Genomic DNA, 43,834 nt, shown 5'->3' with positions numbered 1-43,834 from the left:
GCATCGCTGGGGACCGTCCGCCTGACCACTGGCTTGCCTTGCCTCTACCGTCAAGATGGGATGGCTGGCCGCTTACGACCGAAGAGCTCGTAAAACTCCTCAGGAGCAGCCATGAGACTGCTGCCAAAGATGCAATCACAGGGGGCGATCTTCCCCTGACGGCCTTGCTAGCTGCTAGCCATTGCTCATTCTGAGCAGTGCAACTGGCTCATGCGCTGATTCCCTAAGTGGCTTGCAAGCTACTCAAAGATTGGATGTCGAGTGCAGCAAAGCTCACACGACCGCAGTCGCGGCGGATTGACCGAGTACCCATGGTCCACCCAGTTATGCGCGTCGCTTCTGCACCCAGAACTGATACATCCCAACAAAGGTTTGGGGATTTTCTGTTTCGAATTGGTGCCACATTCCCAAGTCGTGAACAGCGTCATCATCAGGAAACCGTGCTTGGAATTTTCGAAGCACCTCTGGCTCAACATGCAAGCCGACGAGGTCGAGCGACAGCTCATCCAGCAGCGCATCTATAGCGAGTAAGTTTGTGCGGTGCTCTTGCGCATGGAATAGCAAGTCGCGACATGCACTCAAGCCGTAGAAGTCGCCAAACGCGGTGAGGTGACTCAGTGCCTCCGGACAATCTGCGCTCATGATTGCCGCTCGACATTCTCGAATGCCTTGTGCGGTAGCGGGATAGCCATGATGAGCAATGAATTGCCGCGCGGCGACTACTGGAGCGCGCGCTGTTTCGCTGTACAGGCCGAGCAACATGAGTCCGCCTGGACGCAGCATTTGTAGTAGTGCTCGCCATCCCGCCACTGGGTCGGCCAAATGATGTAGCACACCTACGGACTCGATGAGGTCGAAGCGTCGGTTGAGCGACGAGAGGTGCAGAATGTCGGCTTGGGCGTACTCGACATTGCATTGACCGAGCTCATGAGACTTGCGCATCGCATAGGCAAGGCTACTTGCACTTAAATCAATCGCGAGCACTCGCGAGTCGCTATATGCGCTTGCGCTCTCAGTTGAGTGACGACCGCTTCCGCATCCCGCAATAAGAACGTCGACAGTACCGATTCTGCTCATTGGTTGAAAACGCGCGTGCGGAATCTGCATGCGCAGCCGGTCTTCCAACGCGAGTGGGGCGGGAAACAAAGAGGAGTGGACCCAGCGCGGGTAAGGGTTCTCTTCGTACTGTTGCTGAACCTTGCTCGACGAGTCTTGGTCTATCGCTGTTATTTTTGGAAGGGCCGAGCGCCAATTGAGCTCCTGCCTCACTTCATCAATTTGCTGACGTATCACCGAGCGCAGCGAATCAGACCACGCATGTTCCCTCAGAGCGTCTACAAATGGCAGATTGCACAGAGGTAGATAGCTAGCAAGCGCGAGCATGACTTGTGGCAACGGCATTCGACCCGATTCGATAGCGAGACTCGCATGCTTCAGTAGCTCTTCGACCTTCTCGCTTTCTTCTGGGTGCACGAGCCAAGAGTATTCGTTCACAAAGCACTGCTGTGCTAGGGCGGAACGCAAGCTCAGCAGCTCATCCTCTTCCACATCGGACCTCAGAGCGTCATCCAGAAGCGTCTCGCGGACCGCTGTCAACAAGCGCTCGAGCTCGACATCGCAAATCGTCGCGCTCTCAAGCAACGCAAGAAAAAGTCTGTTTTCGCACCAGTCGGCAAGCAATCTCTCTAGCCCAACTCCTTTCGACAATGCTTCTTCGAATCCTGCTTCGCACTTTAGGAAGGCGATGGCGGCGGGCGCGAGCTCCTCAGGCCGGCGCCAGGCTTCAGCGATTGCGCGTGTGAGCAGGGGGCGCAAGTGGCTCACGCCTGGCGAGACGCGGAGGCGCTGCAAGCACTCGGCGAGGCCAATCTTCACCTCTGTCGCCTCACGAATGGCCAGAGCCTCCTGGTAGCTGGACAAGGCCTGAAGCGGCTCACCCAAGCGGTTAAGCACAACGCCCAGGTTGCAATGTGCCTCGACAAATCCAGGCGCAGACGCTATTGCTTGTCGGTAGTGCGAGGCAGCCTGCTCATGCTGGGCTTGCCTCATAAGAATAAGCCCGAGGTAGTAGTGCGCTTCAGGAAACAGCGGGCGCGCCAGTGCAGCTTTCCGGAAGAGTTCCAGAGCATCTCGAACATTTCCGTTTTCACAAGCTAAGACGCCCAGCAAGTACAGCGCATCAGGCTGCGCCGCATCTGAACGAAGAATTGCTCGACACAGATTCGCTGCCTCGGTTGCTTGGCCCGACTCGAAGAAGTTCCATGCCACGTTGAGCGCATCCACTGGGCTGGTCGCTTCACCCGCCGCCAACGGGGTCGAACTACGCGTCATGCAGCAATGCTTGTACTTCTTCCCGCTGTAGCATGGACATGGCTCATTACGCCCAACTGCGCTCACAGCTTCCCTCTACATAAGAAGACTGGCGTCATGAATTCAGTCGTCCGAAGCCATTAGCGGAAAGACAACCTCACCCTTGAACCAACGTTCCTCGCAGGTTGGGTCAGTAAGCGCCATCAGTAGCGCCTCGCTCAGCTCGTGGATGGAGAGGGGACTCTTGGCCTTTGAATAGGCCTCTCGAACGCCACTGACGAGCGCCAATGACTTCAGCGCCAACTCGCCGTCCTCTAGCGCGCTGATTCCTGGTCGCTTGCACTCCTCAACATCTAAGGACAGGTACTTCCTGCAAGTCGACGGTCTGTCTTCGTAGACGGAGCAACGGTCGTCATTCAGCAATGGGCAGTTCATCCAGTGCTGCGCTCTAGGGACTCCTTGTGACCTTTGAACATGAAGACGAAGCCGTTCAGTCACCAGGTTTAGTTGGTCGCCTGGCAGCGCCCGCAGCCTTCGAGCCAGAACAAACACCTCGGGCGGGAAGACCTCAATGCGGAAGTTGCAGCAATGCGAGCACCCCGGTTTGCAGTCGAAGCGCACATCAGGTCTTGCTTGGACCCTTGTCACCAGTTCGTCTATCTGCCGATGCAGGTTGTGAATCGCATGGATGGCGAACGTCTTGTTTTTGTTTGCCGAAAGCATCTGGCGGTAAGTCTTCTGCTGCCTTTCGGCGATGGCTCTGACTTCGGCTTGACGCTCCTGGGAAAGAAACTCCACGGATAGTTGTCCTGGGATTGAGGGCGCGGCCTCTAACCGCACCAGAGAACAAAGCCATCGACCTGACATCACAGTGGACATGGGCCGAGTGAACGTTTGCAGACTTGGCGGTCCGTCGGATCGCTACCCGGTTGCCAGCGGCAGCCGTCATCTGCTGGACTTAATTTAGAGAGCGCACCGACACAAACCGACATCCGAGCGATGACAAATGCGTCACTTTCTGCTTATGTGTCGGAAGAGCTGAGTCGCGTTCAGCCTGGCTCTGACGGAGAAATCGGTTCGTGCCAGCAGTGAGCGCCCGGGTTGAACTGAGAAGCAGCCGAACATGCAATGGGGAGTTGCACGAGGGCAGTTGCTTTCAAGTTGCTGAATTGCGCCTGAATGTCCAAATTCACTAGCGTTTCAATGAATGCCCTGCAGTTTTCTTTTGGTGAAACGCTATGCCATAGCAAGCTGTCTACGTCGAGTCCCGTGCCCTCGTTGCTTGCAATTGAGGGTGGGGGTCAAAAGCTCCGACTCGGCTTTTATCTGTTCATCACCACTTGAAAGCTCACTCATGAAAACAATCATCTCCCCCAAGGCTCTGGCCGTCCTCACATTGGCAGCGCTTCCCATGCTGGCCAGCGCCCAACTGAGCGCGAACGTCAGTCTCGTCACCAACTACAAGACTCGCGGCCAAGACCAGGATGTGCGAGAAGGGCAGCTGCGACCTGCGCTGCAAGGCGGTTTCGACTACTCCCACGCAAGTGGTTTCTATGCTGGAAACTGGAACTCGACCGTCAACTTCCAGACGAGTGCCACGGGCCCGACCGCAAATCTGGAAAGCGATCTCTACGCTGGCTACATCTTTGCAACCGGCGAACTCAGCTGGGACGCCGGTGTTCTGCGCTATCACTACACGGGCGCCAGCGCTGTAAACACAACTGAGCTGTACCTCGGTGTGGGTTGGGGTCCTCTGAGCGCCAAGTACTACCACACCGTATCTGACGACTACTTCAACGCTGCGGGCTCCGCGCTCGGGTCGGGTTTGAAGGGCAAAGGCACTGGGTATCTGAACGTGGCCTACGCTCAAGAGATCCATCCCAAGTGGACCTTGAAGGCATCGCTGGGCTACACCTCGTACAGCAGCGACATTACCCTGCCCAACTATGTCGACTACAGCGTTGGCGCTGTCTATGACCTTGGCGATGGCTTCTCAGTGTCAGGCGCCATGGTCGGTGCAACCAAGAAGAACTCATTCCTCGGCAAGGCAGATGGAAAATCTGTGAACGCAAACACGCTGGTCATGATGTTCACGAAGAAGATGTAACTTTCATGAGTTGATTGCGCGTTAGTAGGCCGCAACCAAACCTTCGCGGAATCCCCAACGAAAAAAGGCCCAAGAGCCGCAAAGCTCTTGGGCCAATTCCACGGGGAGCACTTTATACGCCGCTGCACAGACCCACATCCGTGCTGCGGCTCTTTTTGTCAGAACGAGTGACGCACGCCGATGGAGTATCCGGTTGCGCTGTCGCCGGCGGCGATGAGCGGAGACGCCAGGGAAGACGAGGAGACTGCGAAGCCGCGATTCGCGTTGCTGTCGTTGCTCACTCGTGCGAGCAGGCCGTAGACCACAGTGCGCTTGGACAGCTTGTGGATGTAGCCGAGACCCAACTTCGAGGAATCGGCCTCGACCTGGTTGCGGGTGCTGAAGCGTGTATAGCCGACACGGAACTCACCCGCCTGTCCGACGGGGGCCGACGCGCCCAAGGTATACGCATTGACACCGCGCCCGGCGCCACGTTCGGTCGCAATCAGCACCATCGGCTTCACGAATCCGAGGTCGTAAGAAGCGCCCAAGTTGACCGCTTTGTAGGTCACTTCCTGGATAGCAGTGCCACCCTTCAACTGTGCATAGCCCAACGCGATGTCGAGCGGGTTCGATTGATATCCCACGCGTGCGGAGACGAAATTGCCTCGGCTGTTGTTCGGCTCGCTGCTGGCTCGCTCGCCGAAGCCGTATTGCACCTGGCCATGGAAGCCACCCATCTTGGGCGTCAGATACGAGACGATATTGCTTGCGCGCTTGGAGTGGCTACCCTCTTGCGTGCCAGCGGCGACCGTTGCGTTGCCGAGCATGTTGTTAGCGCCGTTGCCAGCCACTCCAATGTCGCCGAACGGGTCAAAGGTCTCGACGTTCAGATAGGACGCGAGCTTGTCCCGGCCAAGTCGAACCTCGCCAAACCCGCCAATCAAGCCAACAGTGGAGCGACGGTCAAAGCGAAATGTTGTACCGCCGTTGTCAACGGCAACGCTGCCTTCAAGCCAGAAGCTGGCCTTGAGACCTCCGCCGAGGTCTTCCAGTCCACGAAAACCAAGACGGCTGCTAGATTGTTCACCACTGGAGAGTCCCGTGACGCTTGCGCTGTCGCTGGACAGTCGCGTCACAGATGCGTCGACAACACCGAAGAGAGTAGTGCTGCTTTGCGCAAACGCCCCTGCAGTGGTCGCGAGAATCGAAAGGGCGATGAGAGAGTGTTTCATGTCGTCTATTGCTGTGCAGTTGAGTTGGACCGTGTTCCGATGCGACCTACATCGCAAGGACTCGGTGGAACGACAACCCAAGTCGGGCTGACACAACTGATTAGACCGACGCAATGTGACAAAACGAGGACGAAAACACCTCTGGCGAGCTTTGCACCATGGATAAAAATTATCTAACGTGAATGTGACGCGAACATGACTTTTGCGATATGTTTTCGGTGCACGTGTCAGCCGTTCAAGAATCAAGCGTTCACGAGCTTCCTCGCACACCTTCTGCGAGAAAAGTTCAGCTCTTTTCTCTTCAACTCAGTCGTATAGAGCGACCATCACGTCATGTCTGAAAAGCTTCGCGTCGACCTCCCTGTTCTTCTGCCGAGCATTCCTGGCGAAGCAGATGCCTGCGTTGAGCGGCTGCAACAGCTGCTGCGCAATCGGCCAGGCGTTGACGAAGTGCACGTGCGGCCTGGCGCCGCAGAAAAGCCGCCGCAGCTATGCATTCACTATGACCCGGACCAGTTTTCGTTAACGCGCATTCGTGAACTTGCGAAAGCAGCAGGCGCAGAAATCTCTAGCCGCTTCGGCCACCTGCAGTGGCAACTTGACGGGGTTAACCATCAAAGGAAGGCCGGGTCCGTGGCCGACCGTCTGCAGAAGATGGAGGGGGTTCTTGAAGCTAACACCAATGCTTCAGGGCTCCTGCACATCGAGTTCGACCGCGAGAAGACCTCGGAAGAAGTAATACGGGCCGAACTCTCAAGCCTTGGAACGAATCCGCGCGAGGCGGAGGAAGACCATAGCGCGCATAGCCACGACCACGGTGACCACAAACATGCTTCCGGCGGACACGAAGGGCACCAGCATGGTGGCGTGTTCGGCGCGAACAGCGAAATGATCTTCGCGCTGATTTGCGGAGCGCTGCTCGGTGCGGGAGCCGTCACGGAGAAGTTACTCACGGGCGCGCCATCCTGGTTTCCACTTGCTTGTTACGTCGCTGCGTACTTCTTTGGCGGCTTCTATACATTGCGAGAAGCCATCGATAACCTTCGACGCAAGCGCTTCGAGATTGACACCCTGATGTTGGTCGCGGCTGCCGGCGCAGCTGCTCTCGGGTCATGGGCAGAGGGCGCGCTTCTTCTGTTTCTGTTCAGCCTGGGCCACGCACTTGAAAGCTATGCCATGGGTCGGGCAAAGCGCGCCATTGAGGCACTGGCAGAACTAGCGCCAGACACGGCCACCGTTCGCCGCGATGGGCAGACATCTGAGATTGCGGTGGAAGACCTCGTGGTGGGTGACGTCGTTTTGGTGAGGCCAAATGAGCGCCTTCCCGCCGATGGATTTATTCTGGTTGGCACAACAAGCATCAACCAGGCGCCTGTCACTGGCGAGAGCATGCCTGTCGATAAGCGGCCGGTCGATGATGCGGCCCTCGCTCGCTCGAGACCCGATGCCATCGAAGCAGCCTCCCGCGTTTTCTCAGGCACCATCAACGGCGCACATGCCATCGAAATTGAGGTGACGCGACGCTCCACTGATTCGACCCTGGCCCGAGTGGTCAAGATGGTCAGCGAAGCAGAGACGCGCAAGTCTCCGACGCAGCGATTCACGGACCAGTTCGAACGCATTTTTGTGCCCGCTGTTCTGTTGCTGGCGTTCCTGCTCTTGTTTGCATGGGTAGTCGTGGACGAGCCGTTCCGCGATAGCTTTTATCGCGCCATGGCAGTTCTTGTGGCTGCCAGCCCATGTGCCTTGGCCATTGCGACGCCCAGCGCGGTTCTTTCAGGTATTGCTCGCGCAGCACGAGGCGGCGTTCTGATAAAGGGTGGCGCTCCTCTTGAAGAGCTCGGCTCCCTCAACGCAATGGCATTTGACAAGACCGGCACACTGACGGAAGGTCGACCGCGAATCACCGATGTGGTGACAGCGGAAGGTGTCACCGAAACGGAACTGCTCGCTGTAGCGGTCGCAGTCGAGTCCTTGAGCGACCATCCGCTTGCTGCTGCGATAGCGAAGGATGGTCGTGAGCGCTTGGGGCAGCAACCCATCCCAAACGCAAGCAATCTCGAGAACTTGATTGGACGCGGGGTGACTGCCACTGTGGGCGGGGAGACAGTCTGGATTGGCAAGGCAGAACTCTTTGGAAGCGATGGCATCGCCCCCCTGGGTGCTTCGGCCGCGTCAGCCATTGAAAATCTGCGTGAAGCAGGCCGAACATCCATGGTTGTGCGCAAGGGTGAGCGGGATCTCGGCGCCATCGGACTTCTTGATACCCCACGCGAAGGCGCACGTGACGCACTGAAGCAGCTTCGAGAGCTCGGCATCACCCGCATGATTATGATTTCCGGGGACCACAAGAAGGTGGCAGAAGCAGTTGCCAGTGAGGTAGGGCTCGATGAGGCCTGGGGTGACTTAATGCCCGAGGACAAGGTCGAGGCGATTCGCAAGCTTCGTGAGGAAACGAAGGTGGCAATGGTGGGCGATGGTGTCAATGACGCGCCCGCTATGGCCAACGCAACCGTAGGCATCGCCATGGGTGCTGCAGGCTCAGATGTGGCACTGGAGACCGCCGACGTGGCGCTAATGGCCGACGACTTGAGAAACCTTCCTTTCGCCGTAGGCTTAAGCCGTCACACGCGTTCGGTGATTCGTCAGAACGTCTTCGTGAGTCTTGGCATCGTGGCGGTTTTGGTCCCCGCGACCATCATGGGTCTTGGCATTGGAGCAGCCGTTGCCGTTCATGAGGGTTCGACGCTCTTGGTCGTCTTCAACGCACTGCGCCTTCTGACATACAAGGGCGGCGACAAAAAGTAAAACGGGCCACACACCATGCGTGTGTAGCCCGTGTACTCCAAGCGCCTGTCGTGGCAATCCCCATCCCGGCAGCGCGGAGTCGCCCACTACGAGCGATGAAGGCTCAGCTGCGATACAGCGGATTACGACTCACGAAGACTCGGAACTGCTTGTCGGAGAAGCCGGCCGGGGCAATCTTGGCAAGGTCCCAGGAACGGCCACCAACACCGTTGAACGTCCATGTGAACTGGTTGCCCCCATTGCCGCGAAAGACGACTGTCTCACCGTAGGAGACGTTCGCGTAGCTGGACGCACTCAGGTCGATGACACGTGCCGATGCCGTAGCAGGAGCGGGTTGGCCAATCAGCGCCTGCTCTTTGCTGGAAATGCCTGCAGCCGAAGCGCTGGCCAGGGTGGCGGCAATGGAGACTGCGAAGGCAGCTTGTCGGAAAGTATGGATTTTGGACATGTAGGACCTCATAAGTGATTTAGAAAGCCTCTCGTGTGAGGCGACAGTTGCCGTTTCGGCACTGAGAAGCACTGTATGAGTTGGTCCTCAACAACATGAAGTCATCAAAATGACAAATCAGTCATATTTGAAAGCGAGGCTGAAACGCGAGTACGCTGTACAGGTTGCCGGGCAAAGGCGCTCGTGAGATTGCCCACACCGATGTGGAAAATCGGTTGTCGACCTACTTAGCGAATCGCTTCAGACGGATGCCCACGCTGGTGATTCCGTGGCTCGATGCAGCCATGGTCGTGCCGCCATGCATACGCGCGATGGCCGCAACAATTGAGAGACCGAGACCGTGATTCTTGCTAGCTCCGCTGCGTGATGCATCGGCTCGAAAGAACCGGTCAAACATCCTAGAGAGGGTCTGGGTGTCAACCGGGGCTCCGCGATTTTCGACAAGAACCGTCACCTGCTCGAAAGCATCGGGTTCAATCCTCACTACTATGCTCGAGCCCTTTGTGGCGTAGCGAGTGGCATTGCTAACCAGGTTGGAGAACGCGCGCTGCAACAGCTGCAGGTCGAACTCGCCATCGACGTCCCCCTTCACCTCAAGGGTTAGTTCAGCATCATCGAGGGTAGCTTCGTGATACTCGGCAACACGCCGTACGACTGCCGCGAGGCTGGTAGTTGATGTGCGACGCGCAGCCGCCCCCCTATCTGCTTGCGAGAGAAACAGCATGTCGTGCACTATTCCAGCGATTCGCTGCAGATCCTCCAGATTCGAACCGAGCAACTCACGTATCTCGTCCAGGCTCTTGGATGAGTTCATCGCCAGTTCAGCACCGCTCATCAATGTCGTCAGCGGCGTCAACAACTCGTGGGCGACGTCAGCGTTGAAGCCCTCCATTTGTTCGTAAGACTGGTCGAGACGGGCCAACAAATCGTTGAACTGCGCAATCAACGGAGCGAGCTCGTCAGGCTGTCTTGAACCATCCAGTCGGAGGTGCAGCGTCCCTGCTGTGAGCACTTTCACCTGTGCCGAGAGTTCGCGCAAAGGCCGCAATCCAAGCCACACCAGGAGAAATCCGCCAAAGGAAATCAGCAGTACTCCTCCCACTGCCGACCCAAAGAGAATCCACGCGATGCGCCGCAACACCAGCGCATCGCCACTTACATCCAGCGACAACTCCGTGCGAAGCATTTGCTGACCTAGCTTCGGGGAGTCGAGGTTGAACTGAATCCTTCGTCGCTCATGCCTCGACGGTGGCAGCAGCTTCTGGTGAAAAATTGCTCCATCTGTCTGTGCGACAGAAAGCCCAAGTTGGGGATGGCCAACCATGAAGTCGTCAAGCTCATGCTTGAGCTTGACTTCATTGCCGTTGCGCGCGGCCTCGGAGGCAAGATATGTCAGCAGCGCCCGTTTCTGGTCCAATTCCTCAAGCTGCCGCGCCTTGAACGCATAGTGTGTGGCTCCGTACACCGTTGCACACACGATTAGCAGCCCACCCAAGCTTTGCCACGCAAGCCAGGCGGACAGCCGTCGTCCTAGCGAATTTGCGCTGTTCCGATTCATTCTTGTCGGGGTTCCAGGATGTAGCCAACGCCGCGAACCGTGTGGATCAAGGGGCTGTCAAACGGCACATCCACTTTGGTGCGCAAGCGTCGGACTGCAGCGTCCACCACATTTGTGTTGCTGTCGAAGTTCATGTCCCACACTTGCGAGGCAATTTCAGTTCTCGAAAGTACCTGGCCCTGTCGTCGTAGGAGCAAGGAAAGAAGGCTGAACTCTTGAGATGTCAGGAGAATCTTTTGCCCTCGGCGAGACACCTTACGACCGACCAGATCAACCTCTAGGTCAGCCACACTAAGCACCGTGGGCTGCTCAGCTCCCGCTCCTGTCTGTTCTCGTCTCAGCAATGCCTGAATCCTGGCAGCGAGTTCAGAAAATGCAAACGGCTTGACCATGTAGTCATCTGCACCTGTGTTCAGGCCGCGCACTCGGTCTTCGACCTTTATTCTCGCAGTCAGCATCAAGACCCTCGTGCGCTTGGTCTGACGCAACGCGGCCAACAAGCCAAGCCCGTCGATGCCGGGAAGCATGCCGTCTAGCACGATAAGGTCGTAGTCGGACTCCATTGCGAGATGCAAGCCATCGATGCCATTGTGCGCAAGGTCCACCACGAAACCAGCTTCCTGGAGGCCTTTCCGAAGGTACTCCGCCAGTTTCACTTCATCCTCAATCACCAACAACTTCATGTGCCTCGAGTCCAAAAAATGGTGGTCGTGGGTGGCGTGCTCCGCGATTGCTTGGTGGGCGCCTGCTGGTGCGACTCTTGAGCACCGCTCTTCAAGAGGTACCTCCACCTGAAGTAGCCAGGAGCTAGCGCTGTCGGAGGGAAGGTCGATTTGCGCATCGATGTCACTCTTCGCGCCAGACGCGAGAGGCAAAACCACCTAGCTCTTGCGGGCCGACGCCTTCAGATGGGACATGAGGAAGTGTACCGAAGCGGGGCGTCACGTGACACCTGTGTGGCAAACGCCCAATGGACTTCACGCCACCGGTAAAGAAGGCGTTGCTATTCATTTATGGAATCCCACATGCGGCTTGTGGCCGTGGGGCCAAAAGACAAAGGGCCTCGCATCCTTGAAGGAACGCGAGGCCTCATTCTTCAAAAGCTAACTCTCGGGCAGCGAGGCTGCCGAGAGCGCGAGCAGCTTAGAAGTTGTGGCGAATACCCACTGCAACGGAGCTGAAATCGGCACCAGCGGTGCCGGTCATATAGGTCGCGTTGGTGCTGTTGTTCACGCGGGTGTAGTAACCGTAGACCTTCGTGCGCTTGCTCAGGTTGTAGTTGTAGCCCAACGTGTATTGCGTAGCGTCGCTGTCGGCGATGTTCTCGTATTCGCCTGCACGGCCCACGTTCACGTGAAACTCCGAAGCGCCAACGCTGTAGGCCGCAGCCAAGCGCAGATTGTTGCGCGTTCCGGCTCCCGTAGCCAGCAGCTGGTTTGCGTCCTTGTTGCGCTGATAGTAGCCACCAAGGGTGAATTGGCCGAAGGAATACAAGGCGCGCAAGGAGAACTGCTTGTTGCTGTCAATGGCACTGTAGCCTGCGCCAAGGTCCAGTGCGCCCATGGCGTAGTTGGCAGCAAAGTCATAGCCGTTCTTGCCGCCGGTACCGGGTGCTTGCTCATGCAGCACAACAGAACCTTCCGCAGTGAAGCCACCGAAGTTGGGGGTGCGGTAGGCAATCTTGTTGCCAGTGCCGGGACCGCCGAACCACACCGGGTCGTAGTACAGGGCGTCAGACGAGGACCCCGTGTCGTGGTTGTGCATGCTGACATAGTCAGCAGACGCGTAGTACGAGGCGGGGAAGAAGTTGCCCAGGCGAACGGTACCGAATCCGCCCGACAGGTTCACTTCGCTGTGGCGACCGAAAAGCGCACCACTGCCAACGCCGGTGTCCGACTGGAAACCGCTTTCCAGCTGGAAGCCAGCAGTCAGACCGCCACCGAGATCCTCAACGCCCTTGAAGCCAAAGCGCGAGTTGTTGTTGGCCACAACCGTGGTCTTCACGCCACCCACGTCTTGGCGTTCCACCGTGGTATTAACACGGCCGTACAGCGTCACGCTGCTTTGGGCAAAGGCGGCAGTGGTCCCGAGGAGGGCGAGCACGGCCAGTGCCGAACGATTCGTCTTGTTCATGAGATTTCCTTTACGCTGATAGCTCTATTTAGAGACTAGTTGGGGGACGAATCGCACCTCGCATGTTAGTCAACATGTCACCGAAGGCGTACAGCCAAAATTGATGGATGTCTGACCAAGCACATAACGACGGTGCGTACCCGTGACTATGAGCACTTCTACGCATGAACGCCCCCCTCATGTCAAGTTTTTGAAAATTCGCTAGTGATTTGCCTGAAAACACGTGAAACCCGTTGCTCTGGTCGCACGCACCAACCCAGACCATCCTTCCGGCGTTGTGTTTTTCCGTCAGTACGTACGGGAAGTCTCTTTCATCAAAATAACAATTTGGTGACGACATCGTCATCAGGGCGAAAGCTCGTGGAAACCAGCATCTCGATAGATTCCCCCACAGGTTTCTATCGAGGTTCTGGAGAACATGCGACGTCAAGACGTTCAACTGCTGGCCCTTGCGAGACAAGGCGATTTGGATGCGCTATGCGAGGTTGGGCAACGCTACTTGCAGGGTGTACAAGGGTTTCCACGGTACACCGACTTAGGCCTTAAGTACCTGTCCCATCCAGCGCTTTCCACCTCGGAGCGCTCCGCCAGAATCATTGCGGAAGGCCTTTCGTTGAGCGACCTCGTCCGGCGCGACCTAGTCTCAATACTGTTTGCCGCTGCAAGTGCTGGTTCATCACCCGCTGGCCTCAAGCTGGGGGTATGGCGTGGTTTGACGCAAGAGGATGACGAGCTTGCTCTTGAGCTATGGGAGCGAGCCGAAACCTTGGGGAGTGCGACAGCCTCAAAGGCTCTAAACGCTTACAAGAACTGTGATGAAAACCGTCTCTTATCGGCATTAAAAGCGCTAGTCGAGGAGCCCGACATCGCGACAGAGGGCACCGTTGCGCACGCGCTCTTCGAGGCCAAACGTTCAGTTGATTCTGCACTCGTCATTCGACTGCTCAAGTTCGCTATCGCGCTACCCTTGGAACGAGGCTCTGAGCTGTGCGATGCCGTTTGCGGCTCCCTTGTCTTCCTGCAAAGCAATCAGGTGTCTCTTCCCGAACTTGACAGTGCGACGCTACATGCCATTCTGGAGGACTGTGTCGCCCGGAGGAACGCCGAAGCAGCGTTGCTTTTGGGTCGCGCATTTTGCGGCATAGACACCGCATTTGCGTCCTACGAGAGTCTTGTGCCCAGGCGAAATCTTCGAGGGGGTACCGCGCTACTACTTCGTGCGGCGGACGCGGGTCTAAGTGAGGCCTGGCTGCTTCTATACCGAGTTCACTCCGACGGCCATGGCTCCGTCGCAAATCCTCAGGCAGCGCTTTTCTTTCTTGAGAAAGCTGCAGCCAGTGGCAACGCCAATGCGCAACGCCAGCTTGGTGCCATGATTCTCAAATCAGCTGCTGGAATCGCAGAGCAGGAACTTGGGCTTCACTGGATGTCGCAAGCTGCAGCCCAAGATGACGCCATTGCGAAAAGCCTGCTGCAGTCGTTCGTTCTTCCCGTGCAAGGAACCGACGGCGACGCTATACATGTCATTGAGGAACTGCAGAAAATCGACCCGTGGGTCGCACATCGTTTGCGCGTCTCAAGGCATTTTGGATTGACCAAAGCTGAAGCAACGTGCGTAGACGTTGTGTCCGGCGTAAGGTCTTGGGGTCTGGTTGTTTCAAGCGGAGCTGCAGACCGCAACCAGAGAAATAGGTTCGGCCGAGCCATACCGGCGCTAAAGGGTCAATTTGTCGACTGCTTACGAGAGTCTGCCGAGTTCTTCCGACTCGCAGGTGAGGGCCCAGTGCTGTCCAACGCCGAGCAGCGACAGCGGTCGCAGAAGCTTCGATACCGACTTGACCGCAGCGGGGTGGATGAGTCCATGTTTTTCGCACAAGTTCCTACATCGACCCTCACTTCACTGCGACAGGGATCAAGCTGGGCGCAAGGGGTACGACACACCTTGCGAACCGCGATTGCAAACTGAACGCCCTGTTCTGACAAAAAAGTAATGCTCAGGCAGCGCTTTCGTCACGGCCATCTGAGTAGCTTCGAGGGGTACGCAGGTACTCCGAAGCAATCGTGCTGTTCGGGCATTCAATGAAGGAACACATATGAAAACGAAACTTGCCGTCATGGCTCTTGCTCTTGCCTCCACCTCCGTCTTCGCCGGACACGCTGCAGTCGAAGCCGCCAAGGAAATCATTCCACTCAAGGACGGAGGCAGTCTCTACATCTTCCCTGACGGAAAGATGGGCAAGGAGAGCCGGGTAGGTACCGCCGTGTATTTGAAGAAGGGCGAAGTTCTGGAGGCCGAAAATGGTCGCTCAATCTCCGTCACGAGCAACGAAGTGGCCCGCATGGACTATCTTCTAAGCAAAGACCATAGCAACAACTGAGGCAAGTTCACCTAGTGCGATGGGGACATCACCTTGTCAAATTCGAGCACAAAGGTGTTGGCCCCAGCCAGGGACCTCAGTTTCACATGCCCGTGGTGGGCTCTCATGATGGCTTTGGTGATAGCAAGGCCAAGGCCCAGCCCCCCAGCATCTTTCACGCTCGGCGAAGAGAGTCGTACAAAGCGGTCAAAGAGCGACGCTTGAAAGGCAACGGGAATCTCTTCTCCCTTGTTGGTAATCGCCAGACTTGCCTTACCTTCAGCTGTGTTGATGCTGATATCGATGGTGGACGCGGGGTGCGCATACTTCACTGCATTTGACAACAGATTGCTGATAGCTCGACGAATCATCAGACGGTCACCTTGCACTCGGGCGTAGCCCCTTACTGCAAAGTTCAGCGCCTTTTCGCTTGCCGTAACGTCATAGAAATCAACCAACGATTGAGACTCTACGTCGAGTTCGACCATTTGGACAGATGGCAGAGCGTGCATATTCTCCGTTCGCGCCAGGAAGAGCATGTCCGAGATAGTTCGCGCTTGGTCTTGCAGTTCTTCCGATATCGTCTCAATCGTGCTTCGGTACTCGTCACTGGTTCGTGCTTGAGCTAGCGTGACTTGCGCGACGGTCAGAAGGCTGCTGACCGGCGTTCGCATCTCGTGCGCTAGATTTGCCGAGAACGCGCTCAGGCGGTCAAAGTCGCTTTGGAGGCGATCCAGCAAGCCGTTCAATGAGTTAGCAAGTTCCCGCATCTCCTTTGGCCAGCTCTGTGCCGAGATGCGCTCCGATAGCCTATTGGCGTTTATTCGCTCGGCTCTTGCTTTCATCGTAGTAAGCGGCTGTAGGCCGCCTCGGCTTGCTAGCCAGCCCAGCATCGTGCCCACTATTACTGCGAAGCACACATACCCCAAAGTCTTCATGGACAACACGTCAAGAAAGTCTGTGTGCTGGCGCGTGTCTACTGCGGCAATCACCGAGAGCTTCTTTGAGACGTCCCCGCCAAGACTGACCTCAAAGCGTTTGGCATGAAAGCTGTGAGCTGTTCTTCGCCAGTCTTTGGCCTCCCCGGCACCGGCGAACTCTTCTGCCAGGCCCGCTGGCAATTGCAAGTCTCGATGTTCAAATAGGTCACCATTGTCGCTGAGTACCTTGACGTAGAGCCCGGCATGCCCGGGCATGCTTGTCGCAAGCCACCCCCTCAGCTCATCCTCCGACCGGCTGTTTCGCGCCGCTTCAGCGACGAGCTGAACTTTGCCCTGCAGCAGCAGCTCGTCCAGCTCGTGGAACCGGCTGCTTGTTTCTCTAAAAACTAGCCACGAGAACCCTGCCAGGACTACCGTCAGCACGCAGGCGAACAGAATCGTCAATCGAGCAGTTAACGACATGGTTCTCAAACGCTTTCAGGGCTCGGGTTCGTCGAGCACGTAGCCCATGCCACGGACTGTTCTAAGAAGCTTGGCATCGAACGCGTCATCGATTTTTGACCGGAGCCGCCCCACCGCGACAACAATCACATTGCTCTCGCTGTCGAAGTTGATGTCCCACATCAGCGAAGCTATCAAAGTGCGTGGGAGAACCTCCCCTCGGCGCCGCATGAAGAGCTCGAGTAGTCCGAATTCCTTCGCCGTCAGGTCCAGGCGGCGACCCGCCCTGCTGGCCCTTCTTCGCACGAGGTCTAACTGCAAATCGGCCACTTGGAGCATTGTGGACTCCTGCGACTGAGTACCTCTGCGCAGCACCGTCTTTATGCGTGCGAGAAGCTCGGAGAACGAAAACGGCTTGACAAGGTAGTCATCTGCTCCCAATTCAAGGCCTTTGACGCGGTCTTCAATACTGTCTCTCGCCGTAAGGTACAGCACCGGCAGATGAGGCTTCTTTCTCCGCAGTGAGCGAAGCACCGACCATCCGTCAATTCCAGGCAAATTCACATCCAGTAGCATCAGGTCGTAGTCACCCTCCGTAGCCTCGTGCAAACCGTCAACACCATCCCGCATCAACTCGGTGTAGTACCCTGCTTCTCTCAGGCCTTGCTTGAGGTACTCGCCCGTATGGGCCTCGTCTTCAACGATAAGAATTTTCATACGGAGACCGTCTCTAAGGGCCGGCAGTTTGGCACGTGAAGTTCTTCAATCTGGAATGTGACAAACATGTAATTCGGCTGACAGAGGTCTGTTGCACTTCGGGGCCTAGCAGGGTTTTTTCGACAGGGTGAGTTCAGCCCGAACCCGAAGGGGATGCGCTTTTAGAAAATACAGCGCAGGCTGGCCCCTAGGCCCAGAGCGGCGCGTGCGGAAGGTGGTTATTGGCCACGTGCAAGCCACCTTCACTGCTACCCGTCTCACCGGTGCGTGGACATGAACTGGAGCTCTGGGCTCACGAGCCGGTACTGGCAATCACCAGTCAACGGCGATACATCGGATTCTTGGTCACGTAAACACGATAGTCCTTGCTCGTGAAGCCGGCAGGCGCGAATTGGGCAAGATCCCAGGACCGACCATCGAGACCATTGAAGGTCCAAGAAAATTTCTTGCCGCCCGCGCCTACAAAAGAGACAGTTTCCCCGTACTTCACGTTGGCGAACTTGGTTGCTTCAACGTCCACAATTCTTGAGCCAGCGTCCGCGCTGGCCGATTGGCCTTGAACGGACTGACCATTGCGGAACGTTTCGGCTGCAGACACTGCCCCCAAAGAGCTGGTGAATGCGACTGCGATTGCTGCGATACGGAGTGTTGAAAGTGCTTTCATTTGGAACCTCATATGTGATTGAAACGGACCCTTGAGCTAGGCAGGGTTGCCTGCAAGAACCGACACCAACTTTAAATATCAGACTCTCACAGCATCGCGATCGAAGAATGACAAATCCGTCATGTTGCATTGGAAGAAAGAGAGTTCATCACTTGCGCACGCGAAAAAGCACGCAGACGCGCCATACTGGCTAATCCGCGTACGAAGAGAACCCGAGGTCACCCCGAGAACCGGGGAATCGGCTAAGAAGGCGTGGCGCAGGTCCACCTCGAAACCGGAGGAGTTTTCACCGCCCAGCATGCCTGCAGGGGGGCCGAGGACAGAACTACGGGCTGCCTCGTCGTTGCTGATGCGGCTACCCGCAGCGTCGTGCCGATAAGGAGGCTTTCTCACCTCGAAAGACGCGCGGGTCCTTCAATCGTTCCTACCAATGCCATCGTGTGTATACATGTGCGAAGCCATCTTGCCGCCACGCGTGGACGACAGGGCGGTGCCATCCTTTGCTCAGTCGGTCAACGCTGGGACAACCACGCGTGTCCACCCGGAACATCCGGTTTGGCGCTACTTTTCTGAAAATTCCCAAGATCGAAGACCGAATTGACGCTCTGGTGCTTGGCCTTGATCTCGCGAATCGCCCCTTTTACGTCCTCCCTGTCCGCGCCGTTGGGATCGCTTGACTCCGTAGCGGGTACAGGGTGTTCAATACCTTCCAGAAAGCGAAAAATCTCATGACCAAACACACGCTTGAGCAAGCATCCATGGAGTCCTGCTGCGGCACTGCAGGTTGCCTGCCCGCTTCTGTTGCGCCCGCCCAACCTGTCAATCTCCCCATGTCGGATTGCTGCGCGACCATTGCGAAGGGCGTTGGTTCGGCTGAGTGTTGCGCGCCGCCCGCTCTGGCATGTATTGAGTCGGCAGACAGCGCGCCGGTGGCCCCAAACACCTTCCGCATCTCCACGATGGACTGCACCGTCGAAGAGTCCGAAATCCGCCGGGTGGTTGAGCCCATCCCCGGCATCCGTGGTTTGCACTTTCGGCTGAACCAGAGGACGCTGCGGATCGATGGCGCCGACGGTGCCGTCACCGCCGCCCTGGCCGCCATCCGCAAGGCCGGCTTCAAGCCCGAGACCCTGACGGCGTCGACCGCAGCGAGCACGGACGACCACGATCACGACCACACACATGACCATGCGCCCGGTGCCAGCTACGCGCGCTACGCCGCCGCGCTGGTCTTCGCGACGGTCGCGGAAGTCATCTCCTACTTCGCCCCGGACACCATGGTCTGGACCGTGCTGGGCATGGTGGTCGCTGCCGCCGCGATCGGGCTGGCAGGTCTTGAAACCTACACCAAGGGGTTGAACGCGCTGCGGCACGGCAAGCTCAACATCAATGCCCTCATGTCGGTCGCGGTCACGGGGGCGTTCATCATCGGCCAGTGGCCCGAAGCCGCGATGGTGATGGCGCTGTACGCCATTGCGGAACTCATCGAGGCCCGCGCCGTGGACCGCGCACGCAATGCCATCAAGGGCCTCGTGGACCTGGCACCCGACGACGCGGAAATCCTGCAGCCAGACGGAAGCTGGAACCGCGTCAAGGCCACCGAGGTGGCGCTGAATGCCATCGCGCGGGTCAAGCCTGGCGAGCGCGTCGCGTTCGACGGCGTGGTGACCAAGGGCAACAGCAGCATCAACCAGGCCCCGGTCACGGGCGAGAGCATTCCGGTCGACAAGGAGCCGGGCAGCCAGGTGTTCGCGGGAACGATCAACGAAAACGGCGAGCTTGAATTTCGTGTGACCGCCGCGTCCAGCAATTCCACCCTGGCGCGCATCATCCACGCCGTGGAGGAAGCACAAGGCACCCGCGCGCCGATGCAGCGTTTTGTCGACCGTTTCGCGGCCATCTACACACCAGCCGTCTTCGCGATGGCATTGGCGGTCGCCGTGCTGCCGCCCTTGCTGCTCGACTGGGAATGGCTGAGCGCCATCTACAAGGCGCTGGTGCTGCTGGTGATCGCATGCCCTTGCGCCCTGGTGATCTCGACGCCGGTGACCGTGGTGAGCGGCCTCGCCGCCGCCGCACGCCGCGGCATTCTGATCAAAGGTGGCACTTACCTCGAAGATGCCCGCCTGCTCAAGGCCGTGGCCCTGGACAAGACCGGCACGCTGACCGAGGGCAAGCCGAAACTGGTGGTCTTCAAGGCATGGGGGCAAACCGACGAGGGTCAAGCACAGCGCTGGGCCAAAAGCCTCGCCGCCCGCTCTGACCACCCCGTGTCCAGATCCATTGCGGCGGGCATCGAAGGCGGTGCGGCGGATGTCGAGCGGTTCAAGGCATTGCTGGGTCGTGGCGTTGAAGGCACGGTGGATGGCAAGGCCATGGTTCTGGGCAACCACCGCCTCATCCGCGAACGCAACCAGTCCAACGAACAGCTCGATGCCGAGCTGATGGCCCATGAAGCTGAAGGTCGCACCGTCACCTTGCTGGCGGACGACACCGGTGTGCTCGGCCTGTTCGCCGTGGCCGACACCATCAAGGCCAGCTCGGTGGCGGCGGTGGCGCAGCTCAAGCAATTGGGTGTCACCCCGGTCATGCTGACGGGCGACAACACGGCGACCGCGCAGGCGGTGGCACGCGAGTCGGGCATCGACGATGCGCGCGGCGGGCTGCTGCCGGAAGACAAGCTCTCGGCGATCAAAGAGATGCGCGAGCGCTACGGCCCGACCGCCATGACCGGCGACGGCATCAACGATGCCCCGGCATTGGCCCAGGCCGACATTGGCTTTGCCATGGGGGGGGCCGGCACGGACACGGCGATGGAAGCGGCCGATGTCGTGATCATGAACGACAACCTCGGGCGCATCGCAGAAACGATCCAACTGAGCCGGCGCACACATGCAATCCTGTGGCAGAACATCAGCTTGGCGCTCGCCATCAAGGCAGTCTTTTTCGTGCTGGCAGTGTTTGGCAGCGCAACAATGTGGATGGCGGTGTTCGCCGACATGGGCGCCAGCCTCCTCGTGGTGGGCAATGGCTTGCGCCTGCTGCGCCGCGTCACATCGTGACCCGCCTGATGGCTGCGCTGGCCCTGCACGGTGGTTAGGCGCTGCTTCGGCCGGCAAAGTACGCACTCTGTGAAGCCGCGCTGAAGGAGACCTTCATGGCCACGTTCACTGACCCGCAGGCTGAACGCCGATTCGATGCTGCCACGCATGCTCGCTTGATGCACGAAGCGAAGTCCGCTTGCTCCACCGCGCAGGCCTGGCTGTATCTGGAGGCGGCCCATATCGTGGGACAGCTCCACCTGAGGCCCCATTTGCAGACGCACGCGCATATGCTGGGCCTGTCCTTGCGCACACGCGACTGGCCCGAGGCTGCCGGCCAGATGCTCAGGCTGGCATTGGTGCCTTTGGGTCACCTGAGCGGGCGCTTGCCGTTAGGCAACCCTGGTCGATCCACAGTTAGTGCCTTCGAGCCGCTGCCGGTGCGCCCGGAACTGGCCGATTTGATTGCCCGTGCAAGCGACCACTGAATGCCCACCGCTTAAAATCCGCCGCATGCGCGCTTTCCTGGTCATGCTGATGTTCACACTGTTGCCGCTGCAGTTTTCTGCAGCAATGGCGGCTGAATGCTGCGGCCACGTTGCGGTCGCCCAGGAGTCACCGGTCCAACACCATCAGCCCGCCCACACCTCGGCTGGGTCGGGCATGGAAGAGCTGGCTACCAACGGCCTGGACTTTGATCTTGACTGTGGAACCTGTCATGCGAATTGCGCTGCAGCTCTGACGGCGACTTCCGCGACCAAGGCTGTCCCTGTTGGTATCGAGCGGGCAGAGCACCTCGTTGAACGCTTCTTGCTGCCCTGGATTGAGCGACCCTACCGTCCACGATGGCCCAACCCGAGTGGTTCGGGTTTGAACGCATACGCCTGATGCGCTGACGCGCACGTCTTCCCCGATCCGCTGGCTTCAGTGACCGCCGTTTCACACGGTGGTTGACCCTGGATCGTTTTGGAAGGACTCTCTCATGACCGTTCGCTGGACCCAGCGAAACCCGCGATGGACGTGGCTTGCTGCCGTCGCGGTACTCTTGTTTGTTGATCAAATCAGCAAGTCGTATTTCTCGACCACCCTGGCACTCGGGGAAGCGGTTCGGGTGACCGAGTGGCTCAACTTTGTGCATGTGCTCAACACTGGCGCGGCCTTTTCGTTGCTGGCCGATGCGGGTGGCTGGCAACGCTGGTTCTTCATCGGCGTGTCGGTGCTGGTGGTCGGTGTCGTCTCCGTCGTGTGTCTTGCCCGGCAAGCCGAGCCGCTGGATCGGTGGGTGGGTGCGTTCGTGGTGGGCGGTGGGGGAGGCAACCTCGTGGACCGCGCACAGATCGGTGCCGTAGTGGACTTCCTCGACTTTCACTGGCGCAGCATTCACTGGCCGGCCTTCAACCTGGCCGATGTCTTCATCGTCTGCTCCATGCTGGTCTGGTGCTTCGCGTCCCTGAAATCGCCGCCGCGCCCATCGTCCCGTAAAACACCCGAGGATGTGCCCTCATGAAACATAGTTGGCTCTGGCTTATGGCCGCCTGGGGTGTTGCTTTGGCCGCTACGCTGGGCGCACTTTTCATCGGAGAAGTCATGGGCATGACTCCCTGTTTGCTTTGCTGGTATCAGCGCATCTTCATGTTCCCGCTGGCGCTCGTCCTGGGCATGGCGGCCTTCGCAGAAGACCGTCGTGGAGCTCTCTATGCGCTGCCGCTGGCACTGGGTGGTGCAGCCATGGCCGGCTACCACACCGCCCTGGTAGCCGGTTGGGTGCCGAAATGGTGGGTGCCTTGTGGCACTGGACCTTCGTGCAGCGAACAGAGTCTCGAAATCCTCAATGGCATCCAGATTCCCTGGCTGTCCCTCCTGGCCTTCATCGCCATCGTCATCCTGCTTTTCGTTTACTTGAGAAAGACCCGTTCATGAATGCCAAAAGAATCACCGTCATCGGCCTGGTGGCCATCGTTGCCCTGTTCTTCTACCTGGGCATGAACGCCTACCAGAAGCGTGTGCAGAACGAGCAGGATGTGCAGGTCAAGGCCGAGCAGACCCGTCTGGTGCGCATGCACTCACCGGTTTTCGGCCCACAAGGCGCGCCGGTCACCATCGTCGAGTTTTTTGACCCGGCCTGCGAAACCTGCCGCGCGTTCTATCCCATCGTCAAGAACCTGATGGCCCAGTACCCCAACGACGTGCGACTCGTGATTCGCTACGCGCCGTTCCACCAAGGCTCGGACCGGGTGGTCGAACTCCTGGAGTCGGCCAAGAGCCAGGGCAAGTACCAGACGGTGCTTGAAGCCGTGCTGGCTGCGCAGCCCACCTGGGCCGATCATGGCCAGCCCAACATCGAGACCGCTTTCAAGGTAGCTGAGCAGGCAGGGCTGGACCTCGTCAAAGCGCGCCAGGACATCGAGAAACCCGGCATGCAGTCCTTGCTGCAGCAAGACATCGAAGACCTCACCGCGCTGCAAGTCACCAAGACGCCCACCTTCTTCATCAACGGCCGCAGCTTGCCGAGCTTCGGCCCCGAACAACTGGCCGCGCTGGTGGCCGAAGAAGTGGCCAAGGCGAAGAAATGAAGTACACGACACCCGCACGCCCATTCAACCGGCGCACGGCCCTGACGTTGAGTGCAGCATGGCTCGCCGGAGGCGGTTTCCTGGTCGGTTGTTCGCCCAAGCCCCCCACTTTCAAGAGCACGGACATCACTGGCGCAGCTTTTGCACAAGACCTGAAGCTGACCGACCACACCGGTCAGGCGAGGACCATGGCGGATTTCCGTGGCAAAGCGGTGGTGGTGTTCTTCGGTTTCACACAGTGCCCCGACGTGTGCCCCACCTCCATGACCACCCTCGCCGAGGTCAAGCGCCTCATGGGCGATCAAGGCAAACAACTGCAGGTACTCTTCATCACGGTAGACCCTGAGCGCGACACACTCCCGCTGCTCAAAGAGTACATGGCCAACTTCGATCCGACGTTTCTGGCCTTGCGTCCCGAGCCTGCTGAACTCAAGGCCGTGGCGGACAGTTTCAAGATCTACTATCGCAAGGCCGAAGGCAGCACACCGGCTTCGTACACGATGGACCACTCGGCGGGCAAATATGTGTTCGACACCGAAGGTCGGGTGCGCTTGTTTTCCAGCTATGGCACCGAGCCCGCCGTGATCGCTGAAGACATCCTGACTTTACTGAGTGCAATGAAGGCTTGAAAAAGGCATGACGATCATTGAGTACCAATCTCGAAAATGAACCGCCGCTTCCTTGTTACTCTCTCGGCGCTGGCCGCCTTCGTGGTATTTGCTGCCGGTGTTTTGCTCTATCAGCGACACACCCTGCAAGTTGCAGCATTGGTGGCCTCAGAGCAAGCCGGTGCGATGGTACGGCCGCACTCGCCAGTCATTGGCGCCGCGGATGCGCCGGTCACCATCGTGGAGTTCTTCGATCCTGCATGCGAAGCCTGCAAGGCATTTCATCCCCAGGTAAAACAGATCCTTGTGGCGTTTCCGCGAGAGGCACGTCTGGTGATTCGATACACGCCGTTTCACAGGGAATCTTCTGTGGAATCGGTGAAGATTCTTGAGGCGGCACGTGCGCAGGGGAAGTTCGAACCCATGCTCGAGGCCTTGCTGGACGGCCAGCGTGCGTGGACGGGCCAGGGCGCGCGTGCCATCGATCGTGCATGGGCCATGCGCAGTCTGCAGGCCTTGACGTAGAGCGGGCACGCAAACACATTGCCACGGGCTCCGTGGATGTCTTGCTGGCGCAGGACGTCGCAGACCTGAAGGCGATCGGAGTTCGGGCCGCACCGACTTTCTTCGTCAATGGAAAACCGCTGTCTTCGACCGATCCAGGACGGCTCTACGATCTGGTCAAGAGCGAAGTGGAGCGCGCCCGAAAATCTCCTTGACCGTGTGAGCGTCCATTAGTGGACAAGACGACATCGACCATGATGTCTAGGGGAAGTCGCACAACATGGCCTCGATCAGGGGCAAAGCCTGGAAGTAGTGTTCCCTGGGGGTGCGGTCGGGGTGGGTGACGCCGTTGAAATCAGGGAAAAGAACAGGCCGAAAGGCCGGCAGCGTTTGCAGGATCATGAGGTGCTTCCTGACCATGACTCGGATCTCAGATCTCGTTTTGCAGGGCCGGGTCGAACCGCTTGTTCTCGAAACTGCTGTCGTACAGGTGATAGCCGCGGGGAATAAGCACAACCGCAGTTTCGTTGACGACGTAACGCTGGGCATCGTGTATGTGCCCATGGACCCAGTCCCAGTTCTTGCCCATGAGGTGCTCGAGGTTGGGCGCAAAGGCGGGCGTGAGGTCGTCGTGCTTGTACTTCGGGGGAACAGACATGGGGTTCTGTGCGTGGTGCGTGACCCCGATGGTCTTGGCCGGGTTGACCTAGGCGAGTCCATGTTCAGCCAGACTACTGTTCGCATGGATGCGGGCAGAGTCGATGGGCATGAACTTGCGGGAACCAGAGCTTTGCCGCACCAGCCACGAAGCGCCTTCATCGCCCGTGGGGAGATCCGTGAGGATCTTTCGAAAGTCGTTCCGGCTGAGCTGTGCAGAAACGAGAGAGTGCTCATGCTTGGCCTGGTTCGCATGCGGCCGCAGGCCCATATTTTTCACGAAGCAAAGAACGACGCCACAAGCGCGATGCAGCCATGAACAGCGGCTCAAACGGCTGCAATGCCGCCATGGCTGATCTACGCACCCGAGATGCCCACGGTGTCAACACGAGGAGCCGAGGGAGAACGTGCGGAAAGAGAAGGTCTTGTTTGTGATCTGCTCGTGGATCAGCGATGTGGTCAGCCGCTGATCACAAAGAAGACTCTATGCCTAGATCGCGGCTTGGTTCACCCGCTGCTTCAGTTGCTCCTCACTTTCTTTTCGCTCGCTGTAGCGGTCCACTAGGTATGGCGCCACGTCGCGCGTGAGCAGCGTGAACTTCACCAGTTCTTCCAGCACATCGACCACGCGATCGTGAAACGCCGATGGCCTGAGGCGATCGTGCTCATCGAACTCTTGGAAAGCCTTGGCGATGGACGACTGGTTGGGAATGGTGAGCATGCGCATCCAACGCCCGAGCACGCGCATCTGGTTGACCGCGTTGAACGACTGGGAGCCACCGCTGACCTGCATCACCGCCAGCGTCTTGCCTTGTGTGGGTCGCACTGCGCCCAATGCTAGCGGAATCCAGTCGATCTGCGCCTTCATGATGCCGGTCATGGCGCCGTGGCGTTCGGGCGAGCACCACACCATGCCCTCGGCCCATGCCGCCAGCTCACGCAACTCGGCCACCTTGGGGTGGGTCTCGGGCGCGTCGTCGGGCAGTGGCAGGCCACTGGGGTTGTACACGCGAGGCTCGGCGCCCATAGCCTCCAGCAGTCGGACCGATTCTTCTACCACCAGCCGGCTGAACGAGCGTACGCGCAGCGAGCCATAGAGCAGCAGGATGCGCGGTGCGTGTGTCGAGGGCTGTGCCGGGCGAAGGCGTTGCGGATCTGGCGCCTGAAAATGTTCGGTGGCCAGTTGCGGTAGATCAGCGAGAGGCATGAACGCGTTTTCCAATGTCGTTGTTTGATTTGTTGGTGAGTTTTTCTGCAGGCCTCCAGGCGTTGACCAAGGCCACCAGCGAGAGCATCACTGGCACCTCAACCAGCACGCCGACCACGGTGGCCAGCGCGGCACCGGAGTTCAGCCCGAACAGCGAAATCGCGACCGCCACGGCCAACTCAAAGAAGTTCGACGTGCCGATCAGGCAGGCCGGCCCGGCAATGTCGTGACGCAGCTTGAGCCACTTCGCTCCCCACCAAGTGATGAAGAAGATGCCGTAAGACTGAAGGATCAGCGGCACCGCGATGAGCGCGATCACCAGCGGCTGCGCCACAATGGTCCGCGCCTGAAAACCAAACAGTAGCACCACGGTGGCAATAAGCCCGGCCACTGACCAGGGCTTTAGTCTCGTCACGAAGTCGCCGACGGCGTGATGGGATTTTTTGCCCAGCAGGTGACGCGTGGCCATTCCGGCGAAAAGCGGAAGAACCACATACAGCACCGTGGACAGGACCAGCGTTTCCCATGGCACGGTCACGTCCGTCACGCCCAGCAGAAAGGCCGCTATAGGTGCGTATGCCACTACCATGACGAGGTCGTTCACCGAGACCTGCACCAGGGTGTAGTTGGCGTCGCCCTTGACGAGCTGGCTCCAGACGAACACCATCGCTGTGCATGGTGCCACGCCCAGCAGAATCATGCCGGCCATGTACTCCTTGGCCGATTGCGGATCGACCCACGGCGCGAAGAGGTACTGAAAGAACAGCACGCCCAGCGCTGCCATGGTGAAGGGTTTGATGAGCCAGTTCACCACCAGCGTGAGCATCAGGCCCTGCGGGCGCTGGCCGACGCCTTTCACCGCCGACCAGTCGATCTGGATCATCATCGGGTAGATCATCACCCAGATGAACACAGCGACTACCAGGTTGACGTGCGCGATCTCCAGCGCTGCCACCACCTCGAAGAGGCTTGGTAGCGCCAAGCCCAGGCCCACGCCGGCGGCGATGCCGCATGCCACCCACACCGTCAGATAGCGTTCAAAGAGTCCCATACCTCACCACCTCGAAACGAAAACGCCCAGGGCCCGGAGGGCACCTGGGCGAGGATACAAAAAATCAGGATTTGACTTGGCCGATGATGGTGAGCTCTTTGTGCAGCGCGAGCTTGTCCAGCTTGTCCATGGGGAGAACCATGAAGAGCGAGATGCGGCGGCTCAGCACCATGAAGCTGTCATTGAACGCGCGACGGATGGCTTCCTCGCTGCCCTTGGCCGCCGCTGGGTCTTCCACCCCCCAGTGGGCGGACATCGGTTGACCGGGCCAAACGGGGCACACCTCGCCGGCCGCTTTGTCGCACACAGTCAACACGAAGTCCATCACTGGCGCATTGGGCGTCGCGAACTCACTCCAGTTCTTGCTGCGCAGACCGGTCGTCTTGAAATGGCTGCGCTCCAGGAGTTCGATGGCATTGGGATTGACGGCACCCGCCGGATGACTTCCCGCGCTGTACGCACGGAAGCGGCCTGCGCCGAGCTGGTTCAGGATGGCTTCGGCCATGATGCTGCGCGCGGAGTTGCCGGTGCAGATGAACAAGACGTTGTAGATGGGTTTCAGCATGGGAGTCTTTCCGTGTGGATGTTCAGGGACAGTCGGTACAAACGACCTGATTGACTTCGCAGGGCTGCCCTTCGCAGCAATGCGCGGTGAGAAAACCCAGCAGTCCGTTCATCTGCGGAATGCTGGCGCGGTAGATCAGGTGACGGCCATCTCGCTCGCTGCCGGCCAAGCCGGCATGCACCAGCTCCTTGAGGTGGAACGAGAGCGTGGTGGGCGAACACCCCAGCGCCTCGGCCATCTGGCCCGGCGAGACCCCTTGAGGTCCGGCCACCACCAGCATGCGGAAGATGCGCAAGCGCGTTTCCTGCGCGAGCGCTCCGAGGGCGCGCACGACGTCGGCTTCATCCATGATTCAGTCTTTCGTTCTTTGCAAGGGCATCAACCTGCTTCCTTACGGGGAGCAGTAGCGTGAGCAGCCAGCAGATCACCAGCATCACGGCAGAGCCCGTCAACGCGTACAGCAGGCCCCCCCACTGGTACAGCAATCCGGACATGAGCGTTCCCATAAAACGCCCCAGTGCGTTGGCCGCGTAGTAGAAGCCCACGTCCTCAGCCGCCTTTTCCGAACCGGCGTATGCCAGGATGAGGTACGAGTGCACCGACGAGTTGACGGCAAAGGCAAAACCGAACAGGCCCAAACCGCCCACAACCACCCACTCCAGGTTCGGCACCTGCAGGTAGACCGCGACGGCAATGCCGACCGGCACCAGCGCCAGCAGAGCGGACCACAGGCGTGCGGCGGGCACCTCGGCGCTCAGGCCGTCTGCACTGCGGCGCACCAGTTGCGGCGCGAGCGCCTGCACCAGTCCATAGCCGATCGTCCAGGCCGCGAGAAAGCCGCCCACCATGGTGAAGGTCCAGCCTTGTGAGTACAAGAACACCGGCACGCCCACCACGAACCACACGTCGCGCGCGCCGAACAGCACGACGCGCGCCGCAGCCAGGGCGTTGATGCCCGCGTTCTTCGCGAACAACTCTTTGGCCGACTTGGAAGCCTTGCTCTTGCCCATCATGGCTGGCAACGAACTGATCACACCGATCAAAACCAATGCGAGCAGGCCCGCCATGCACCACAGCGACGCCTGAAAACCGAGAGACTCCAGCAGTAGGCCGCCCAAGAAGAAGCCCACGCCCTTCATCGCGTTCTTGCTGCCCGTGAACCACGCAACCCACTTGAACAGTTGGCTCGAACCCTGCTCTTTGGCTTGCGAGGCCGTGACCTTGATCGCCGACTTGCTCGCGGTCTTGGTCAAATCCTTCGCCACACCGCAAATGCCTTGGGCCAGAACCACCCAGGCCACCGACATGGCGGCGGTCCACGCCGGATCGAGCATCGAGAGCAGCGTGAATCCGATGATCTGCGTGACCAGGCCCACGGTGAGCATGCGCGTGATGCCGTAGCGTGTGGCGAGCCAGCCACCGATCAGGTTGGCCAGCACGCCCGCCGCTTCATACAGCAAGAAAAGGAACGCGAGAGCAAACGGGGAATAGCCGAGCTTGTAGAAGTGCAGCAGCACCAGCATGCGCAGCGCGCCGTCGGTGAGCGTGAAACCCCAGTAGGCGGCGGTGACGATGGCGTAGTTGCGCGCGGCGTGCTGCATGTCAGATGCCCGCTTCGCTCATATGGCAGGCCAGGTCGACCATGCGGCAGGCGTAACCCATCTCGTTGTCGTACCAGGCGTAGACCTTGAGCAGCGTACCGTCGGTCACCATCGTGGAGAGCGCATCCACGATGGAGCTGCGCGTGTCGCGTGCGTAATCGACGCTGACCAGCGGACGCGTCTCGTAGCCGAGGATGCCTGCTAGCGATCCCTTGGCCGCTTTTTCGAACAAGGCGTTCACCTCCTCGGCCGTGGTCTCGCGCTGGAGTTCGAACACGCAGTCGGTGAGCGACGCGTTGAGTGCGGGCACGCGCACCGCGTGGCCGTTGAGCTTGCCCTTGAGCTCGGGGTAGATCAGCGCGATCGCGGTCGCACTGCCGGTGGTCGTGGGCGCCAGGCTCATCAATGCGCTGCGGGCGCGGCGCAGGTCCTTGTGCGGCGCGTCCACCACCAGGTTGGTGTTGGTCGGGTTGTGCAGCGTGGTGATCTGGCCGTGGCGGATACCGATCGCCTCGTGCACCACCTGCACCACAGGCGCCAGGCAGTTGGTCGTGCAAGACGCGGCGGTGACGATGCGGTCGCGCGCAGGCTCGTACTGCGTGTGGTTCACGCCCACGACGATGTTGCGCACGCCACCCACCTTCACCGGCGCGGCCACGATCACGCGCTTGGCGCCGCGGTCCAGGTGGCCCTGAATGGTTTCGGGGGTGAGGAACTTGCCGGTGCACTCCAGCACCAGGTCCACACCCAGATCGCCCCAGGGGATCTCCGCAGCGGCGCCGTGGGCGCTGAACGACATCTGCTGCCCATCGATGCGGATGGTGTGTTCGCCCTCGGCGGCGATGTCGGCCCGCCATTTGCCTTGCACGCTATCGAACGCCAGCAGGTGCGCCGTGGCGGCGGCACCGCCCTTGAGTTCGTTGAGGTGCACCACCTCCAGCCGGTTGCCTGCGCGCGGATCGTCGTCTTGCCGCTCTGCGGCTCCCATGGCAGCGCGCAGCGCCAGTCGCCCGATGCGGCCCATGCCGTTGATGCCTACCTTCATGTGGTTCTCCGTTGCTAAATCAATGCAATTATTCAATAACTATTGAACTATTGCACAAATTTATGACAGCAGCATGACGAGGGCAATCTCCGACCAAGCGTTATTGCCCGTGCACGCGAACTGGTGTGTGCCATCGGTTAGTCCGGACAACGCACTCCTCTGCAGAAGCAAACACCACGACATGTGCTCAAAACGCTTCATACGCTGTACAGCGTATGGTAGCCAATGAACCCAGTGCAGTTGCGTCGCTTCTGGACAGTCCCTAAGTGCGGCTAACTGTCATCCGGCTACGTAAAAATGACAATGTCCTCATCAACCCAGGTGCAATCACCGCTTTGCCAGAATCGTTTGGGCCATCTGAAGAAAGCCACATGAGCAGTGATCCTTTCTCAAAAAAACGTCACGAAGTCGCGCGGCTCTGGGTGGCAGCGTTGCGCCTTGCGCTTGACCACCGTCCCGACATTCAGGAAACACACCGGCTCCTCGCCGTCGCGCAGGTCGAACAGTCGCCTCATCCGAGGTGACTGCATGGCTTGGCCGCTGGTGAGGCTGCTGCCCAGCGACTGGCTGTGCGCCATCAACAGCACGTTCTGCACCGCGCAGCCCACCGAGATCATGCGCTCCAGCATGGGGATATTGGCGTCGACAACACCAAGTTGGGCCACCACCAGCATCAGCAGGGGCGCTCTATAGGCCTTTTCGCGCGCGGACTCGATCTGTTCCAGCGTGGCGCCAGGATCGCGATCCACCAGGGCCAGGGCGAACACTTCGGCCAGATCCGCGCGCCGTTCCGTCGGAACGATCACGAAGCGCCATGCTCGCAAGAGGCCGTGGTCAGGTGCGGCTGCGGCCGCGCGAAATAACTGTTCGAGCTGAAGGTCTGACGGCCCTGGCTCAACAAGCCGCTTGGGTGAGACGTTCTGGCGCGTGGTGATCAACGCCTGCGCAGATCCGTCTGGCAACTCAACATTTGGAAGCGGCTCGCGAAAGGCGATCCGTGACAAGGATTCCTCTGCCCGCTGCAGTGACGTGTCCATGGGTATCTCCCGGAATAGCGGCGTGGGCCGCATCGTTGTACCTACTTTGCGGTGGACAGAATCCAGGTGGCCAGGGCTTTGGCATCCGCGTCACTGAGCGTCGCTTGCGGTGGCATCGCCATAGGCCCCCACTTGCCGGCACCGCCATTCTTGATGCTCGCGGTCAGCACAGCAGCCGCGTCCTTCTGGCCTTTGTATTTGTTGGCGACCTCCTGATACGAGGGACCAACGATCTTTTTGTCGACGGCATGGCACGCCATGCAAGCGTTCTTTTGAGCCAATGCCAGATTGGCCTGAGCTGCGACGGGCGCGAAACTGCCCACCAGCGCGGCGAGCGTCAGAAACTTACGAAACATGGGTTCTCCAGTGAAAGGGGCGGGTGGCGCTCGGGCCACCCGGAATCTTCAAGCGAAGTGGCGGTCCTTGAACGAAATCGTGGCCTTGTAGTCCTCAACAGTGCCCACGCGGCGGATGCTTCCCCAGGTGCCCTTGTAGTAAGGGATGACGTTGCGGTCGACCCAGCTGGTCACGACGTTGCCGTGCACGCCCTTGATGTAGCCAAAGAGCATGAAGGTGTGGCCAGTCTTGGCAGACTTGATCGGATAAGCCATCGCATAGGTGCTTCCGTAGTCGTTGTAGACCTCGATCACGTCGCCCGCCGCAATGCCCAGTTGCCTCGCGTCGTCCATGTTCATCTCGATGAAGGCCATCGGAATGCGGTCACGCACGAAAGCGTTGTACTGGTCGTGGTACGCGGTCTGCCAAACCTCGTTGGCGCGGCCTCCGTTGATCCAGTATTTATGTTTCGCCTTCTGATCGGCCACCGGTTTGGGCAGACCGTTCCAGGGCGCGGGCTTGAACTCGGCGCGCCCGTCCTTGGTGTCGAACTTGCCGTCGGCGTAGTGAATCTCGGTGCCGATGAGCTTCTCGCCCTCCACGCGCTGGATCGGCAACTGCACCCCGTTGTTGCCGGCCTTGCGCAGCAGCGCGTAGGTGGCCATGTAACCGGTGTCACCGCCCTGGCTGTCAATCGGTCCGACGCCAGGCCGGCCTGCGCGACGGAAGCCATCGTTGAACGCATCTTCTTCGGTCTTCCAGTCGAAGCCGTCGAAGCGCTTGGCCATGTCGGGTTTGTTGTCCTTCAGGTAGAGCGCCTTGAGTGCGTTGGCGATGTCGGCGGCAATCAGGCAGTCCGGCTTCGCAGAACCGGGCGCATCCATGAACTTCTCGGACAGGCGCAGGCGGCGTTCGCCGTTCATCGAGGTGAGGTTCATCTCCCCCGGGTGCGCAGCAGGCAGCAACAGGTGCGCCTCTTCCGCGATCATGGTCGGGTAGAGGTTCATCGCCGCGATGAACATGCCACCCTTGTTCTTGCAGGCGTCGTAGACCTTTTTGTCTCGCGTGCCTTGCTCAAGATGGGCAACCGCGACGTGACTGGCGTTGACTTCCGCTGGTTCCCTGAACCGTTGCTCAGCGAGCGCTCTTATCCCAAAGACCTGCTCGTCATCGAGCGCCGGGAGTGGGGCAACTTTTACGGCCACCTCAAAGCGGTGAAAGAAGGCGATCAGGTGGTGGCCGAAGGAGAGGCCGCCTGGCCCGAACTGCAGAAACGGTTTGACCGTGCCAACGATCTTTTCAACCAAATTTACATCATTGAAAAGAACGACATTGGTCACGTGAACTACCGCATTGAGCAGTTGCGACTGGAAGAGCGGCGCGCGCAGTTGGGTGGGCGACTCACCGAAGTGCTCAAGGCGGATCTGGCACAAAGGCGCTCATCTCTCAACACCGAGTTTGCAGGCCTGCAGGAAAAACTCCAGGTCCTCCGCACGGAGATTGGCCGCGACACCGTGGTGGGCGAGGTGATGGACGGGCAGCTAAAAGAGGTCAAGCTGGCCTTGATCGCGGATGTGTACCGCCCCAACGACATGAGTTTTCTGGCAAAGATTGGCCACTACTTCAAGAAGCTGGCCGAGTTTCTGAAGGACGACCCCCGGGAAGCCAACACGGAAGGCGGCATCTTTCCGGCGATTTTCGGAACGGTGTTGATGGTGCTCCTGATGTCCGTGATCGTGACGCCGTTCGGGATCATGGCGGCCATCTACATGCGCGAGTACGCCAAGCAGGGGCCGTTGATCCGCATCATCCGCATTTCCGTGAACAACCTTGCGGGCGTCCCTTCCATCGTCTACGGCGTGTTTGGTCTTGGCTTCTTCGTCTATTTCCTTGGGGGCAACATCGATCAGCTGTTCTTCGCAGAAGCGCTGCCAGCACCGACGTTCGGCAGTCCAGGCATTCTTTGGGCATCACTGACCCTGGCCATCCCCTTGCCGGTGGTGATCGTATCCACCGAAGAAGGGCTTTCTCGGGTGCCCCGTTCGCTGCGTGAAGGCAGCCTGGCACTGGGTGCCACCAAGGCCGAAACGCTGTGGCGGACGGTGCTTCCGATGGCCAGTCCCGCGATGATGACGGGCTTGATTCTCGCCGTCGCCCGCGCCGCGGGTGAGGTGGCGCCTTTGATGCTGGTGGGTGTCGTGAAGCTTGCCCCGACCTTGCCCCTGGACAGCTACTTCCCCTTCCTGCATCTGGAGCGCAAGTTCATGCACCTGGGATTTCACATCTACGACGTCGGGTTCCAGAGTCCCAACGTGGAAGCCGCACGGCCGTTGGTGTACGCCACTGCCTTGTTGTTGGTGATCGTGATCATGGTGCTCAATATCTTCGCCATCCGCCTGCGCAACCGCCTGCGCGAAAAGTTCCGCGGCCTCGAGTCGGTTTGAGCTTGCCCGACCGCCGATCAAGAAACCCTCACACCGCACGCACATGACCACCATGAACTCCACCACTGAAGTCGCCCGCCCCACCGTCCCCATGCCGGTCAGCCACGCCTTTGCGCAGGCCGCACCGCTGTCAGACCAGGAGATGAGCCTCGAGGTGAAGAACCTCAATCTTTTTTACGGTTCCGCCCAGGCTCTCAAGAATGTCTCGATGGGCATTCCAAAGAGCAAGGTCGTCGCCTATATCGGCCCCAGTGGTTGCGGCAAGTCGACACTGCTGCGTTGTTTCAACCGCATGAATGACCTCGTGGACAGTTGCCGCATCCAGGGCGAGATCATCCATGAAGGGCGCAACATCTACGAGAAAAACGTCAACGTAGCCCAGCTTCGCCGGCGCATTGGCATGGTGTTCCAGAAGCCAAATCCATTCCCCAAGTCCATCTATGAAAACGTGGCCTATGGCCTTCGCCTGCTGGGTGTGCGTGACAAGGCACAGCTGGACGATGCGGTGGAAACGTCGCTTAAGGGCGCAGCGCTCTGGGGCGAAGTGAAGGATCGACTGGACACTAACGGATTGAGTCTCTCGGGTGGGCAGCAGCAGCGCCTGGTTATTGCTCGGGCCATCGCCCTGGAGCCCGATGTGCTGCTGCTGGACGAACCCTGCTCGGCGCTGGACCCGATCTCCACGGCGAAGGTGGAGGAGTTGTTGCACGAGCTCAAGTCCAAGTTCACTATTGTGATCGTGACCCACAACATGCAGCAGGCGGCTCGTGTATCCGACTACACGGCCTACATGTACTTGGGTGAGCTGATCGAGTACGCCCCCACCGATCAGATTTTCACCAAACCGTCCCGGCAGGAAACCGAGGACTACATTACCGGCCGTTTCGGCTGAAGCCAACAGCGTTGAAGGCAACCAGGACCCGCCATGGAAAAACACATTTCAAGCCAGTTCGATTCCGAGCTCAACTCAATTTCCAGCCGGGTACTTGAACTCGGTGGTGTGGTGGAGAGCCAGATAGCCACGGCCATTCTGGCTTTGACCCATTCCGATACGGCCGCCGCAGAGCGCGTCTTCCAACTGGAAAAAACCGTCAACCAGATGGAGGTGGACATCGACCGTGATCTCTCCACCATGCTCGTGCGCCGCCAACCCGCTTCCAGTGACATGCGTTTCCTGGTCGGGATCTCCAAGACCACGGCCAACCTTGAACGCGCGGGGGACGAAGCCACCAAGATTGCGCGGATGGCCCAATCCATCATCGAGAGCGGTTCCGCAAGGCGCATGCCAGTAGCCGAGTTGCGTCTGGCTGCAGAACTTGCGTCCCAGATTTTGCGGCGTGCATTGGATGCACTGGCCCGCCTCGACGTGAATGAAGCCCTTCAGATCATGCGTGAAGACGACAAGATCGATGTCGAGTTCAACGGCTTTGTGCGTAAGCTGGTGACGTTCATGATGGAGGATGCACGCACCATCTCCCCCAGCCTGGACCTGTTGTTCGTGGCCAAGGCGCTAGAACGTATCGGGGATCATGCCAAGAACATAGGGGAATTGATCATCTACATCGTCAAGGGCGAGGATGTGCGGCACATCCCGCTCGATGACGTGGAGTCGGTGAGCGGATGAGAAGGCAACCGAGGGTTTTGATCGTCGAGGACGAGTTATCGATCGCTGAATTGATAGCGGTCAACCTGCGTCACAACGGTTTTGTACCGACCGTTGCATTCGACGGGGACGCAGCTCAGCGAGAGGTGCAGACGGTCTTGCCAGATCTGATCTTGTTGGACTGGATGCTTCCCATCGGTAGCGGACCGACATTGCTTCGGATGTGGAGAAAAGACCCGAGGACCAAGGGCATCCCTATCATCATGCTCACTGCGCGCAACGAGGAACCGGACAAGGTTCTCGGGTTGAACGCAGGAGCCGACGACTACATTACCAAGCCGTTCTCCACGCAGGAATTGTTGGCTCGAATCAAGGCCGTGCTGAGGCGGCGCGCACCCGACATCGTCACAGAGTCAATCCGAGTGGGTGAATTGCATCTTGATGCGGTGACGTACCGAGTAACGTTTCGCGGGAACGAACTCAAGGTTGGGCCGACAGAGTTCAAGTTGCTTCACTACTTTATGAAAAACTCAGAGCGAGTGCACTCACGGGGAGTTTTGCTTGATCGTCTCTGGGGCGATCATGTCTTCATCGAAGAAAGAACGGTCGACGTCCACGTCAAACGATTGAGGGAGAGTTTGGGCGCGGCAGCAGCCATGGTGGAAACCGTGCGCGGGGCTGGCTACCGATTGACGGCTCTCTACAACATTGGCAGAACTGCCGAGATAGGCCCGTCGGCCAGCGATGGGTAGGTCCAGCTACCCTTGATGGCGAAAAAATCTGCGCCGAAACCGACTCGAATCAGGATAGGCATTCCGGTCTTTCACCGGGGCCTTGTGCCGTCAAATCTACAGGTTCGACCCCTGCAGGCCAACCTTAAGCTCTCAAGTTTCTTCGAAGCACTGATGCTCGGCCCGAAATGCACTTCGTGCACGCGTATCTTCGCAAGGCAAACGTCGAGATTCGCCGCATCGTGGACCCCAGCATCAGCCAGTCGATCCATCTCGCGATGGCGCGCATGTCAAACTTTGCGCCGCACGCAAGTGCGATGATCAAACCATGCAATGCGTCGATGTGATCGTGATTGGTGGAGGACAGGCCGCCTTGTCGGTCGGCTATTTCCTGCGCCGCACTGGTCGCAGCTTCATGATCCTCGATGCCGAGGTCGGTCCGGGCGGTGATTGGCGACACGCCTGGCAATCGCTGCGGTTGTTCTCGCCTGCGGTCTGGAGTTCGCTGGCCGGTTGGCCCATGCCGCCCGGCAACGACCACTATCCGACGCGCGACCATGTGCGCGATTACTTGCAGCGCTACGAACAGCGCTACGAGCTGCCGGTGCGTAGGCCTGTCTGGGTAGAGTCGGTTGAAAGCAGCACCCAGGGACTGCTTGTTCATTCGCCCGAGGCGACCTGGCAGGCGCATGCCGTGGTCAGCGCCACCGGAAACTGGCGCAACCCCTTCGTTCCGCCCTTCGCGGATCGGGACAGGTTCCTCGGTACACAGATCCATTCATCTCGCTACGTGGATCCGTCCGCGTTCGCCGGCCAGCGCGTCCTGATTGTCGGCGGCGGCAACTCAGGCGCCCAGATTCTGGCCGAACTGTCGCAGCACGGGCAAGCCACTTGGGTCACCGAACAACCTCCTCGCTTCCTGCCTGTCGAGGTGGACGGTGGGGTGCTGTTGCAGCGACCGACCGAACGCTGGCGCGCCATGCAAGAGGGCCGTCCCGTCGACGCCCTTCCCGCTGGCTTTGGCGACATCGTGATGGTGCCGCCCGTACGAGAGGCGCGGGCACGAGGCGTACTCGTCGCACACGAGCCGTTCGTGCACTTCGTCGAACACGGCGTGCGCTGGAGCGACGGCACCGAGTCCACGTTTGACGCCGTGGCCTGGTGCACCGGTTTTCGGCCGGCACTGGACCACCTGGGGCCACTGGGCGTGATCGACGCGCAGCGACTCGTCGCCTTGAATGGCACGCGAAGCCTGCTAGAGCCCCGGCTGTGGCTGGTGGGTTACGGGGATTGGACCGGCATGGCCTCGGCCACACTGATCGGCGTCATGCGCAGCGCACGCAGCACAGTTCGGGAAATCACCATGGCACTCGACAACCAGGCACCACGGACAACAGCGGCCTGAGGTCGCCGAGAGAAGGGCATTGACGCTAGCCAGCACAGCCACGGTACAGCAACCTCTTTGTAACGATAGAGCCCAGACCATCGCAGTGATGGACCCCCATCCCCACGAGCGCCTGAAGCCTTTTCATACCAGTCATCTATCTCAAGGACAGTTGACGAGCAATCAGCTTGCCTCTACCATTATTCGCAATTCTACGAATAACGAATAAACAGCATGACAACAGCCCGATGTGCATCCCTCCAGGCCGACGAGGAACTGGACGCCGAGGAACTGGCCGTGCTGCTCAAGGCACTGGCGCACCCGGCGCGCATCCGGCTGCTGCAGCATCTGGCGCACCACGGCACCTGCTACTTCGGCAACCTGTCGGACGTGGTCGAGCTGGCGCCGTCCACCACATCGCAGCACGTCAAAGTGCTCAAGGATGCCGGCTTGGTGCTGGGCTCGGCCGAAGAACAGCGCACGTGCTACTGCGTTAATCCCGATCGATTGGCCGTGCTCAAGCGGCTGGTTGCGGCACTCTGACTGAAGTGCCATTTTTTCGCCAATTAATTCGTATATCGACGAAGTACGAAGGAGCCTTCATGAAGGTGCAATCCATCTCTCCATCACCTGTAGCCGTGATCGGTGCCGGGCCGGTCGGCTTGGCTGCCGCAGCCCATCTAGTGCAGCGTGGCCTGCCGGTTGTGGTGCTGGAAGTCGGCACCAGCGTCGCGACCCACCTTGGCAGCTACCGCCACGTGCGGCTGTTTTCGCCATGGCGCTACAACGTCGATCGCGCAGCGCGTGCCTTGCTGGAAACAACCGGCTGGTCGGCCCCCAATGAAGACTACTTGCCAACGGCCGGGGAAGTCGTGGATGACTACCTTGCGCCGTTGGCTCGCACGTCTGCCTTGGCACCTCACATCCAATTCGGTACCCGCGTGATAGCTGTCTCGCGCGATGGCTTCGACAAGGCCAAGACCGCAGGCCGCGAGCACGCAGATTTCCTGCTGCAAGTTCAGAGCGCCAAGGGTTTGCGCGAGGTGCGCGCACGGGCAGTGATCGATGCTTCGGGGACCTGGTCACAACCCAACCCTCTGGGCATGCACGGCCTGCCCGTACCAGGCGAGGTCGAGGCTCGCGCGCACATCGCGCATGGCATGCCCGATGTGCTGGGTACGGATCGTCACCGCTATGCCGGACGCAAGGTGCTGGTGGTGGGGGCAGGGCACTCGGCCGCCGGCAACCTGCTCGCTCTGGCCACCCTGGCCGAACAGCAGCCCGGCACGCGCCTTGCCTGGGCGGTGAGAGGCACCGACCTGCGAAAGCTCTTCGGCGGTGGCGAAAACGACGGATTGCCCGCACGAGGCCAGCTGGGCACACGCCTTCGCGCCATGGTCGAAGAAGGACAGCTCGAACTTCACCTTGGTTTTGGCATTCGCCAGATCGTCGCGCAACCCGATGGCTTGAGTCTGTTCGCCGTAGATGCGGACAAAGCTCCCATCGAGGGCATCGACGAGATCATTGCCTCGACGGGCGCACGACCCGACCTCGACATCACCCGGGAAGTGCGCCTGCGCCTGGACCCGTGGCTGGAGAGCACCGATGCGCTGGCGCCATTGATCGATCCGAACGTGCACAGCTGCGGCACTGTGCGGCCGCACGGGCACCGCGAACTCGCGCATCCCGAGCCAGGCTTCTATGCCATCGGTGCGAAGAGTTACGGCCGTGCACCCAATTTCCTGCTGGCCACGGGCTACGAGCAGGCGCGCTCGGTCGTTGCCGCATTGGCTGGCGACCTTCGCGCCGCCGACGACGTGCAGCTTGAGCTGCCCGAGACAGGTGTGTGCTCGGTGAATCTCGCAAACCAAAATCTCCCCGCTGGCGATGCGAACTGCTGCGGCGGACCGGCCAAGGTCGACACGACCGCCTGCTGCTCGCTCGATGAGTCGAGCAAGGCCCAAGGTCAGTCGGGCTGCGGGTGTGGTCCGAAACGGACTTCTTCAGTGACGACACAGCCAGAGGTCGAACGGCCGCGGGCAGCACCGTCCAATACCTGCTGCGGCTGAGATGGCCGCCGCCAGCAACGTAGGTACCGTCGCGGCGCTGGGGACTGCCCAGACCCTGGCATGGGCCTCCACCTACTACCTGCCGGCCATGCTGGCAGTCCCCATGGCGCGCGAACTCGGCGTGAGCACGCCTACGGTATTTGCAGCGTTCTCGGTCGCACTGGGCGTATCGGCACTGATCGGCCCATGGGCCGGGCGTGCCATTGACCTCCACGGCGGGCGGCCAGTGCTGATGGGTACCAGCTTGCTTTTTGCATTCGGACTTCTTGCACTCGGCGCTTCGCAAGGCATCTGGTCACTTTTCGCGGCCTGGGCGCTGATCGGTCTGGCCATGGGCAGCGGCCTCTACGAGGCTGCCTTCTCGGCTTTGGTCCGGCTGTACGGGCACGGCTCTCGCAACGCCATCACAGGGATCACGCTGATTGCGGGGTTTGCCAGCACGGTGGGCTGGCCTCTGTCAGCCTTGCTTGAGACCCACTTCGGCTGGCGGGGTGCCTGCTTCGCGTGGGCCGGTCTTCACCTTTTGCTCGGGTTGCCGTTAAACGCAGCGCTGCCGCGCGTGGCCGTGGTGGCGCCGTCCGATCCGAAAAAGCCGCTGGACATCGACGCCGTGCCGCAGTCCGCCTTCCGGGCGCGCACCACGACGGCTTTGCTGGCTTTCGTCTTTGCTACCACCTGGTTCATCAGCACTGCGATGGCGGCGCATCTTCCCAGTCTGTTGCAAGCCAGCGGCGCAAGTCTGGCCGTGGCGGTGGGGGTGGGCGCGCTGATCGGCCCAGCGCAAGTGGCTGGCCGGCTGCTCGAATTCGGATTCCTGCGGCATGTGCACCCCTTGCTGTCGGCTCGACTCGCGGCGTTGGGGCATCCGCTGGGCGTGGTGGGCTTGCTCATTGCCGGGCCAGTGCTGGCGCCGCTTTTCGCCGTTCTGCATGGTGCGGGCAACGGCATTCTCACCATCGCCAAAGGCACGCTACCGTTGGTGCTGTTCGGGCCCCAGGGATATGGCGCGCGGCAAGGGTGGTTGATGTTGCCAGCGCGCGTGGCGCAGGCCTTGGCGCCGTTTCTTTTCGGATTGGCGCTGGTGCGATGGGGCGCGGGAGCGCTTTGGTTGTCGGCGGGCCTAGGCATCTTGGCTCTACTTGCGATCATGGCCTTGCCAGGGGAATGCACGCAGCTCGCCCAGCAGGTGGCTGACCTGCAGGAGCGCATCGCAGCCGAAGAACGACATCGTCAATCGCTGGAAGAAAAGCACCAGCATGCGCGCCAGGCGTTGGAGCATTTCCGACAATCCACCAAGGAGCAGCGCGATCAAGACCAGCGCAAGCACGAGCAGCAGGTGCAGTACCTGCTGGCCGAGTTGCGCACCGTGAACGACACCTTGGCAACCAAACAGCAGGAAGCCGTCCACGCCTTGCAGGACAACGCGCGTTTGCTGGGCGATTTGTCGCGGGCCCAAGGCGATCTGCACCAAGCCCAGTAAGAGATGCGCGGCCTGCGGCCACTCAAGGATGAGCTGGGGTTTGCGCAAAGGCGCACCGAGGAGTTGGGCCGGCGCCTGGTGGAGCAGGATGCGGCCGTCCAGCAGTTCAGCACCACGAACGAGCAGTTGCAGGCCAAGGTCGATGGATTGCTCACTGTGAAGCAGCAGTTGGAACTGGCGCTGGCGACGGCCAGGTCATCCGTCACGGCGCAAGAGCAGGTCGTGGCCAGCATGTTGGAGCGATTCAATGCGACGGCACCTGCTCTTGGGTTGGCGGTGAATAACCCGGATGAAGTGGCCCGGCGATCAGTCAAGCGAGAGTCAAAAAAGTCAACGGGGACAGGGACTTATGGTTGTTTCTGCGGTTTTTACATGAATCCCTGCCGACCCTCTACTACGTAAGATCGACTGCAACGCGCCGCCAAAAATCGCGCAGGAAGGGCTAGACGCTCACCGAACCCGGTTTACCACTAGGCCTAGCGAACCGACAGAAAGTCCGTTCACAGACCTTGACCTTCCCATGGCGTCACGGCTCATCCTTTCCTCAACTCACAGCAATACCTCTCGCGACAATTTGGCGGAAGATGGTGATCAGGGCCACGGGGTTTCGTAACTTCCAACAAGGGAAAGACATGGACACACAAGCACAACACAACCATGCGGACCACCACGGCGCGTCCAAACCGCCTCACCCGGCAACCGGACTGAAAGATCCGGTGTGCGGGATGGCCGTCACCGAGAAGTCGCCACACCACCTCGAGCACGCGGGGCGACCGTACTATTTCTGCAGTGCGAAGTGCCAAACCCGGTTTGCGGCCGAACCCGAGCGGTTTGTTAAAAACGCGGCGGAGCGTCACGCAGCCCCAACGCCCGCTCCGCAGGGCAAGCCCGGCACGGTCTACACCTGTCCCATGCACCCGGAGATACGCCAGGACCACCCCGGAAACTGCCCCAAATGCGGCATGTCGCTGGAGCCGGTCATGCCCGAACTGGACGCCGACGAGAACCCCGAGCTGGTGGACTTCCAGCGGCGCTTCTGGTGGACCTTGCCCCTCACGGTGGTGGTCGCCGTGCTGGCCATGTTCGGCCACAACCTGGGCTGGTTCGACATGGCCACACAGAGCTGGATCGAGCTGGTGCTGACCGTGCCGATCGTGCTGTGGGCCGGTTGGCCGTTCTTTGTGCGCGGCGCGCAGTCGATCGTGAACCGCAGCCCCAACATGTGGACGCTGATCAGTCTGGGTACCGGCTCCGCGTTTGTGTACAGCGTGGTGGCCACGGTGGCGCCGCAGGTGTTCCCCGATTCCTTCGTGTCGATGGGGCGGGTGTCGGTGTACTTCGAAGCAGCGGCGGTGATCATCTCGCTGACCCTGCTGGGTCAACTGCTGGAACTCAAGGCGCGGTCCCAAACCTCGGCGGCCATCCGCTCGTTGCTGGGTCTGGTGCCCAAGACCGCGCGGCGCATCGCGGCCGACGGCCAGGAAGAAGACGTGCCGCTGGCCCATGTGCATGTGGGCGACCTGCTGCGTGTGCGCCCCGGCGAGAAGGTGCCCACCGACGGCACCGTGGTCGAGGGCAGCAGCGCGCTCGATGAATCGATGCTCACAGGCGAGCCGTTGCCGGTGACCAAGCGGGTCGGTGACAAGCTGATCGGCGCCACGCTCAACACCAGCGGTGCGTTGGTGATGCGCTCCGAACACGTGGGCTCGGACACCGTGCTCTCGCAAATCGTGCAGATGGTCGCCATGGCACAGCGTTCGCGCGCGCCCATGCAGCGCATGGCCGACCAGGTGGCGGGCTACTTCGTGATGGGTGTCGTGGTCGCGGCGCTGCTCACCTTCTTCGGCTGGGGCTTGTTCGGGCCCGAGCCGAGCTGGGTCTATGCCCTCATCAATGCGGTGGCCGTGCTGATCATCGCGTGCCCCTGCGCCCTGGGCCTGGCCACGCCCATGTCCATCATGGTGGCGACCGGGCGCGGCGCCACCCACGGGGTCTTGTTCCGCGACGCCGCCGCCATCGAGAACCTGCGCAAGGTCGACACACTGATCGTCGACAAGACCGGCACCTTGACCGAAGGCCGGCCGACCTTCGAACGCGCCGTGGGCCAAGGGAATTTCCCTGAAGACGAGGTGCTGCGCCTCGCCGCCAGCCTGGACCAGGGCAGCGAACACCCGCTGGCCCACGCCATCGTGGCCGCCGC

At 59.8% G+C, this 43,834-nt stretch carries 46 protein-coding genes and 2 pseudogenes; 25 read left to right on the top strand and 23 right to left on the bottom strand.

The genetic code is table 11. From position 1 onward, the window contains the following. Positions 1 to 324: 324 nt before the first annotated feature. From AC3WPZ_RS16770 to AC3WPZ_RS16760, 3 genes and pseudogenes are all read right to left on the bottom strand, one after another. The gene (locus tag AC3WPZ_RS16770; RefSeq protein ID WP_492440684.1) at positions 325 to 2,268 is read right to left on the bottom strand and encodes a methyltransferase domain-containing protein; all 1,944 of its coding nucleotides are present in this window, start codon (positions 2,266 to 2,268) and stop codon (positions 325 to 327) included. 60 nt (positions 2,269 to 2,328) lie between these two features. Next, positions 2,329 to 2,397: pseudogene (locus tag AC3WPZ_RS16765) on the bottom strand (SEC-C metal-binding domain-containing protein); the annotation flags it as partial. A 36-nt stretch (positions 2,398 to 2,433) separates the two neighbouring features. Next, positions 2,434 to 3,108 carry a YkgJ family cysteine cluster protein gene (locus AC3WPZ_RS16760; protein WP_492440674.1) on the bottom strand — a complete coding sequence of 225 codons (675 nt, stop codon included), beginning with the start codon at positions 3,106 to 3,108 and terminating at the stop codon, positions 2,434 to 2,436. Between the two features lie 556 nt (positions 3,109 to 3,664). Between AC3WPZ_RS16760 and AC3WPZ_RS16755 the strand changes: the two genes are divergently transcribed. Further along, complete coding sequence (locus AC3WPZ_RS16755; RefSeq protein ID WP_492440672.1) at positions 3,665 to 4,417, top strand: TorF family putative porin; 753 nt, start codon at positions 3,665 to 3,667, stop codon at positions 4,415 to 4,417. A gap of 158 nt (positions 4,418 to 4,575) precedes the next feature. On the opposite strand, the gene AC3WPZ_RS16750 is transcribed toward AC3WPZ_RS16755, so the two are convergent. Next, positions 4,576 to 5,631 carry a porin gene (locus tag AC3WPZ_RS16750; RefSeq protein ID WP_488929305.1) on the bottom strand — a complete coding sequence of 352 codons (1,056 nt, stop codon included), beginning with the start codon at positions 5,629 to 5,631 and terminating at the stop codon, positions 4,576 to 4,578. Between the two features lie 333 nt (positions 5,632 to 5,964). Here AC3WPZ_RS16750 and AC3WPZ_RS16745 point away from each other — a divergent pair, with 333 nt between their 5' ends. Further along, positions 5,965 to 8,439: a heavy metal translocating P-type ATPase gene (locus AC3WPZ_RS16745; RefSeq protein ID WP_492440670.1), complete on the top strand. Its 2,475-nt coding sequence runs from the start codon at positions 5,965 to 5,967 to the stop codon at positions 8,437 to 8,439. Between the two features lie 103 nt (positions 8,440 to 8,542). Here the strand turns inward: AC3WPZ_RS16745 and AC3WPZ_RS16740 are convergent, their stop codons facing one another. The 4 genes from AC3WPZ_RS16740 to AC3WPZ_RS16725 form a co-directional block, all read right to left on the bottom strand. Continuing rightward, a complete protein-coding gene (locus AC3WPZ_RS16740; RefSeq protein ID WP_492440668.1) occupies positions 8,543 to 8,887 on the bottom strand; it encodes a CzcE family metal-binding protein in 345 nt (114 codons plus the stop codon). A gap of 223 nt (positions 8,888 to 9,110) precedes the next feature. After that, a complete protein-coding gene (locus AC3WPZ_RS16735; RefSeq protein WP_492440666.1) occupies positions 9,111 to 10,445 on the bottom strand; it encodes a heavy metal sensor histidine kinase in 1,335 nt (444 codons plus the stop codon). Beyond that, positions 10,442 to 11,128 (bottom strand): heavy metal response regulator transcription factor, encoded by a 687-nt coding sequence (locus tag AC3WPZ_RS16730; protein WP_492440664.1) that lies wholly within the window; start codon positions 11,126 to 11,128, stop codon positions 10,442 to 10,444. The genes AC3WPZ_RS16735 and AC3WPZ_RS16730 overlap by 4 nt, the downstream gene beginning before the upstream one ends. Before the next feature lie 460 nt (positions 11,129 to 11,588). Then, positions 11,589 to 12,578, bottom strand: coding sequence for a porin (locus tag AC3WPZ_RS16725; RefSeq protein ID WP_492440662.1), 990 nt, complete (start codon positions 12,576 to 12,578; stop codon positions 11,589 to 11,591). A gap of 418 nt (positions 12,579 to 12,996) precedes the next feature. Here AC3WPZ_RS16725 and AC3WPZ_RS16720 point away from each other — a divergent pair, with 418 nt between their 5' ends. Beyond that, the gene (locus tag AC3WPZ_RS16720; protein WP_492440660.1) at positions 12,997 to 14,544 is read left to right on the top strand and encodes a tetratricopeptide repeat protein; all 1,548 of its coding nucleotides are present in this window, start codon (positions 12,997 to 12,999) and stop codon (positions 14,542 to 14,544) included. A gap of 127 nt (positions 14,545 to 14,671) precedes the next feature. Continuing rightward, on the top strand, positions 14,672 to 14,956 hold the full coding sequence (locus AC3WPZ_RS16715) for a CopK family periplasmic copper-binding protein (RefSeq protein WP_492440658.1): 285 nt from the start codon (positions 14,672 to 14,674) through the stop codon (positions 14,954 to 14,956). Positions 14,957 to 14,967: 11 nt separating this feature from the next. Here the strand turns inward: AC3WPZ_RS16715 and AC3WPZ_RS16710 are convergent, their stop codons facing one another. From AC3WPZ_RS16710 to AC3WPZ_RS16695, 4 genes are all read right to left on the bottom strand, one after another. After that, on the bottom strand, positions 14,968 to 16,338 hold the full coding sequence (locus AC3WPZ_RS16710) for a heavy metal sensor histidine kinase (RefSeq protein WP_492440656.1): 1,371 nt from the start codon (positions 16,336 to 16,338) through the stop codon (positions 14,968 to 14,970). 15 nt (positions 16,339 to 16,353) lie between these two features. Beyond that, complete coding sequence (locus AC3WPZ_RS16705) at positions 16,354 to 17,034, bottom strand: heavy metal response regulator transcription factor (RefSeq protein ID WP_492440654.1); 681 nt, start codon at positions 17,032 to 17,034, stop codon at positions 16,354 to 16,356. A 319-nt stretch (positions 17,035 to 17,353) separates the two neighbouring features. Beyond that, a complete protein-coding gene (locus AC3WPZ_RS16700) occupies positions 17,354 to 17,698 on the bottom strand; it encodes a CzcE family metal-binding protein (RefSeq protein WP_492440652.1) in 345 nt (114 codons plus the stop codon). A gap of 512 nt (positions 17,699 to 18,210) precedes the next feature. Beyond that, positions 18,211 to 18,450 (bottom strand): hypothetical protein, encoded by a 240-nt coding sequence (locus tag AC3WPZ_RS16695; RefSeq protein ID WP_492440650.1) that lies wholly within the window; start codon positions 18,448 to 18,450, stop codon positions 18,211 to 18,213. 78 nt (positions 18,451 to 18,528) lie between these two features. On the opposite strand from AC3WPZ_RS16695, the gene AC3WPZ_RS16690 reads away from it, so the two are divergent. The 9 genes from AC3WPZ_RS16690 to AC3WPZ_RS16650 all read left to right on the top strand — a co-directional run bounded on the left by AC3WPZ_RS16690 (position 18,529) and on the right by AC3WPZ_RS16650 (position 24,639). Next, positions 18,529 to 20,760 (top strand): heavy metal translocating P-type ATPase, encoded by a 2,232-nt coding sequence (locus tag AC3WPZ_RS16690; protein WP_492440682.1) that lies wholly within the window; start codon positions 18,529 to 18,531, stop codon positions 20,758 to 20,760. A 95-nt stretch (positions 20,761 to 20,855) separates the two neighbouring features. Continuing rightward, entirely contained in the window at positions 20,856 to 21,227 is a 372-nt protein-coding gene (locus AC3WPZ_RS16685) for a DUF3703 domain-containing protein (RefSeq protein ID WP_492440648.1), read from the top strand. Positions 21,228 to 21,252: 25 nt separating this feature from the next. Continuing rightward, the gene (locus AC3WPZ_RS16680) at positions 21,253 to 21,627 is read left to right on the top strand and encodes a hypothetical protein (RefSeq protein WP_492440646.1); all 375 of its coding nucleotides are present in this window, start codon (positions 21,253 to 21,255) and stop codon (positions 21,625 to 21,627) included. Positions 21,628 to 21,721: 94 nt separating this feature from the next. Further along, on the top strand, positions 21,722 to 22,246 hold the full coding sequence (lspA, locus tag AC3WPZ_RS16675; protein ID WP_492440644.1) for a signal peptidase II: 525 nt from the start codon (positions 21,722 to 21,724) through the stop codon (positions 22,244 to 22,246). Beyond that, positions 22,243 to 22,659, top strand: coding sequence for a disulfide bond formation protein B (locus tag AC3WPZ_RS16670; protein ID WP_492440642.1), 417 nt, complete (start codon positions 22,243 to 22,245; stop codon positions 22,657 to 22,659). Before lspA ends, AC3WPZ_RS16670 begins: the two co-directional genes overlap by 4 nt. Further along, positions 22,656 to 23,312: a DsbA family protein gene (locus AC3WPZ_RS16665; protein ID WP_492440640.1), complete on the top strand. Its 657-nt coding sequence runs from the start codon at positions 22,656 to 22,658 to the stop codon at positions 23,310 to 23,312. Before AC3WPZ_RS16670 ends, AC3WPZ_RS16665 begins: the two co-directional genes overlap by 4 nt. Beyond that, the gene (locus AC3WPZ_RS16660; RefSeq protein ID WP_492440638.1) at positions 23,309 to 23,941 is read left to right on the top strand and encodes an SCO family protein; all 633 of its coding nucleotides are present in this window, start codon (positions 23,309 to 23,311) and stop codon (positions 23,939 to 23,941) included. The genes AC3WPZ_RS16665 and AC3WPZ_RS16660 overlap by 4 nt, the downstream gene beginning before the upstream one ends. A gap of 36 nt (positions 23,942 to 23,977) precedes the next feature. Next, positions 23,978 to 24,445 (top strand): DsbA family protein, encoded by a 468-nt coding sequence (locus AC3WPZ_RS16655; protein WP_492440636.1) that lies wholly within the window; start codon positions 23,978 to 23,980, stop codon positions 24,443 to 24,445. Between the two features lie 32 nt (positions 24,446 to 24,477). Then, positions 24,478 to 24,639 (top strand): hypothetical protein, encoded by a 162-nt coding sequence (locus AC3WPZ_RS16650; RefSeq protein WP_492440634.1) that lies wholly within the window; start codon positions 24,478 to 24,480, stop codon positions 24,637 to 24,639. A gap of 46 nt (positions 24,640 to 24,685) precedes the next feature. Here the strand turns inward: AC3WPZ_RS16650 and AC3WPZ_RS16645 are convergent, their stop codons facing one another. Together AC3WPZ_RS16645 and AC3WPZ_RS16640 are read right to left on the bottom strand one after the other, a co-directional pair. Next, complete coding sequence (locus AC3WPZ_RS16645) at positions 24,686 to 24,826, bottom strand: hypothetical protein (RefSeq protein WP_492440632.1); 141 nt, start codon at positions 24,824 to 24,826, stop codon at positions 24,686 to 24,688. Positions 24,827 to 24,854: 28 nt separating this feature from the next. Then, on the bottom strand, positions 24,855 to 25,082 hold the full coding sequence (locus tag AC3WPZ_RS16640) for a hypothetical protein (RefSeq protein WP_492440630.1): 228 nt from the start codon (positions 25,080 to 25,082) through the stop codon (positions 24,855 to 24,857). Between the two features lie 60 nt (positions 25,083 to 25,142). Between AC3WPZ_RS16640 and AC3WPZ_RS16635 the strand changes: the two genes are divergently transcribed. Then, positions 25,143 to 25,400 carry a hypothetical protein gene (locus AC3WPZ_RS16635; protein ID WP_492440628.1) on the top strand — a complete coding sequence of 86 codons (258 nt, stop codon included), beginning with the start codon at positions 25,143 to 25,145 and terminating at the stop codon, positions 25,398 to 25,400. A 171-nt stretch (positions 25,401 to 25,571) separates the two neighbouring features. On the opposite strand, the gene arsH is transcribed toward AC3WPZ_RS16635, so the two are convergent. The 9 genes from arsH to AC3WPZ_RS16590 form a co-directional block, all read right to left on the bottom strand. Next, positions 25,572 to 26,288: an arsenical resistance protein ArsH gene (arsH, locus tag AC3WPZ_RS16630; RefSeq protein ID WP_492440626.1), complete on the bottom strand. Its 717-nt coding sequence runs from the start codon at positions 26,286 to 26,288 to the stop codon at positions 25,572 to 25,574. After that, positions 26,275 to 27,339, bottom strand: a complete 1,065-nt coding sequence (arsB, locus tag AC3WPZ_RS16625; protein WP_492440624.1) for an ACR3 family arsenite efflux transporter — start codon at positions 27,337 to 27,339, stop codon at positions 26,275 to 26,277. The genes arsH and arsB overlap by 14 nt, the downstream gene beginning before the upstream one ends. A 64-nt stretch (positions 27,340 to 27,403) precedes the next feature. Continuing rightward, complete coding sequence (locus AC3WPZ_RS16620; RefSeq protein WP_492440622.1) at positions 27,404 to 27,904, bottom strand: arsenate reductase ArsC; 501 nt, start codon at positions 27,902 to 27,904, stop codon at positions 27,404 to 27,406. 22 nt (positions 27,905 to 27,926) lie between these two features. Further along, positions 27,927 to 28,253, bottom strand: coding sequence for an ArsR/SmtB family transcription factor (locus AC3WPZ_RS16615; protein WP_492440620.1), 327 nt, complete (start codon positions 28,251 to 28,253; stop codon positions 27,927 to 27,929). After that, positions 28,246 to 29,505: an organoarsenical effux MFS transporter ArsJ gene (arsJ, locus tag AC3WPZ_RS16610; protein ID WP_492440618.1), complete on the bottom strand. Its 1,260-nt coding sequence runs from the start codon at positions 29,503 to 29,505 to the stop codon at positions 28,246 to 28,248. The genes AC3WPZ_RS16615 and arsJ overlap by 8 nt, the downstream gene beginning before the upstream one ends. 1 nt (position 29,506) lies before the next feature. Beyond that, entirely contained in the window at positions 29,507 to 30,550 is a 1,044-nt protein-coding gene (locus tag AC3WPZ_RS16605; protein ID WP_492440616.1) for an ArsJ-associated glyceraldehyde-3-phosphate dehydrogenase, read from the bottom strand. Between the two features lie 389 nt (positions 30,551 to 30,939). Then, complete coding sequence (locus AC3WPZ_RS16600; protein WP_492440614.1) at positions 30,940 to 31,587, bottom strand: nitroreductase family protein; 648 nt, start codon at positions 31,585 to 31,587, stop codon at positions 30,940 to 30,942. Positions 31,588 to 31,628: 41 nt separating this feature from the next. Beyond that, on the bottom strand, positions 31,629 to 31,943 hold the full coding sequence (locus AC3WPZ_RS16595; protein ID WP_492440612.1) for a c-type cytochrome: 315 nt from the start codon (positions 31,941 to 31,943) through the stop codon (positions 31,629 to 31,631). 48 nt (positions 31,944 to 31,991) lie between these two features. Beyond that, a complete protein-coding gene (locus tag AC3WPZ_RS16590) occupies positions 31,992 to 33,128 on the bottom strand; it encodes an arsenate reductase (azurin) large subunit (RefSeq protein ID WP_492440680.1) in 1,137 nt (378 codons plus the stop codon). 324 nt (positions 33,129 to 33,452) lie between these two features. On the opposite strand from AC3WPZ_RS16590, the gene pstA reads away from it, so the two are divergent. The 11 genes and pseudogenes from pstA to AC3WPZ_RS16535 form a co-directional block, all read left to right on the top strand. Then, positions 33,453 to 34,367 carry a phosphate ABC transporter permease PstA gene (pstA, locus tag AC3WPZ_RS16585; protein ID WP_492440678.1) on the top strand — a complete coding sequence of 305 codons (915 nt, stop codon included), beginning with the start codon at positions 33,453 to 33,455 and terminating at the stop codon, positions 34,365 to 34,367. A gap of 91 nt (positions 34,368 to 34,458) precedes the next feature. Continuing rightward, positions 34,459 to 35,259, top strand: a complete 801-nt coding sequence (pstB, locus tag AC3WPZ_RS16580; protein ID WP_492440676.1) for a phosphate ABC transporter ATP-binding protein PstB — start codon at positions 34,459 to 34,461, stop codon at positions 35,257 to 35,259. A 33-nt stretch (positions 35,260 to 35,292) separates the two neighbouring features. After that, positions 35,293 to 35,991, top strand: a complete 699-nt coding sequence (phoU, locus tag AC3WPZ_RS16575; RefSeq protein ID WP_492440610.1) for a phosphate signaling complex protein PhoU — start codon at positions 35,293 to 35,295, stop codon at positions 35,989 to 35,991. Then, positions 35,988 to 36,722 (top strand): phosphate regulon transcriptional regulator PhoB, encoded by a 735-nt coding sequence (gene phoB, locus AC3WPZ_RS16570; protein WP_492440608.1) that lies wholly within the window; start codon positions 35,988 to 35,990, stop codon positions 36,720 to 36,722. The genes phoU and phoB overlap by 4 nt, the downstream gene beginning before the upstream one ends. Before the next feature lie 167 nt (positions 36,723 to 36,889). Then, complete coding sequence (locus AC3WPZ_RS16565; protein ID WP_492440606.1) at positions 36,890 to 37,048, top strand: hypothetical protein; 159 nt, start codon at positions 36,890 to 36,892, stop codon at positions 37,046 to 37,048. Next, a complete protein-coding gene (locus AC3WPZ_RS16560) occupies positions 37,030 to 38,106 on the top strand; it encodes an ArsO family NAD(P)H-dependent flavin-containing monooxygenase (RefSeq protein WP_492440604.1) in 1,077 nt (358 codons plus the stop codon). The genes AC3WPZ_RS16565 and AC3WPZ_RS16560 overlap by 19 nt, the downstream gene beginning before the upstream one ends. A gap of 213 nt (positions 38,107 to 38,319) precedes the next feature. Continuing rightward, positions 38,320 to 38,628 (top strand): ArsR/SmtB family transcription factor, encoded by a 309-nt coding sequence (locus tag AC3WPZ_RS16555; protein WP_492440602.1) that lies wholly within the window; start codon positions 38,320 to 38,322, stop codon positions 38,626 to 38,628. Between the two features lie 59 nt (positions 38,629 to 38,687). Next, positions 38,688 to 40,154 carry an FAD-dependent oxidoreductase gene (locus AC3WPZ_RS16550; protein ID WP_492440600.1) on the top strand — a complete coding sequence of 489 codons (1,467 nt, stop codon included), beginning with the start codon at positions 38,688 to 38,690 and terminating at the stop codon, positions 40,152 to 40,154. A gap of 1 nt (position 40,155) precedes the next feature. Further along, positions 40,156 to 41,310: pseudogene (locus tag AC3WPZ_RS16545) on the top strand (MFS transporter); the annotation flags it as partial. A 327-nt stretch (positions 41,311 to 41,637) separates the two neighbouring features. Then, on the top strand, positions 41,638 to 42,036 hold the full coding sequence (locus tag AC3WPZ_RS16540) for a hypothetical protein (protein ID WP_492440598.1): 399 nt from the start codon (positions 41,638 to 41,640) through the stop codon (positions 42,034 to 42,036). A 230-nt stretch (positions 42,037 to 42,266) separates the two neighbouring features. After that, positions 42,267 to 43,834: heavy metal translocating P-type ATPase (locus tag AC3WPZ_RS16535; RefSeq protein ID WP_492440596.1), on the top strand; the 1,568-nt coding region annotated here is incomplete at its 3' end.

The sequence above is a fragment of the Hydrogenophaga sp. FW305-3-2-15-A-LB1 genome (genome assembly GCF_058787875.1).
Note: the sequence above shows the minus strand (reverse complement) of the source record. Positions and strands in the feature narration are given on the sequence as shown.

What these genes read in the sequence shown, in the direction of transcription:
- AC3WPZ_RS16700 (WP_492440652.1), bottom strand. Translation starts at nt 17,698, where the DNA reads ATGAAAGCACTTTCAACACTCCGTATCGCAGCAATCGCAGTCGCATTC.
- pstA (WP_492440678.1), top strand. Translation starts at nt 33,453, where the DNA reads ATGGACGGGCAGCTAAAAGAGGTCAAGCTGGCCTTGATCGCGGATGTG.
- AC3WPZ_RS16555 (WP_492440602.1), top strand. Translation starts at nt 38,320, where the DNA reads ATGACAACAGCCCGATGTGCATCCCTCCAGGCCGACGAGGAACTGGAC.
- AC3WPZ_RS16565 (WP_492440606.1), top strand. Translation starts at nt 36,890, where the DNA reads ATGCACTTCGTGCACGCGTATCTTCGCAAGGCAAACGTCGAGATTCGC.
- AC3WPZ_RS16655 (WP_492440636.1), top strand. Translation starts at nt 23,978, where the DNA reads ATGAACCGCCGCTTCCTTGTTACTCTCTCGGCGCTGGCCGCCTTCGTG.
- AC3WPZ_RS16540 (WP_492440598.1), top strand. Translation starts at nt 41,638, where the DNA reads ATGCGCGGCCTGCGGCCACTCAAGGATGAGCTGGGGTTTGCGCAAAGG.
- AC3WPZ_RS16670 (WP_492440642.1), top strand. Translation starts at nt 22,243, where the DNA reads ATGAAACATAGTTGGCTCTGGCTTATGGCCGCCTGGGGTGTTGCTTTG.
- AC3WPZ_RS16645 (WP_492440632.1), bottom strand. Translation starts at nt 24,826, where the DNA reads ATGATCCTGCAAACGCTGCCGGCCTTTCGGCCTGTTCTTTTCCCTGAT.
- AC3WPZ_RS16690 (WP_492440682.1), top strand. Translation starts at nt 18,529, where the DNA reads ATGTCGGATTGCTGCGCGACCATTGCGAAGGGCGTTGGTTCGGCTGAG.
- AC3WPZ_RS16705 (WP_492440654.1), bottom strand. Translation starts at nt 17,034, where the DNA reads ATGAAAATTCTTATCGTTGAAGACGAGGCCCATACGGGCGAGTACCTC.
- lspA (WP_492440644.1), top strand. Translation starts at nt 21,722, where the DNA reads ATGACCGTTCGCTGGACCCAGCGAAACCCGCGATGGACGTGGCTTGCT.
- AC3WPZ_RS16605 (WP_492440616.1), bottom strand. Translation starts at nt 30,550, where the DNA reads ATGAAGGTAGGCATCAACGGCATGGGCCGCATCGGGCGACTGGCGCTG.
- AC3WPZ_RS16685 (WP_492440648.1), top strand. Translation starts at nt 20,856, where the DNA reads ATGGCCACGTTCACTGACCCGCAGGCTGAACGCCGATTCGATGCTGCC.
- AC3WPZ_RS16595 (WP_492440612.1), bottom strand. Translation starts at nt 31,943, where the DNA reads ATGTTTCGTAAGTTTCTGACGCTCGCCGCGCTGGTGGGCAGTTTCGCG.
- AC3WPZ_RS16640 (WP_492440630.1), bottom strand. Translation starts at nt 25,082, where the DNA reads ATGTCTGTTCCCCCGAAGTACAAGCACGACGACCTCACGCCCGCCTTT.
- phoU (WP_492440610.1), top strand. Translation starts at nt 35,293, where the DNA reads ATGGAAAAACACATTTCAAGCCAGTTCGATTCCGAGCTCAACTCAATT.
- AC3WPZ_RS16720 (WP_492440660.1), top strand. Translation starts at nt 12,997, where the DNA reads ATGCGACGTCAAGACGTTCAACTGCTGGCCCTTGCGAGACAAGGCGAT.
- AC3WPZ_RS16665 (WP_492440640.1), top strand. Translation starts at nt 22,656, where the DNA reads ATGAATGCCAAAAGAATCACCGTCATCGGCCTGGTGGCCATCGTTGCC.
- AC3WPZ_RS16660 (WP_492440638.1), top strand. Translation starts at nt 23,309, where the DNA reads ATGAAGTACACGACACCCGCACGCCCATTCAACCGGCGCACGGCCCTG.
- AC3WPZ_RS16725 (WP_492440662.1), bottom strand. Translation starts at nt 12,578, where the DNA reads ATGAACAAGACGAATCGTTCGGCACTGGCCGTGCTCGCCCTCCTCGGG.
- AC3WPZ_RS16600 (WP_492440614.1), bottom strand. Translation starts at nt 31,587, where the DNA reads ATGGACACGTCACTGCAGCGGGCAGAGGAATCCTTGTCACGGATCGCC.
- arsH (WP_492440626.1), bottom strand. Translation starts at nt 26,288, where the DNA reads ATGCCTCTCGCTGATCTACCGCAACTGGCCACCGAACATTTTCAGGCG.
- AC3WPZ_RS16550 (WP_492440600.1), top strand. Translation starts at nt 38,688, where the DNA reads ATGAAGGTGCAATCCATCTCTCCATCACCTGTAGCCGTGATCGGTGCC.
- pstB (WP_492440676.1), top strand. Translation starts at nt 34,459, where the DNA reads ATGCCGGTCAGCCACGCCTTTGCGCAGGCCGCACCGCTGTCAGACCAG.
- arsJ (WP_492440618.1), bottom strand. Translation starts at nt 29,505, where the DNA reads ATGCAGCACGCCGCGCGCAACTACGCCATCGTCACCGCCGCCTACTGG.
- AC3WPZ_RS16755 (WP_492440672.1), top strand. Translation starts at nt 3,665, where the DNA reads ATGAAAACAATCATCTCCCCCAAGGCTCTGGCCGTCCTCACATTGGCA.
- arsB (WP_492440624.1), bottom strand. Translation starts at nt 27,339, where the DNA reads ATGGGACTCTTTGAACGCTATCTGACGGTGTGGGTGGCATGCGGCATC.
- AC3WPZ_RS16715 (WP_492440658.1), top strand. Translation starts at nt 14,672, where the DNA reads ATGAAAACGAAACTTGCCGTCATGGCTCTTGCTCTTGCCTCCACCTCC.
- AC3WPZ_RS16730 (WP_492440664.1), bottom strand. Translation starts at nt 11,128, where the DNA reads ATGAAGTTGTTGGTGATTGAGGATGAAGTGAAACTGGCGGAGTACCTT.
- AC3WPZ_RS16750 (WP_488929305.1), bottom strand. Translation starts at nt 5,631, where the DNA reads ATGAAACACTCTCTCATCGCCCTTTCGATTCTCGCGACCACTGCAGGG.
- AC3WPZ_RS16735 (WP_492440666.1), bottom strand. Translation starts at nt 10,445, where the DNA reads ATGAATCGGAACAGCGCAAATTCGCTAGGACGACGGCTGTCCGCCTGG.
- AC3WPZ_RS16615 (WP_492440620.1), bottom strand. Translation starts at nt 28,253, where the DNA reads ATGGATGAAGCCGACGTCGTGCGCGCCCTCGGAGCGCTCGCGCAGGAA.
- AC3WPZ_RS16740 (WP_492440668.1), bottom strand. Translation starts at nt 8,887, where the DNA reads ATGTCCAAAATCCATACTTTCCGACAAGCTGCCTTCGCAGTCTCCATT.
- AC3WPZ_RS16745 (WP_492440670.1), top strand. Translation starts at nt 5,965, where the DNA reads ATGTCTGAAAAGCTTCGCGTCGACCTCCCTGTTCTTCTGCCGAGCATT.
- AC3WPZ_RS16620 (WP_492440622.1), bottom strand. Translation starts at nt 27,904, where the DNA reads ATGCTGAAACCCATCTACAACGTCTTGTTCATCTGCACCGGCAACTCC.
- phoB (WP_492440608.1), top strand. Translation starts at nt 35,988, where the DNA reads ATGAGAAGGCAACCGAGGGTTTTGATCGTCGAGGACGAGTTATCGATC.
- AC3WPZ_RS16710 (WP_492440656.1), bottom strand. Translation starts at nt 16,338, where the DNA reads ATGTCGTTAACTGCTCGATTGACGATTCTGTTCGCCTGCGTGCTGACG.
- AC3WPZ_RS16680 (WP_492440646.1), top strand. Translation starts at nt 21,253, where the DNA reads ATGCGCGCTTTCCTGGTCATGCTGATGTTCACACTGTTGCCGCTGCAG.
- AC3WPZ_RS16635 (WP_492440628.1), top strand. Translation starts at nt 25,143, where the DNA reads ATGTTCAGCCAGACTACTGTTCGCATGGATGCGGGCAGAGTCGATGGG.
- AC3WPZ_RS16560 (WP_492440604.1), top strand. Translation starts at nt 37,030, where the DNA reads ATGCAATGCGTCGATGTGATCGTGATTGGTGGAGGACAGGCCGCCTTG.